Here is a 56,027-nt window from a genome sequence, read left to right as displayed (position 1 = left end):
GGAGCTGACCGCCCATTGCGCGGCGGAGGGGCTCTACACCAATCTCATCACCTCGGGCATCGGCCGTGCCTCGGCCATGATCGGCCCGCTCTCCGATGCCGGGCTCGACCATGTGCAGCTCTCGGTGCAGGGCGCCACGGCGGAGACCGCAGACCTGATCGGCGGCTACAAGGGCGGCCATGCGGCGAAGCTCGAATTCGCCCGCAAGGTCACCGACCTCGACCTGCCGCTGACGCTCAATGCGGTGATCCATCGCGGCAACATCCACGAGGTGGAGGCCATCATCGCCCTCGCCGTGGAGCTGAAGGCCCGCCGACTGGAAGTGGCCCACACCCAGTATTACGGCTGGGCCTACGCCAACCGCGCCGCCTTGATGCCCGCCCGTCCCGACGTGGACCGCTCCATCGCTCTGGTGGAGGAGGCCCGCCGGCGCCTGGAGGGCGTGCTGGTCATCGACATGGTGATTCCGGACTATTACGCCCGCTATCCCAAGCCCTGCTCGGGCGGCTGGGGGCGACGCACCCTCAATGTGACGCCCACCGGGCGGGTGCTGCCCTGCCACGCCGCGGAAAGCATCCCCGGACTGGAATTCTGGTCGGTGCGCGACCGGTCGTTGGGCGACATCTGGCGCGCCTCGCCGGCCTTCAACGCCTTTCGCGGCACGTCCTGGATGCGCGAGCCTTGCCTCAGCTGCGAGCGGCGCGAGATGGATTTCGGCGGCTGCCGCTGCCAGGCCATGGCGCTGCTGGGCGATGCCAGCGCCACCGATCCGGCCTGTTCCAAATCTCCCTTCCACGCCCGCGTGGAAGCCCTCGCCACCGCCGAGGCCGCGGCCGACGCGCCGTCCTACGCCTATCGCTCCATCGGCGGTGCGCCGTCCGAGCCAACCGAGGGAGTGAGGTCGTGAGCCGCTCCAGCCCCCTCCGGCGCCCGTCGCGCCGGCCCGTCCATGCGTCCTTCCATCAGGCTGCGGCACTGGCCTTGGCGCTCGCCGTGTCCGCCATGGCCGCCGCTCCGGTGCTCGCGGGGCCCGCCCTTGCGGCCACCAAGGCAGCGCCCCCCGACGCGGCGACCCTGCTGTTCGAGACGCCGCAGCTCGCCGCGACCAAGCCGGGCGAGACCCTCGCCTATGCCTATACACGCAAGGTGTCCGATCCCGAGCTCGGCGCCACCTTCGACGATCGCATCGTGCTCCATGTGGAGGCGAGCGCCGGCGGGGGTGATGCCCGCGACGTGAAGGTGGATTTCTTCTCCGCCGAGCGCCACCGCGCCGCCGGGCCGTTCGAGGACGTCACCACCAATCCGGTGCTCCTGCTGTTCCTGGAGAACCACCTTGCCGACCTCGCCGGACGGCTGAAGGGCAATCCGCGCTATTTCAAGAACGCCATCCGCAGCGCCCTGCGCGATGCCGCCACGGTGGAGCCGGCGGAGCTTTCGGTGGGCGGCAAGACCTTGAGCGGCTGGCGGGTGAGCGTCTCCCCCTTCAAGGGCGACACCAACGCCTCTCGCATGCGCGGGCTCGACAGCCTCGTCTACAGCTTCGACATCACCCCGGACCTGCCGGGCGAGATCGCGCGCATCGCCATATCCGCGGAGGCGCCGGGGGGCCGGCTGTGGGAGGAGAGCATCGCCTATGATCCGAAGGGCATTTGAGGCCGCAGCGCTGCTCCTCCTTCTCGGCGGGGCCGCGGTGGCGGAGGAGAACGACTATCCCACCAACGCGCGCGTGGACTATGTGATCGGGTGCATGGCGGCCAACGGCCAGTCGCGCGAAGCCATGAACCGGTGCGCCTGCTCGGTGGATACGCTGGCGTCCATCCTGCCCTACGAGCGCTACGTGGCGGCGGAGACCATTCTCTCCATGCGGCAGGGGGTGGGGCAGAGTGCCAGCCTGTTCCGCAACACGCCCCAGTACGACGACACCATCGCGGAGCTGCGCCGCGCCCAGGCGGAAGCTGAGGTGCGTTGCTTCAAGTAAAAGCACCGGCGGGGCAAGAAAATCCAGCATGCGGCGAGATTTGGCGCACGGACTTGCCGCGCTGCACAAATTGCCGCTCGCATTCGCCGCACAAGTCACGGGTTTTCTGCCCGGTTGGGCTGTGCTAGCTTCACCGTCAAGAACAGACGCATGGCGCACGGATTTTCCGAAGCGCACTGCAACGACAAGCGGGCAACCGCCGCGGCGTCTTGATCGGGCATATCAACCCCCAAGGCAAAGCCATGGCCAGTTACCGCCGCTGTGTATTCCTCATCCATTCCGTGCATTTGCGGGCCGCATCCGGCGCGTCGCGTGCGTCTGGCGCCGTGCCCGCGTCGATCGCGCGCGGTTGATCGCCATGGCATCGGGTGAACCGAACGCCGCCGATGCCCCGCGCATCGTGCGCGATGTGGTCTGCGGCTTCTGCGGCCTCGGCTGCGACGATCTGGAGGTCGCCGTCACCGGCCGCGCCATCGTCCCGCGCAAGGCCTGCGCCGAGGCGGCCCGGCTTCTGGCGCGCAGCGATGCGCCGCCGCCGTCGCCGCGGGTGAACGGGGCGCCGGCGAGCCTCGCCGAAGCAGCTGCCGCCGCCGCCGGCCATCTCGCCGCCGCGCGCGCCGCCGTCATCTCCGGCCTCGGCGCGGACCTCGACGGCCTCAGGCGCCTGTTCGACATCGCCATGGCAGCGGGCGCGAGCCTCGACCACGCCGCGTCCGCCGGCCTCTTCGCCAATCTGGAGCGCCTCGCCCGCCGCGGCTGGATCGCCGCCACCCTCGCCGAGGTGCGCAACCGCTGCGACCTGCTGGTGATCTTCGGCGAGGACCCCACCCGCTCCTACAGCCGCCTGTTCGAGCGCGCGCTGCCGGCGGCCCGCGCCGTGGACGGCCAGTCCGCGGATGGGATCGCCGCCCCGCTGTTCGCCCCCGACGGCCGGCGGGTTGTGATGATCGGCGAGACGTTCTCCGCCGCCGCGCGCAGCGCGCTTTCCGGTCACGCCCTCACCGAGATCGCGGTGCCCGCCGACCAGGTCGCCACCGCTGCCGCCCTGCTCTCCGCCGCTTTGGCGGATCGCGATGTGGGCGCCGTGTCCGGCCTTCCCGAGGATGCCGTCGCGGCCATCGTGACGCTGGCGGGCGAGATGAAGGCGGCCCGCTACGGGGTCCTGTGCTGGAACGCCGCAACCCTGCCGCCGGAGGATGCCGCGGCGGTGGCCGGCGCGGCGGCGGAGGCGGTGGACCGGCTGTCCGTGACCACCCGCGCCGCGGTGTTTCCCCTCGGCGGGCAGGACAATGTGACGGGCGCCCACCAGCTCGCCCTGTGGCGCTTCGGCTATCCCCTGCGCACCGTCGTGGGGGCGGGGATGGCGCGCCACGTGCCGGAGCTCTATGCCACGGCGGCGGCGCTGAAGGACGGCGACCTGCTGCTGCACGCCAGCGCCTTCCGCCCGACGCCGCCGCCGGACTTCGCCGGAGGGCCGGTGATCGCGCTCGCCCATCCCGACACGGTCTTCGCGCGCGAGCCGGACGTGTTCATTCCCGTGGGCACCCCCGGCGTCGACCATGCGGGGCATGTCTTCCGCATGGATTCCGTGGTCTGCCTGCCGCTCTCGGCCCTGCGCCCGGCGGAGCTGCCGGGCGTCGCCGAGGCCGCCTCCGCCATCCTCTCCCATCTGGGGAGGGCGGCATGAGGGTGCGCATCACCGGCGGTCGCGTGTTCGACCCGAAGAACGGCATCATCGACCAGGTGCGCGACGTGCTGCTGGAGGACGGCCGCATCATCGCCGACGCGCCCCCGGCGGCCGGCGAGGAGGTGGTGAGCGCGGCGGGCTGCATCGTGCTCGCCGGCGGCATCGATTTGCACAGCCACATCGCCGGCGGCAAGGTCAACCTCGGCCGCCTGCTGATGAACGAGGACCGCGCGCTCTTTCCCGAGCCGTTCGGCGATTTCTGCGGCTGCGGCGGCGGACGGGCGGCGCCCACCACCCACGCCACCGGCTGCCGCTATTCGCAGATGGGCTACACGGCGGTGTTCGAGCCGGCCGTTGTGGGGGCGAACGCGCGCCACGCCCATCTGGAGATGGCCGACATCCCCAATATCGACACCGGCGGCTTCCTGGTGCTGGGCAATGACGATTTCCTGCTGAACCTCATCGCCAAGGGCGAGGGCCAGCAGGCGATCAACGATTATGTCGCCTGGATGCTCAAGGCCAGCCAGTGCTGCGCCATCAAGATCGTCAATCCCGGCGGCATCAACGCCTTCAAGTTCAACGCCCGCGCCCTCGACCTCGACGAGGTCGGACCGTTCTACGGCCTCACTCCGCGGCGCATCCTCAACACGCTGCAGCGCGCGGTCTCCGAGCTGGGCGTGCCGCACCCCATCCACCTGCACGGCTGCAATCTCGGGGTGCCGGGAAACGTCAGGACGACGCTGGCCACCATCGGCGCGAGCGAGGGCTTCCCGCTCCATCTCACCCACATCCAGTTCCACTCCTACGGCACGGAGGGCGACCGCCACTTCTCCTCCGGCGCCGCCGAGATCGCCGAGGCGGTGAACGCCAATCCGCACATTTCGGTGGACGTGGGCCAGATCATGTTCGGCCAGACGGTGACGGCCTCCGCCGACCTCATGTCGCAATACCGCAACCACGGCATCGCCGACCCCAAGAAATGGATCGGCATGGACATCGAGATGGATGCGGCCTGCGGGGTGGTGCCGTTCAACTATCGCGACACCTCCTTCGTCAACGCGCTGCAATGGGCCATCGGGCTGGAGCTGTTCCTGCTCATCGAGGATCCCTGGCGGGTCTACCTCACCACCGACCATCCCAACGGCGGCCCCTTCACCTCCTATCCGCACCTCATCCGCCTGCTGATGGACAAGCCGTTCCGCGACGACCATCTGGGCCGCATCCACAAGGCGGCGCGCGCCCACACGCGGCTCGCCGGCATCGCCCGCGAATACACGCTGGAGGAGATCGCCGTCGTCACCCGCGCCGCCCCCGCCCGCACGCTGGGGCTGAAGGACCGCGGCCACCTCGGGCCGGGCGCCCGGGCCGACGTGGTGCTCTACGAGGAGCAGGCCGACCGCGAGGCCATGTTCGCCGCCCCCCGCATGGTGCTGAAGGACGGCAAGGTGGTGGTGGTCAACGGCGAGGTGGTGGCGCTGACGGAGGGTCGCACCTATGCGGTCCATCCTCCCTCCGACCCGCTCATGGACAAGAGGCTGCAACGCTGGTTCGACGAGGCGGTGGGGATGAAGTCCAGCCACTACCAGATCGCCGACGGCGAGATCCGCGGCGGCCAGGGCCCCGAGATCGTGGAGCTGGACCCATGAATGCGGGAACCGGCAGCGCGGCGGCACCGGCCGCCGAACCGATGATCCTCAACGGCGTCGAGATCCGCGACAGCTTCGCCGAGGCCTTCCCCATGGCGGGCACGCGGCTCGTCATCACCGCCGATACGGCGCGCTGGGCGCACACCGCCGCCGCCAGCCTGACCGGGTTCGCCACCTCGGTCATCGGCTGCGGCTGCGAGGCCGCCATCGAGCGCGAGCTGCCCGCCGCCGAGACTCCGGACGGGCGCCCCGGCTATGCCGTGCTCATCTTCGCCATGTCCCTCAAGGATCTGAAGAAGGTGGTGCCGCTCCGGGCCGGCCAGTGCGTGCTCACCTCACCCACCTCGGCCTGCTATTCCGGACTGGACGGGGGCGCCGCCATCCCGCTGGGGCGGGCCCTGCGCTATTTCGGCGACGGCCACCAGATCTCGAAAAACCTGGGCGGCCGGCGCATTTGGCGCGTGCCGGTGATGGAAGGCGAGTTCGTCTGCGACGAGATCGTCGGCTCCACCACGCAGGCGGTGGGCGGCGGCAATTTCCTCATCCTCGCGCGCTCGCGCCCGGCGGCGCTGGCGGCGGCCGAGGCGGCGGTGGAGGCGATGGCCAAGGTGCCCGGCGCCATCATGCCGTTTCCCGGCGGGGTGGTGCGATCGGGCTCCAAGGTGGGCTCGAAATATGCCGGCCTGATCGCCTCCTCCAACGATGCCTATTGCCCGACCCTGCGCGGCGTCGCGGCGAGCGCCCTGCCGCCGGAGGTGGAAAGCGTGCTGGAAATCGTCATCGACGGCCTGACCGAGGCGGATGTGGCCGCCAGCATGCGGGCGGGCATCACCGCCGTGTGCGGCCTCGGCGCCGCCACGGGCGTGGTTGCGGTGGATGCCGGCAATTACGGCGGCAATCTCGGCCCGTTCCATTTCAAGCTGCGCGCGCTCATGGCGCCGCAGGCGGACGGGGGGGCGCGGTGATGAGCGCTCCACCCGACAGCGCGATGGGGGCGACGGGAGTGCGCCTGACGCTCCGCGCGCCGCTCGACGCCCGCGTCGACGCCTCGTCGCTCTCGCCGGCGGCGCTGGCCGGCCTGCGCCCGGCGGCGGTGGCGGCCCTCACCCTGCCCTGGGGCGCCGGCATCGCGCCGGTGGGCGAGCTGTTCGATGTGTCTGCTTCCGACGGGCCCGGTCTTGTCCTCTCCGGCGACCCGCGCCTCGATTTCGTCGGCGCGGGGCTCGCCGAGGGTGAGATCATCGTTGAGGGGCCGGCGGGGGTTTGCGCCGGTGCCGGCATGAGCGGGGGACGCCTCGTCATCGCCGGCGACGCAGGCGACAGCCTCGCCGCCGGCATGAGCGGCGGCCGCATCGAGGTGGCGGGCAGGGCCGGCGACGGGGTGGGCGGCGCCCGGCCCGGCGAGCGGCAGGGCATGAGCGGCGGCACGGTTGCCATCGCCGGGTCGGCGGGAGCGGGCCTCGGCGCGCGGCTGCGCGGCGGACTGATCCTCGTGGGGGGCGATGTCGGACCGCGGGCGGCGGACGGTCTCGTCGCCGGGACCCTTGCGGTGGCCGGGCGCCTCGGCCCCGGTGCCGGGCGGGGCATGAAGCGTGGCACCCTCATTCTGGCTGCCGCGGCCGACTCCCTCGCGCCCGGCTTCGTCGATGCGGGACCGCAGGATTTCATCATGCTCCAGCTCCTCGGCCGCCGGGTGCCCGAGCTCGGAGCGCTGTTCGGTAGCCGGCTCACCGGGCGCGCCCTGCGCCTTGTCGGCAACCGGCTGGCCGGCGGCGAGGGGGAAATCCTCGTCCTTCAATAGCTCCTTTGCAATCCAAGGCACTGAAAAGAAAGAGGAACGCTCGATGCGCGTGATGTTTGCTTCCGCTGTCCTGCTCGCTGCCATGACGGGCGCCGCCTTTGCCGAGCCCGATGTGGCCAAGGGCGAGATCGCCTTCAAGAAGTGCATGGCCTGCCACGCCGTCGGCCCCGATGCCAAGGTGAAGGTCGGACCGCCGCTCAACGGCATCGTCGGCGCCAAGTGGGCGCATTTCGACGGCTATGCCTATTCCGCCGACATCAAGGACGGCGGCGCCGCCGGCAAGATGTGGGATGCGGCGACCCTCGACGCTTACATCGCCAACCCCAAGGCGCTGGCGCCCAAGGGCAAGATGGCCTTCGCCGGCATCAAGAGCGACGACGAGCGCAAGGACCTCATCGCCTTCCTCGCCCAGTTCAAGGCCGACGGAAGCAAGTGATTATTGCCGGCTAACCAATGCCAGGCGCGCCACCGCCACGGCGGGGGCGCAGTCGGCGGCGGCGGTGGCCAGCTCCGCCGTGCCAGCCAGCACGAGGCCGGCATCCCGGTAGGGCCGACCGACCCGTTCAGCAAGTCGCGCTACGAGGAAGCGCCCGACGCCGGCGCCCAGCAGAGGCGCGTCTAGCGGCAGGGCGTTGGCCGACAGCACCTGGGCTAACGCCAGATGAAGCCGGTGGAGCTGCACCTCCGCCGCGATCGCGGCAAGGGCTTGTGCCGCCCCCAGTGTCGCCGGCCTGAGATCCGCCGCAACCATGCGCAACAACCTGCGAGCGCTGGATTCCATGGTTTTTGGCCCGCCGTCTGCGGTGGGATGGAGATCGGCGCCATCGGGCAGCTGGCCGGTGAGGCGATAGACGTCGGCGGTGGTGGCGAAATGCTCCGCCATCAGCGGCACCATCCGCCCGCCGAACGGCAGGTGCGAGGCCAAGGCCATCACCGGCGTTCGCACCGCGCCGCTATAGACCAGCTCCCCGCTTTCCAACCGCTCGGCATCTGAATAGCCGCGACATCTTATTTGTGCGCCGGCAAAACAAATGATGTCAGTTGTCGTCGAGCCGATGTCGACCAGTGCGCCGCTCCCGCATTCCGCCGCAAGCGCCGCGGCTGTGGCGTGCCAGTTGGCCGACGCGATCCCGGATGCATTTCCGGCCGCATCGGCCGCCGTCACGAATCCATCTGGGCCGGCATATAGCGCGAGGCAGGCGCCGAGCCGCTCGGCCAGGGCCGCCGCCAGCCCGGCGACGCCGGTGGCGCGGTCCGGCCACAAATCGGTGAGTTCGCCGGTCATGGTGGCGACGTGCCGGCCTTCGGCCGCGGGCATCTGCGCCATGGCCTCGTCCAGCCGGTCGAGCCCCTGCCACAAAGGGCAGGCGGCCATATGGACGCTCAGCAGGCGCCCATCGGCCGACAGCACGGCGCGCTTGAGATGGGCGCCGCCCACGTCCCAGCCGATGATCGTCCCGTCCATCACGCCACCGCCGCCGCGGCGACGGCCCCGCCGGCGAAGTCCGGCAGCAAGGTCGCCGCATTGAAGCCCAGCACGCTGCTGAGCTGGGCGTAAGCCGTGGTGAGGCGCGGGTTGACCTCCACCACCACCGGCCCCTCCGTGGTGAGGATGATATCGATGCCGAACAGGCCCTCGAGGCCGGGAAAGACGGCCGCCACCTGCCGCGCCAAGGCGGCGAGGCTGCCGTCCGGGTCGGATCGCGCGCCCACCGTGAGCCCGTCGAGGTGGAAGGTGCCGTCGCGCACGGCCATGTGCTGGCGGTTGACGGCGAGCAGCCGCGTGCCGTCCGCCGTGGCGATCGCGGTGAGGCTCGCCGCCTCCCCTGCCACATAGGGCTGGATCACCAGGCCCACCACCGGCTCCGGCGTCGCCGGGGCGCCGGCCGGCCACAGGCGGGTGTCGGTGCAGCCGGCGCCATCGTCCGGCTTGGTCACGCACGCGCCTTCCATCGGCGGCGCGTCGGCGAGGGGGAAGGTCGGGATGTGCGGCAGGCCGGCGACGGCGAGGCGGCGGGCGGTCTCGCGCTTGGACGTGGCGGCGAGGATTGCGGCGGGGCTGGAGGCGAGCACGCGCGCACCGCTCTCTCCCAGCATGCGCACCAGATCCGCGAGCACGCCGCCGGTCTCCGGCGCCACCGGCCAGACCAGGTCGCACCCGGTCGCCAGCGCGCGCCACAGGGCCAGGGCGTCCGTCGCGGGGCCGACGGGAAGGGCGCCGGCGAGGGGTAGGCGGTCGTCGCAGGTGGTGACGATCTCGGGCGGGGTCGGCAGGGCCGCCAGATCGCGCAGCATGGCGTCGCGGATGAGGACGGCTTCGGCCGCTAGGCTCGGCGGCAGCGCCTCGCCGCGCATGCCGCCGCCGGTGACATATTCCAGCACCAAGACGCGCATGGGCCCTTCCCGCTCTTCCGCCGCGCCGCCCGGCCTCAGGCCGCCACCGGATGGGCGACGAGGTGGTCGGCGAGCGGCTCGGCCATGTTGCGGCCGGTGGCGTCGAACAGGCCGCGCCACGCCGGCATGGAATTCACCTCTAGCACCTTAAGGGCGCCTTCGGCGTCGCAGATGAGATCGACGCCGGCATAGGCTGCGCCCACCGCCGCGGCGGCCCGCACCGCCAGATCGGCGAGTGGGCCCTCGGCGGCCACGGCGACGCCGGTGGCGCCCTGATGGATGTTGGTGATCCAGCTCGTGCCCCGGCGCACCATGGCGGCCTCCGCCCGGCCGCCAACCACGAACACGCGGTAATCCTCATGGGTGCCTGCGGGCGCGGCCCGCGGCGGGGCGGCGACGAAATCCTGCAGATAATAGACCCCGCCCACCGCTTCCGGCGCGGGCACCTCGCCCCGGGGCGGAATGCGTTGCAGCCCGCGCCCCTGGGCGCCGAACAGCGGTTTGAGAACGCTGTCGCCGGGCGCCTGCGAAACCAATAGGCGGGCGGTGGCGGCATCTTCCAGAACCAGGGTGCGCGGCGTCGGCAGGCCGGCGCGGGCGAGCAGGAAGGTGGTGGCGCTCTTGTCCACGCAGCGCTCGATGGCGCGGGCGTCGTTCATCACGCCGACGCCCAGCTCGCGCAGCGCATGCAGCACGCCGAGACGGTGCGTCACCTGCTCCAGCGTCCCCGCCGGCAGCGAGCGCACGAAGCAGGCGTCCGGCAGATCGTCGGCGAAGCCGGGCAGCAGCAGGCCGTGCGCGGTCTCTCCCACGGCGAAGCCGCAGGCCTTGAGCGACACCACCTTCGGCTTGCAGCCGCGCGCCTTGAGGGCGGCGAGGAGCGAGCGGGTGTGCCAGTCCACCCGCTCGGCAAACAGGACGACGCCGGCCACCTCAGCCGCCGAACGAACGGGAGATGAGATTGGCGTCAAAGCCGCCGGCGGTGAAGCTGCGGCCATGGTCCAGGGCGGTCACGGTCACCCGCGCCGGCGAGAACAGCAGCGGGTCCACCTTGTAGAAGTCGCAGTCGTAGCCCGCGAAGATCTCGGCGAAGGGCCGCCCATAGTCGCGCGAGGCGAGGGAAGGCAGGCGCTTCGCCAGATCCTCCGCCGCATCGGCCGACCCGCGCACGAAGAGGTGCACGTCGCCGCCGTAGAGCACCGCATCGTTGGTGCGGCCCATGGCGGTGAGGAAATCCGGCGAGGGCGGTGCCACCGGGGCGGAACCGATGGCGTCCACGATGTCCGCCAGCGGGAAATGGATGGCGTGGGCCTTGTGCAGCGCCACTTCCACCACCCGCGCCACGATCTGCACCGAACCGGCGAGGGAGGAGGTGGGCGTGAGGATGAGGATGATGGCGGAAGCATCGACGCCGCAGCGCAGGGCGATCTCGTCCACCACCGCATCGGGCGGCGCCACGCCGGTCTCCAGCACCAGCACAACCTGCTCGCCGGCGTCGCGCACGCCGAGCTCGGCGAACAGCGGCTCCACCGCCGCCATGGCCCGGCCGGGGCCGGAGCCGAGGGCGAAGAAGTCGCCGGAGGACAGGCTCCACCCCGCATACTGGCTGGCGAGGCATGCCGTGACCGGATCGGTGGTGGACACGCTCACCAGCGTCTCCCACGGGGTGAAGCGCCCACCCGGTACCAGGCCGACATGGCCGAGGCCGCCAAGGCAGATCTCGGCGATGCGGCGGCCCGCCTCCAGCCCGCCCGGCATGGCGATGCCGGCATCCACGATGCGCGCGCCGCGCGCGCCGCGGCTGACCGCGAGGCGGAGCATGGCGGCGTCGGCGACGAGCGCCTCCACCAGCGGCGCGACGGTGCGGGAGAGACTGAGGGGGCCGGCTTCAGGATCGGAGCGGACGGCAACGGGCTGGGGCTGGGTCATGGCCGCACCTCGCAGGGCAGGCAGGGGCCGACGGTCCCCGCGCGGCGGGCGCGGGGCCGGGCGGGGAGGAGGTCTCTCGGTGTCATCACGGCGCCTATGCGTCCAGTGTGCGGGCGAGCTCGAAGACCACGGGAAGGTCGATGAACAGCGGCGTGGTGGTCTCGCACATGCGCTTCAGCAAGGTGTGCTGCACCGCATATTTCAGATTGCCGATGGCGAGGGCGCCGATGCCCGTGCCATGGGGCAGCACCGCCGCCGCGTCATGGGCGCCGATGCCGGCGATGCCGGCGGGCGGCACGGCATTGACGTCGGCGGCCACGATGAGCTGGGTCGCGGCCTCGAGATGGGCCTGCGAGAGGATCTGCACCCCGGCCTTGCCGGCGGCGAGGATCACCTCGGCCTGCGGCACCAGCGCGGCCTTTTCCGCGTCCGACGCGGCGGCCGCGCAGGCCACCTCCTGGCCGAAGCGGCTCTTGATGTCGCGCGCCTTCTCCTCCACCGCGGCGATGTCGCGATGGCTGACCAGGGTCACCTGCGCCCCCGCGCCGGCGGCGATGGCCGCGGCCACCGAGCCCACCACGCCGGTGGCGCCGTAGATCTGCACCCTGGCGCCCTTGAGGCCCTCGGGCCGCACCTTCACCAGCGCCTGCTCCACCTTGGCGATCATGGCCGCCGCCGTGGTGAAGGAGCCGGCGGGATCGGGAAAGATGGAGATCTCGAACGGCGGGAAGATGGAGGACTTCGCCTCGGCTGCCATGTCGAAGGCGAGGGCGGCATCCTTGCCGCCGATGAACAGGCCGGTGCGCGGCGCCGCCTGGGGCGCGCGGGAGAACATCATGTCCTGCGTCAGGTCGCGCACCTCTTCGAGCTTCACCCGCGAATACTGGGCGATGCTGCCATAGCCGGCGTCGACGGCCATGTTCACGTCGAAGGGGCTCACATGCGCGAGCGGCGTGATGATGTGGAGAATTGGGGCGGATTCCGCCATGGGTCAGCTCCGTGCCAAGGGAAACATTAGCGGGTGGCTTCGCCCGGATCCCTCCGAACGCCGCGGTTGTTTCCCCGCACGCAGTCAAGTGGCGGGATTCTTTAATCAACTGACATGAGCGCGCAAGCCCCGCCGAGGTCGCGGCGGGAGAAAACGTTGCTGCAGCGCGGTATATCGGGCGATCGCATCTTCGCAAGCCTTGCCGGCGAGGCGCCAAAGCCTGAGCGTATCAGGATTGATGCGACGCATCTCAAAGCCCACCGCACCGCGGCGAGCCGCGTGAAAAAAGGCCGTGCCTCGTCGTATCGGGGCCCCCAGAGGCGGCCTGAACTCCAAGCTCCCGACGGTCTGCGACGAGAAGAGCTGGCCGGTCGCCATGGAACTCAGCTCCGGGCTCAGTCAAGCAATGATCCGATGCAACGCCTCAAGGAGCGCCGAGAAGATATAGGCTAATCGCGCTTCGCTCGCACTCGCCAGCGCGCGCTCATTTGCCAGATCGCCGGGATTGTCGGCGCAGGTGATGACGAACGGGTGGTTCTGCCTGCCAGAGCAACGGCAAGTCGGGTCACGGGGCTTCCATCGCAGGTCCATGTCCAGCGCAGCCGCATCCGACGTCTGAGACGGAACGGCGCCAGACAGGTCGTCGCAGTATTCATCTTGCTCGAATCCATCTGCACGACCTAAAATGCTCGTCAGTTCATCTCACCGAATCAGCTGCGGAAACACGCCCAAAAAGCGAGGTTCCAAGATGTTCATGGGTTTTATCCCTTTCCTTGCAGCTTTATTCGGGGCAGCATTGTCTCTGCGCAATCAATACTACGCCCGCATAGCTTGGTATTTTACAATATTGCTAATGATAATCTGGGGATTTTTTCACGGCTCATTCCATCTGGAGTTGCTCTCAACCTTCGGAGCATGGTGATGCGGCTCTCTAGGACATTCGATGTGGTTGCGCTTGCGGGAGTTTGCGGAACTCTCGTGTTGGCGTTTTACTATCAACTGGTTCTGGGAGAGCTCCCCTGCGCGTTGTGCAATCTTCAACGTTTGGCTTTCATCATTTTCGGGGGAGGTTTACTCCTCAACATCCGCTATGGGAGCAACCCTTGGAACTATGTGATGAGCGCCGTTGCGGCGCTGGTCGGTAGCCTGATCTCGCTGCTTCAGATGTTCGTCCACGCCCCACCCGGCACCCCGCCGACCGGCGCAGCCTTTCTGTGGCTGCATATGTACGACTGGGGTTATATCGCGCTGACGGCCGCGGTATTTTATTCGCTCTTCAGCCTCGCCTATCTCGCAAACGCCTTTATGCACGGCAAAGGCGAGGAGGCCGCGGGGCCGCCGAAGGGTGCCGCGATGGTCACCATGCTCTTCGTCATCCTGATCAGTGCCGCATTGGTGTCGGCATTTCTGGAGAATGGATTCGAGCCGTTCAAAAGCGGCGGACAGATCCACTACAAGATGCTCTATGACGGCGATGTCATGAAGCCATGATCAAGCCGCCGTAAACAGCGCCCAATAGATCAGCATTGGAGCGGCGCGCCAGAACCGTCCAGGCTTGTCATGCCCGTGGCGGCGTACCGGCCCTGGGGCCTACGGTGTTGAAAGACTGGCGCCGCATCGCCACCCGCTGGGATCGAAGCACCCACACATTCGTCTCTGCCATCTGCATCTCAGCCGCCACATCGTCCGGCTCCGATCAATGGCCCTCAGCCTCGCGCGGAGGGGAATTTTCCCGTGCCGATTGCCGGATGTGGCAGTACAGCCACAGTCTTTGACGTTCGCCGCGAAAGCCCTGACTTTAAAGAATAATAAGAATTACCGCGATTGACCCCGGCGAGCTCTCGCCGGTACCAAATTAGAGGTACTGGCGGGGGTGGGAACGATGAATCGGAATTCGAGGGGTCACTGCGGCAGGCTCGCGCTCGCGGCACTGGTCGCCGCTCTGCCGCTGCTTTCGCCCGCGCTCGCCCGTGCCGACGATGACGACGACGCCCCCAAGGGCCCCGGCGCCGTGGCAGAGGAAGAGAGCATCGAAACCGAGAACATCTTCGGCTTCACCCTCGGCACCGACACCGGCGAGAAGGGCGAGAAGGAGGTTTCCTTCACCCTCGACGGCCGCTTCGGCCGGCTCGGCGGCTCCTATGCCGCCTACACTGGCGAGGCCGAGTTCGAATACGCCGTCACCGATGATTTCAAGGTGGCCGTCGGCGCCGCCCTCAACGCCTTCGACATCTCCCGCGTGCCCGGCTTCGACGACGTGAGCGGCGGCGGCTTCGGCGGCGCCTTCTTCGAGCTGAAGTACCGCTTTCTCGACCGCAAGACCTCGCCCTTCGGCCTGTCGCTCTCCGTCGAGCCGGAATGGGCGCGCTACGACGAGGCAAGCGGCGAGCGCGGCACCGCCTACGGCATCGAGTTCCGCCTCGCCGCCGACTGGGAATTGTCCAAGGACTTCCTCTTCGCCGCGGTCAATCTCGTCTATGCGCCGGAGTGGGAGCGCGAGACCGAGGACTTCATCACCTCCTGGTCGGCCGGCTCGGGACTTGAACTTTCGGGCGCAGTCACCGCGCAGGTGTTCAAGGACATCTTCATCGGCGGCGAGGTGCGCTATCTCGCAGCCTACGAGGGCGCGAGCTTCGGCGACCGGCAGGGCTGGGCGGTCTATCTCGGCCCGTCCATCTACGCCCAGGTGACCGAGAATTTCTTCGTCAAGGCAACGTGGTCGTTCCAGGTGGCGGGCCAGGCCGACCTGCCGTGGAACTCCAACCTCGACCTCGTGAACTTCGACCGCAACCAGGGCCGCCTCCAGGTGGGCTTCAGCTTCTGAGGCTGGGGCCGGGAGGGCTGCGGCCCGGCCCGCTTACCTGCGCGCGTCCTTTGCCCTCACAATCGTCGCCCTCCGGCTTGACCGGAGGGCCCATGCCTCGACCGGGCACTGCGAAAAACGGAGAGATGGGTGCTCCGGTCAAGCCGGAGCACGACGGCGCGGATGGGGGGAACGCGGACTTGCTCCTCCCACCGCCGCCCTCCGGCTTGACCGGAGGGCCCGTGCCTCGAACCGGGAGCTGCGCACAACGGGGAGATGGGTGCTCCGGTCAAGCCGGCGCACGACGGCAATGGGGGCCGCGCGCGTCCTTTGATACCCACAATCGTCGCCCTCCGGCTTGACCGGAGGGCCCATGCCTCGACCGGGAGCTGCCGTGGAAGACCCGGAGCGGTACGGCTCCCTCTCCCCGCGGGGAGAGGGCCGGGGTGAGGGGCGCCGCCGCCGTTTTCTCGAGCGGGCTTTCGGCCCCCGAGATCCCTTCCCCCTCACCCTGACCCTCTCCCCGCCGGGGAGAGGGGAGCGACGGCTTGCCCATACCTGCACACACCGCGCGGCCCGTGCCTTGGCCGAGCGGTGTGTGCAAAGGAGAGATGGGTGCTCCGGTCAAGCCGGAGCACAACGGCTCAGGGGCGGCGGCGGGCAAGAGCCTGCACCGCCCCACGGTCCCGCAGCAGCACGGCTGCCCCCACGCCAACCCTCTCCCGCAGAGGAGGGGGCGGCGCGGCGGGAGGCGCCTCAGGCGATGAGGCGGTAGGCCGGCAGGGTCAGGAACTCCTCGAAGCTGTCGGCCAGCGACATGTCCGAGAACAGCTTGATGGCCTCCGGGAAGCGACCGGCATCATAGAGTTCCGGCCCCAGCACCGAGCGCAGATTGGCCATCTCGTCGTCCAGCAGCGTGCGGAACAGCTCGGCCGTCACCACCCGCCCGTCGTCCAGCGTCGCGCCGAGGTGGATCCACTGCCACACCTGGGCGCGGGAGATCTCGGCGGTGGCCGCATCCTCCATCAGGTTGTAGAGCGGCACCGCGCCACGGCCGCGCAGCCACGCCTCGATATATTGCACGCCGACGCGGATGTTCTCCCGAAGGCCCGCCTCGGTGCGCGCGCCCTGGTGCACCTCCAGGAGGTCGTCGCGGCTGACGGTGACGTCGGCGCGCGCCACGTCGCGCTGGTTGGCGGCGGGCATCAGGCGGTCGAACACCTCCTGCGCCACCGGCACGAGATCGGGATGGGCGACCCAGGTGCCGTCGCAACCGGAGGAGGCCTCGCGCTCCTTGTCGGCCTTCACCTTGGCGAACGCGGCGGCGTTGGCGGCCGGATCGCCCTTCACCGGGATCTGCGCCGCCATGCCGCCCATGGCGAAGGCGTTGCGGCGGTGGCAGGTCTTCACCAGCAGCGCGCCATAGGCCTTCAGGAAGGCCTCGCTCATCACCATGCGGGCGCGGTCTGGGGTAAGAAAGCGGTCGTTCTTCCCGAGCCGCTTGATGAAGGAGAAGATGTAGTCCCAGCGGCCGATGTTGAGCCCGGCCATGTGGTCCTTCAGCTCGTAGAGGATCTCGTCCATCTCGAACACGGCCGGGAGGGTCTCGATCAGCACCGTGGCCTTGATGGTGCCGTGGGCGAGGCCGAGTGCCTTCTCGGTGTAGCTGAACACGTCGTTCCACAGCCGCGCCTCGAGATGGCTCTCGGTCTTCGGCAGGTAGAAATAGGGGCCGGAGCCCTGGGCCAGCGCCGCCTTGGCGTTATGGAAGGCGTAGAGGCCGAAGTCGAACAGCGCGCCGGAGGCCTCCTCGCCGTCGATCAGCACATGGGCTTCCGGCAGGTGCCAGCCGCGCGGACGGATGATGAGCACTGCCGGATTGCGCCCGAGCTTGTAGGACTTGCCGTTGCCGGCATCGACGAAGTCGATGGCGCCGGCCCAGCGGTCCTTCAGGTTGATCTGGCCCTCGATCATGTTGGCCCACACCGGCGAGGACGCATCCTCGAAGTCCGCCATGAACACCTTCGCGCCGGAGTTCAGCGCGTTGACGATCATCTTGCGGTCCACCGGCCCGGTGATCTCGACGCGGCGGTCGAGGAGGTCAGCCGGCAGGTCGGCGATGGTCCAGTCGCCCGCGCGCACCGCTTGCGTCTCGGGCAGGAAGTCCGGCAGCGTGCCGGCGTCAAACGCCGCCTGGCGCTCGGTGCGGCGGTCCAGCAGGGCCTTGCGGGTGGGGTTGAAGGCGCGCTGCAGGTCGGCGACGAAGGCGAGCGCGTCGGGGGTGAGGATCTCGTCGAAGCGGGGGCCGAGGGCGCCGGTGACCTCGATGCCAGCCGCGGATGCGGTCTTCAAAGCGGGGGACGACATGATGTCGGTTCTCCTCTGGGCATGGACTGCAACGCGTGGCGTCGCTGCAGGTCGGAACCGTCCGCCGGCCGTGGCAGCCTGCGGACGGGATGGGGGCGTCAGCGCGCGGCCGTGACGGCAGCTTTCAGCGCGCGGGCGGCGTCTTCAGGGTCGGGGGCGGCGCAGATGGCGGACACCACCGCCACCCCGTCTGCCCCGGCGCGGATCACGTCGGCGGCGAGGGCGCGGTCGATGCCGCCGATGCCGACGATGGGAAGGCGGGTCAGCGCCCGCACGGCCGCGAGGCCGGCGGTGCCGATGGCGGCGCCGGCGTCGGCCTTGGTGCCGGTGGCCGTCACCGGCCCGACGCCGAGATAATCGACGCCGGCAAGGTCGGAGGCGGCGAACTCGGCGGGTGTGCCCACCGAGAGGCCGAGGATGCGGTCGGGGCCGAGCAGGGCGCGGGCATCGGCCGGCGCCATATCGTCCTGGCCGAGATGCACGCCGTCGGCATCCGCCGCCACCGCCACGTCCACCCGATCGTTGACGATGAGGGGGATGCCGAGGGGTTTGAGCAGCGCCTTGAGGGCGCGGGCCTGCTCCACCAGCGCGCGGCCGTGGGCCTCGGGATCGCGCAGCTGGACGAGGGTGGCGCCGCCCTTCACCGCCGCCGCGACGGTCGCCACCAGGCCCCGCGCCGCGACGAGGCGGGGGTCGGTGACGAGGTAGAGGGTCAGGTCGAAGGCGCGGGCCATGGTGCACTCGGATACGAGGACCGGCGCGCGGCGGCGCGGCCGGGAATGGCTGCTGCTCTATCGCAATGCGGCGCTGCGCGAAACGTCGCATCCGACGAAGGTCTATTGACCATCCCGCACATGGGTCTTTGCCCCCAGGGCAAGAATGGGCCGATGCGACGCCGTCCCCGGCTCAGGCCGCGCGGGCCGCACCGGCGAGCGCGGCCGGGGCGGGACCGCCGGTGGCCCAGTCCAGAAGCTCCACCGTATGGACCACGGGAATGCCGGTGCCCGAGCCGATCTGGGTCATGCAGCCGATATTGCCTGCGGCGATCACGTCGGGCCTGAGCGCCTCCAGAGTCGCCACCTTGCGGTCCCTGAGCTGGCCCGCCAGCTCGCTCTGCAGCATGTTGTAGGTGCCGGCCGAGCCGCAGCACAGATGCGGGTCGAACGGCTCCGTCACCTCGAAGCCGGCGCGGCGCAACAGCTCCACCGGCTGGGTCTTCACCTTCTGGCCGTGCTGGAGCGAGCAGGCGGAATGATAGGCGACGCGCCGGCCCATGGGCCGCTCCGCCTTCGGCAGCTCCAGCGTCATGGCGAACTCGCTGATGTCGCGGGCAATGGCCGAGACCCGCGCCGCCTTTTCGGCATAGGCCGGATCGAGGCGCAGCATGTGGCCATAATCCTTGATGGGCGTGCCGCAGCCCGAGGTGGTGACGAGGATGGCGTCGAGCCCCGGTCCGTCCATCTCGCGGATCCAGGCGTCCACATTGGTGCGGGCGAAGGTGAGCGCCTCCTCCTCGCGGCCCATGTGGTGCACCAGGGCGCCGCAGCAGCCCTCGCCTTCCACCCGCACCACCTCCACCCCCGAGCGGGTGAGGAGGCGCACCGCCGCCGCATCGATGCCGGGGTTCAGCACCGGCTGGGCGCAGCCCTTCAGCAGCGCCACGCGGGCGCGGCGCGGCCCCTGCGCGGGAAACACGCCGCGGTCATAGGCGTCGCGGCCATGGGGCAGGCCGCCGGATAGGCGCAGCATGGCGGCGAGCGGCTTCATCCCTGGCACCTTGGCGAAGAGCCCGGCGAACGGCTTGCCCGCCATCGCGCCCATAAGGGCGAGGCGGAAGCGGTCGGGATAGGGCAGCACCTTCGCCAGCAGGGCGCGGATGGCCCGGTCGGCGGGCGGGCGCGAATAGGTCTTCTCGATATGGACGCGGGCGGTGTCCACGAGGTGCATGTAGTTCACGCCCGAGGGGCAGGTGGACATGCAGGAGAGGCAGGAGAGGCAGCGGTCGATGTGCTTGACCTCCTCCTGCGTCGCCGGCCGGTCGTTCTCCAGCATGTCCTTGATGAGGTAGATGCGCCCGCGCGGCGAATCGAGCTCGTCGCCCAGCAGCACGTAGGTGGGACAGGTGGCGGTGCAGAATCCGCAATGCACGCACTTGCGCAGGATGGCGTTGGCATCCGCCACGTGCGGGTCGGCGAGCTGGGCGAGGGAGAAGGTGGTCTGCATGGTCGCTCAGCCCTGGCGGCGGATCGAAGGGGACAAAGGGGTCATCTCACATCCCCGCATGCATGCGGCCGGGATTGAGGACGAGGCCGGGATCGAAGCTCTCCTTCACCCGCTTCGTCAGCGCCGCCAGCGCCCCCTCCAGGGGCTGGAAGACAGCCGAGCGTGCCCGCTCGGCGGCGGTGGCGCGGATCAGGGTGGCGTGGCCGCCGTGGGGCGCGAGCGCCGTGCGCACGACCTCGGCATGGGCGGCCTCGCCGGGCAGGCACAGCCAGATCAGGCCGCCGGCCCAGTCGCAATAGGCCTCTCCGCCGAGATCGGCGGTGAGGCGGGCGGCGAGTTCCGGGCCGGCCTTGGGCGGGGTGGAGATGCGCCACACGGCGCGCGTGCCGAGACCACAGAAGGGCGCGACATCGCGCAGCGCCTGCCACAAGGCGCGGGACGGGTCGGTGGCCAGCACGTCGCCGGCAGGACCCAGAATGTCCAGCAGCATGGCGCGGCGGGCCGTCACCGAGGGCGCGACGCCCTCCATGCGCAGCGCCACCACGGCGCGGGCCCCAGCGAGGCCAGGCAGGCGCGCCGCCACGCCTTCCGGCAGGAAGGCGGCGCCGGACACTTCGCAGGACGAGCCCATGGCGGCAGACAGTGCGGCCGCCGCGGCGGCGGGCGAGGCCACGGGGGCCACCAGCGTCTCCTCCATGGGCGGGCGCGGCAGCACCTTCAGGGTGATCTCGGTGGCGATGCACAGCGTGCCGAAGGCGCCGGCCATCAGGCGGGGCAGGTCGTAGCCGGTAACGTTCTTCACCACCCTTCCGCCGGACTTGAACGGTTCGCCGCGCCCCGACACGCCCTTGAGGCCGAGGGCGTGGTCGCGCACCGCGCCGTGGCTGATGCGGCGCGGGCCGGAAATATTGACGGCGAACATGCCGCCCACCGTGCCGGCGGCGGCGGCCCCGCCCAGCAGGGGGCCGAGATCCACCGGCTCGAAGGCGAGCATCTGGCCGCTGGCCGCGAGCATCTCCTCCACGTCCGCGCGGGGCGTCGCGGCGCGCGCCGAGAGCACCAGCTCCTCCGGCTCGTAGAGGGTGACGCCGGAGAGGGCGGACAGGTCGAGGGTGAGGTCGGTCTGGCTCGGCCGGCCGAGGGCCTGCATGGTGCCGCGGCCGCGCACGTCCAGCGTCTTGCCGGCGGCGAGGGCGGCGCGGACGGCCTCGGCGACCTCCTGTTCGTCGCGCGCTGCGATGATGTCGCTCATCGGTGAAAGCCTCGGTGCGAGGAAGGGCGCGGCTTCTAGAAGCGCGGCAGGTCGGGGAAGGGCAGGGCGCCGCCCGACACGTGCATGCGGCCGAACTCGGCGCAGCGGTGGAGCGTCGGGAACACCTTGCCGGGATTGAGCAGGCTCTTGTCGTCGAAGGCGCATTTGAGGCGGAGCTGCTGGTCGAGGTCCACCTCGTTGAACATGGTGGGCATCAGGTCGCGCTTCTCCACGCCCACCCCGTGCTCGCCGGTGAGCACGCCGCCCACCTCCACGCACAGGCGCAGGATGTCGGCGCCGAACGATTCCGCCTTGTGCAGCTCGGCTGGGGCGTTGGCGTCATAAAGGATGAGCGGGTGCAGATTGCCGTCGCCGGCATGGAACACGTTGGCGACGCGCAGGCCATATTCGGCCGACAATTCCCGCATGCGGGCCAGCACGAAGGGCAGCTGGCGGCGCGGGATGGTGCCGTCCATGCACAGATAGTCCGGCGAGAGGCGCCCCACCGCCGGGAAAGCGGCCTTGCGCCCCGCCCAGAAGCCGAGCCGCTCCGCCTCGCTGGTGGAGACGCGCAGCGTTACCGAATTGCAGGCCTCGGCGATGCGCGTCACCTCCTCCAGCAGATGGGCGCATTCCGCCTCCGGCCCGTCCAGCTCGACGATGAGCAGCGCCTCCACGTCGAGCGGGTAGCCGACGTTCACGAAGGCCTCGGCGGCAGCGATGGCGTCGCGGTCCATCATCTCGATGGCGGCGGGGATGATCCCGGCGCCGATGATCCGCGCCACGCATTCCCCCGCATCCTCGGAGGTGGGGAAGCCCACCAGCAGCGCACGGGCGGTGTCCGGCTTCTTCAGGAGGCGCACGGTGACTTCCGTCACCACGCCCAGCAGCCCCTCCGAGCCGATGACCACCGACAGGAGGTCGAGTCCGCCGGCGTCGAGATGCTTGCCGCCCAGCCGCACCACCTCGCCGGTGATGAGCACCATCTCGACCCCCAGCACGTTGTTGGTGGTCAGCCCGTATTTGAGGCAGTGCACGCCGCCGGAATTCTCCCCCACGTTGCCGCCGATGGTGCAGGCGATCTGCGAGGAAGGGTCGGGCGCGTAATAGAAGCCGAGATGGTCCACCGCCTTGGAGATGCCGAGGTTGGTGACGCCCGGCTGCACCACGGCGGCCCGGTTGGCGGTGTCGATGTCGAGGATGCGGTTGAACTTGCCAAGGCCCAGCAGCACGCCATCCTCAAGCGGCAGCGCGCCGCCCGAGAGGGAGGTGCCGGCGCCGCGGGGCACCACGCGGATCTCGTTGTCGTAGCAATATTTCAGCACGGCGGAGACCTGCGCCGTGGTGCTCGGCAGCACCACCACCAGCGGCAGCTGGCGATAGGCGGTCACGCCATCGGATTCATAGGGGCGCATCTCCCGTTCGTGGGCGATGACGCCTTCGCCGGGCACGATGGCCCTGAGGGCGGCGATGATCTCGTCCCGGCGGGCGAGGACCCGCGCGTCCGCTTCCGGCAGCCTGAGGCCCGGAGCCGTTCCCGTCATGTCGGCGTCCCTTGAAGCACCTGTTCTTGTTGGAGCGACTATAATCGGTTCATCGGGAAAAAACGTCGCGGATTGTTTCCCTCGTGGATAAAGTCGCCTCCGCGATCCAAAACAATCCCGCCGGCAGGCCGGCGGTCACGGGAGACGGGCCGGCGGATGATCGGCAATCTGGGCGATCTGGAGATTTTCGCGCGCATCGTCACCGCCGGCAGCCTGTCCGCCGCCGGCCGGGAGATGGGGCTGTCGCCGCCGGTGGTGTCGAAGCGGGTGCAGCGGCTGGAGGAGCGCCTCGGGGCGCGGCTGTTCCAGCGCACCACGCGCAAGGTCACGCTCACCGAGGCGGGGCAGGGCTTCTACGAGCGGGTGGTGGCCATCCTCGCCTCCATCGAGGAGGCGGAGAGCCAGCTGGCGCGGAAGTCCTCCGAGGCGCGCGGCCTGCTTCGGGTCTCTGCCCCCACCTCCTTCGGCCGGCTCCACATCGCGCCCCACCTGCTGCCGCTGATGGCGGTCAATCCTGACCTCACCATCGACCTTGAGCTGTCCGATTCCTTCGTGGACATCGTGGGCGAGGGCTTCGACGTGGCCGTGCGCATCGCCGACCTCGACGATTCGAGCCTGGTGGCCCGGCGCCTCGCCCCGGTGCACCGGGTGCTGTGCGCCACCCCCGCCTATCTCGCCCGCGCCGGCGCGCCGGGGCACATCTCCGAACTCTCCTCCCATGTCCTGCTGGCCACCCACGGGCAGGACCCGTGGCGGCTGGAGGGGCCGGAGGGGCAGGTAACGCTGCGGGTGCATTCCCAGCTGCGGACCAATTCCAACGAGGTGGTGCGCGAAGCGGTGCTGGCCTCCGTCGGCATCGCGCTGCGCTCCACCTGGGACGTGGGGCCGGAACTGCGCTCGGGGGCGCTCACTGTGGTGCTGCCGCGCTGGCGCGCCTCGCACCGGGTCGGCCTGTTCGCGGTCTATCCGAGCCGGCGCTTCCTGCCGCAGAAGGTGCGGGTGTTCATCGACCACCTCGCGGCCCTCTATGGCCAGGGCCACGGCGGGGTGCCGCCCTGGGACGAGGGCCTCTCCCATCTGCTGGAGGCGGAGGCCGCGGCCTAAGGTATTCGGCCAGTGCAGCCTTGCCGCCAGCGCAAGCCTGGGCGGCGAGCTGTGTCCGAAAACGGGTTGGCCTTCGCCCCGGCCCCGTCCATAAGGTCGGCAATCGCGACCCTGTCCTGTTAATTCAATCCCTTCATGAGCAAGCCGCACCAAGCTCCCCTCACCGTCGCCGGCATGGTGGATGGCGCGCGCGCCATGCTGCCGCTCATGCCGGGCATCGCCGCCTTCGGCATGGCCTTCGGCGCGGCCTCCGTGCAGAAGGGCTTCTCGCTCGTGGAGGCGGGGCTTTCCAGCGCGCTGGTGTTCGCCGGCCTCGCCCAGATGGTGGCGCTGGAAGGCTGGACCCGGCACTGGAGCGCCGGCACCCTTCTGGCGCTCGGCTTCCTCACCATGACGGTGAACATGCGCCACGTGCTCATGGGCGCCTCGCTTCGGCCGTGGCTCGGCACCCTGCCGGCGTGGAAGGCCTATCCGGCGCTCCTGTTCATGGCCGACAACAACTGGGCCGCCGCGCTGCGCTACCACGGCGAGGGCGGCAACGACGTAGGCTATTTCGTCGGCTCCGGCCTCATCACCTGGATCTTCTGGGTGGCCGCGACGCTGGCGGGGCACCTCATCGGCGGCGGGATTCCCGATCCCAAGGCCCTCGGCATCGACCTCGTGGTGCCGGCCTTCTTCGTCGCCATGCTGCTGCCGAACTGGAAGGGCCGGCGCGAGGCGGTGGGCTGGGGCGTGGCGGCGGCGGTATCGGTGGCCGCCTCCTTCCTGCTGCCGGGCTGGTGGTTCATCGTCATCGGCGCTTTGGCCGGCGCGATCGCGGGCGGCTTCACCGATGATGGACGTTAATCCCGAAACCCTCGCCGCCATCCTGGTGATGGCCGGGGTCACCCTCATCAACCGCACCAGCGGCTTCCTGATGATGCGGCTCATCCCGGTGACGCCGCGGGTTCGGCGGGTGCTGGATTGCCTGCCGGGGGCGGTGCTGGTGGCCCTTTTGGCGCCCGGGGCGGTGCATGGCGACCTCGCCATGGCCGCGGGCCTCGCCGCCGCCCTCATCGCCGCGCGCCTCACCCGCAGCGACGTCGTCGCCGTGGTGGCCGCCATGGTGGTGGCGGCCGGGCTGCGGGCGTCCGGGCTCAGCTGACGCCGTCAGGTCTTTCGCCTCCGGTCGCAAACGAAAACGGCGGGCCTGAGCCCGCGGTTGTTATGGCTTTCTGAGACGTGATGCGGGCGGACGAGCCGCCGTCGCTCAGCCCGGCGCGCCGGGCTTGGCCGCCGCCTGGGTGCCGGGGGTGGTCGCCGTGGGCGCCGCGGTGGGCGCCGCCGGGTCAACCGGCTTCGGCCGGGGCTTGGGCTTCGGCGCGGTGATGGAGCGCACCTGGGTGATGACTTCCTCGTGCAGCCGCGGCGACTTCTCGATGTTGAAGTGGTCCACCCCGCCAAGCGCGTTGAGGTTGCGGTTGACGATGTTGCCGCGGAAGCCCGCGCCGGCCGTCAGCCGCTTCCCGTAGCCGTTGTTGGACTGGTAGTAGTTGACGAAATAGCCCGACGAGGGACCCACCTGGGTCACGCCCACCGGATCGAAGGTGACCACCAGCTTGGGCGGCGCGCCCAGCGCGGTGAGGCGCTCGGCCATCTCCACCGCCGCGTCGGCACCCAGCGAATGGCCGACGATGATGATGGGGGCGTTGCCGTTGGCCCGGCTCTCGGCTGCGGCGGCGTTGGCGAGGGACGCCCACTGGCCGTATTCATGCACCGTCGCGGGGATGCCGCGCGCATTCATCTTGGCGGCGAGGTCGTCCATGCCGAGGGAGAAGACGTTGGCAAGGCCGCGCAGCAGATAGACGTGCCCGCGATTTTGCTGGGCCGCCGCCGGCTGGACGAGGCAGAAGACGACGAACGCTGCGAGCAGCGCCTGGACGAAGCGCAATCCAGACTTCATGAGTCTCACCGTTCCTGATGGTGTCGGGCTTTCTGAAGGCAAAACGCCGGACGGGCAACCTTCGAATGGTTATCCGGCACAGCAGCAACGCCTTATCGGTCATTTTTCGCCGGCGCGTGGCCCCTGTGCATCACGGCGCGCCCGCCTGACGCCACGTCCGCCGGGTCGCGGCGCGGCCACGGCCGCTGCGTTGATTCGCACGCATGGGCTGTATTCCGCCACCATTAAACGCAGGCCTTGAATCCGGGCCGATCTTTGGCCGGTGGACTGGCTATGCGGTGGTCTGGCCCACCAGCAGCACATGCAGGCTTCGGGGCCCGTGGGCGCCGAGCAGGAGGGTCTGCTCGATATCGGCCGAACGCGAGGGACCGGTGATCCAGTTGACCGTGCGCGGCATGACGCCGGCGCCGTAGCGGTCACGGATGCGGGTCCAGACGCTCTCGTAGTCCGCCGCGACGTCATCCGCCTGCACCACCACCAGGTGATGGTCGGGCAAGAGGTTCAGGGTCGAGGGATTGTCCGGTCCGGACAGCATCACCAGCGTGCCCGATTCGGCCACGCCGGCGAAGGCATGGGACAGGCCGGCGAGCTGGCGCCCGTCCGAGGCGCCGATCCATACGTCGAGCGTGGGCTCGCGCTCCCACGGCAGCGCCCCGAGGCGCGGGTCGGCGCCGCGCAGGATGGTCATGGGCAGGTTGCGGGACCGCAAATAGGCGGCGACGGCCGCGGGCACGTCGTCGGTGGAGGGCAAATGGTCGATGCTCGCGGCGGCGGCGATCACCATGTCGCGGAACAGGGCGATGCGCTCCGCCTGCGGCAGCTGCGCGCGGGCGGGCACCAGGCCGCGGGGATGGCCGGCGATGCGGTCGGCCACCTCCTGGCGGCGCGGCGCCTCCTTCGAGTTCACCCCGAGGGCACGCCGCACCGAGGCGAATACGGTGTCGCGGGACGAGCTCATCGGGCGGCCTCCGGGGTCCTGGCGGCGCGCTTCTCGGCCTCGGCCGCCTTGCGGGCCCGCCACTGGGCCTGGAAGGTGCCGCCCTGCGGCGCCGGGAATTCGCGGTGGCTGGTCCACCCGCCGGCCAGTGGCAGGGACGAGAAACGCCCCTTGGAGCGCCCGGCCAGCGCCAGCGCCCCCATGGCGAGCCGGGTCGCCGGCCGGTAGAGCCAGCCGCGCTTGGCGAAGAAGGCCCATACGCCGAGGCCGAAGCGCTGCGGCGCCGGCGTGAGATGGCGCTCGAACTCCTTCTCCCGCCAGTGCCGCATCAGCTTGGGCAGGGGGATGCGCACCGGGCACACCTCCTCGCAGCGGCCGCAGAAGGTGGAGGCGTTGGGCAGGTTGGCGCCCTTCTCGATGCCGATGAGCGAGGGGGTGAGCACCGCGCCCATGGGGCCGGGATAGACCCAGCCATAGGCGTGCCCGCCCACCGCGTGATAGACCGGGCAATGGTTCATGCAGGCGCCGCAGCGAATGCAGCGGAGCATCTCGCGCAACTGGCCCGCCAGCATGGCGGAGCGGCCGTTGTCGAGGATCACCACATGGTAGGCGGCGGGGCCGTCCACGTCCTCGCTCCGGCGGGGGCCGGTGGAGAAGGTGGTGTAGACACTCATCTCCTGCCCGGTGGCCGATCGCGCGAGCACGCGCAGCAGCTGGCTCACGTCTTCCAGGGTCGGCACCAGCTTCTCCAGCGAGGCGAGCACGATGTGCGCCTGGGGCAGGGTCTGGGTGAGGTCGCCGTTGCCCTCGTTGGTGACGATGATGGAGGTGCCGGTCTCCGCCACCAGGAAATTGGCCCCGGTGATGCCCACGTCGGCCATCAGGAACTTCTGCCTCAGCTCGCCGCGGGCCTCGGCCAGCAGGGCGGTGGGCTCGGAGAGGTTGCGCTCGGGTGCGAGATGGTCGTGCACCCGGCGGAAGTCGGCTTCCACCTGCTCCTTGTTGAGGTGGATGGCCGGGGCAATGATGTGGGACGGCGCCTCGCCGCGGATCTGGATGAGATATTCGCCGAGGTCGGTCTCCACCGGCTCGATGCCGGCGGCGTCGAGATGGTCGTTGAGGCCGATCTCCTCGGAGATCATGCTCTTGCCCTTGGTCACGGTCCGCGCGCCGAGGTCCCGGCAGATGCGGGTGACGATGTCGCGCGCCTCGGCCGCGTCCACGGCGAAATGCACATGGCCGCCCGCCGCCGTCACCTTCTCCTCGAAGCGCTCGAGATAGAGGTCGAGGTGGGCCAGGGTGTGGTTCTTGATGTCGCGCGCGGAATCGCGCAAAGCCTCGAACTCCGGCAGCTTTTCCGCCGCCGCGGCGCGCCGGCCGATGAAGCCGGGGCCGACCTTGGAGAGGGCGGCCTGCAGCGGCGCGTCGGCCAGCGCCTTCTTGGCGTTGTCCTTGAAGCGGGGCGAGGTGATCTGGACGCTCATCGCTTGGCCTCCGCAGCGGCAGGCATGCCGAGGGCCGGGTCCTCGCCCATGCCGGCGAGCACCTCCGCCACGTGGCGCACCTTGATGGCGTGCCCCTCGCGCTGGAGCTTGCCCGCCATGTTCATCAGGCAGCCGAGGTCGCCGGCGAGCAGGGTGTCGGCGCCGGTGGCAGCGATGTTGGCGGCCTTCTTCTCCACGATGGCGTTGGAGACGTCGGGATATTTCACGCAGAAGGTGCCGCCGAAGCCGCAGCAGGTGTCGGCATCGTTCATCTCGGCGACGCTCAGCCCGGCCACGGAGGCGAGCAGCCGGCGCGGCTGGCCCTTCACGCCCAACTCGCGCAGGCCCGAGCAGCTGTCGTGATAGGTGACGGTGCCGGCATAGGCGGCGTCCACATGGGTCACGCCGCGCACGTCCACCAGGAAGGAGACGAGCTCGAACACCTTGGCGCAGAAGCGGTCCACCCGCGCCGACCAGTCCGGCTCGCCGGTGAAGAGCTCGGGATAATGGGTCTTGATCATGCCGGCGCAGGAGCCGGAGGGCGCGACCACATAGTCGAAATTCTCGAACGCCGCGATCACCTGCTCGGCCAGCGCGCGGGAGGTGGCGCGGTCGCCGGAATTGAACGCCGGCTGGCCGCAGCACGTCTGTGCCGGAACGTCCACCTCGCAGCCGGCCTCCTCCAGGAGCTTCGCCGCCGCAAAGCCAACCGAGGGCCGGATGGTGTCCACGAGACAGGTGCAGAACAGGCCCACCCGCGGGGGATGGAGCGCCGCATCGAACGAGGGTTGCGCGGTCATGGATGCACCGTCATGGCGGCCCGGACGTTGGTGGGCGGGGAATGCGCCGGGGGCGGAGGGCGGCGCATCAGATTTAAAACGTTCTATAGCACCCTCCCCTCCGGCGCGAAACGGCGGGCCCTATCCCGGCGCGATGCAGAGCATGGCACCGGGGCGCAGGCCGGCGAGGAGGCGGATGAGGTCGCCGCGCCGCAGCGCGACGCAGCCCTCGGTGGGGGAGAAGCCCGGCCGCGCCAGATGCACGAACACCGCCGAGCCGCGCTGCGCCACCCGCGGGCGCTGGTTGTGGTCGAGCACCAGCACGAGGTCGTACAGGTGGTCCGCGCGCCACATCCGCTCGTGCGACACCTCTTGCGCTCCGCTCATGGGCAGGGTGACGGGCCGGTTGTAGCGCCGGTCCGACGGCGCGTCGCACCAGCCGTCGGCGGGCCTGAGGGGGCGGGCCGGGAGGCGCGTCTTTGGCCGGGGACCGTGGTCTCCCCGGTAGAGAAGACGCTCGATGCGCCAGCATCCCGCCGGGGTGCGCCCGTCGCCTTCGCGCTTGTCCGCCGCGATGCCGGAGCGCCCGAGCGCGACCGGGATCGTCCGCCCGCCGAGGTCGAGAAGGCCGAGATGGCGGCTCCCCGGCCGGCGGCGGACGGTGATGCGCGAGATGCCCACAGGATTACGCTGCCTCATGACTTAACCTGATACCTCTTCGGCCTTACCCTCGGATGGAAATTTGCGCAAACCCATGTGCATGCTCTACTTGCGCGATTCGCTCGCCCGCAAGGGCGCAGGAGGAATTGATGGCCAATGCGTGGAAAATCCTGGTGGTCGAAGACGACCCGGAACTGCGCGACGCGTTGATGGAGCAGCTCCAGCTCCAGGACGAGTTCGAGCCGGTGGGGGCCGACACCGCCGGCGGCGCCATCGAGCAGGCGAAGAACGGTGCGGTGGATCTCGTCATCATGGACGTGGGCCTGCCCGACATGGACGGGCGCGACGCGGTGCGCCAGATGCGGCGCAACGGCTTCAAGGCGCCCATCCTGATGCTCACCGGCCACGACACCGACAGCGACACCATCATGGGGCTGGAGGCCGGAGCCAACGATTATATTGTGAAGCCGTTCCGCTTCGCCGTGCTGCTCGCCCGCCTGCGCGCCCAGATGCGATCGCACGAGGCGAGCGAGGACGCAGTCTTCGCCATCGGGCCCTATTCCTTCCGGCCGGGCGCCAAGCTGCTTCTCACCGACCGCGGCTCGAAGATCCGCCTCACCGAGAAGGAGACGGCCATCCTGCGCTATCTCTACCGCGCCGGGAAAACACCGGTGCCGCGCGAGACGCTGCTGCAGGAAGTGTGGGGTTACAATTCCGGCGTCACCACGCATACTCTCGAAACCCACATCTACCGCCTTCGCCAGAAGATCGAGCCCGATCCCTCCAATCCCACTTTGCTCGCGACCCAGGCCGGGGGCTACAAGCTCGTGCCCTGACGGGCCGTCTTGGTCCGCGTGCATCCGTCGCCACTTGAGGAACCGTCGTCCGTGAGCATCGACAGGCACATTGCGCTGCTCCGGGGCGTCGCGACCTTCGACATGCTCAGCGAACCGGCGCTGGAGCTCGTCGCCGAAAGCGCGCAGGAGATGCGGCTCGCCGCCGGCGAGGTGCTGTTCCGCACCAACGACATCGCCGACTGCGCCTATGTGGTGGTCTCCGGCCGCATCCGCCTCCTCGACGAGCGCAAGCCCGACGCGCCGCGGCTGGTCAAGGAGGTGCGCGCCGGCGCGCTCATCGGCGAGACCGCCCTCATCATCCCGACGCCCCGCCCCGCGGGCGCAGTGGCGGGGGAGACCACGGTGCTGCTGCGCCTGCCCCGCGCCGCCTTCGTCACAGTGCTGGAGCGCCATCCCGAGGTGACGGCCAAGTTCCGCCGCGCCATCGCCCGGCGGCTCGAAGGCACGCTGCGCGCCCTCGACACGGTGCGCGTGAAGCTTGAGGACCAGCGCGCCCGTCGCCGCCGCTGAAGCGCGCCGCCGTCCGCGTTCATTCGTGAGGCCGCCATGCGCCTGTTGCGCGCCCTTCTCGTCATAGCGGTGTTCGCCATCATCGGGCCGCTGGTCGGCGCGGCGCAGACGATGACGCTGGTGGTGCTGCTCTGGGGCCCCAATTTCGCGCGGGTGGGGAGCGGGCTGTGGTGGGAGATCCTGATGGTCGCCCTTGCCGCCAGCCTCGTGCCCGCGCTGCTTGCCGGTGTCGCGGCGGCGTCACTGGCGGATGCCGGTCAGCCGCGCGGGCGCGCCGCCGCGCTGGTGCTTCTGGTGGCGACGCTGGCAAGCGCGATGCTGGGCTTCGGCATTTCGGGCTCGTCGACCCTTCCGCTCGTCACCGGTGCCGTCGGCTTCATCGGCGGGGCGGCGTGCCTGGGCGTGCTCGAACTTGTCCGCCGCGTGGTCTTCCGCTCACCGGGCAAGCAGCGGCACCTGCCAGACGGTGAGCCAAAGGAAGCCGGCGAGGAATCCGCCCCTGAGCGACGGCGCCCGTGACCACCGGGCAGTAAAAGGGCTCCGCCGCGTGACGGCGGCGGAGCAGGGGGAGGAAGGGCCTTCGGCTCATTCGGCCGCGACGGCGGTGGCCGGGGCGGTGGAGATGATGCCGTCGTCGAACTCGTCTTCCAGCGAGATCGGCTCGCCGTCGAGGACTCGGGTGAGCTGGGCCTGGTCGAGCTCGCCCTCCCAGCGGGCCACCACGATGGTGGCGACGGCATTGCCGATGAAGTTGGTGATGGCCCGGCACTCCGACATGAAGCGGTCGATGCCGAGGATCAGCGCGAGGCCCGCCACCGGCACCGAGGGCACCACCGAGAGCGTCGCCGCGAGGGTGATGAAGCCGGCGCCCGTGATGCCCGCCGCGCCCTTGGACGACAGCATGGCGACCAGCAGCAGCAGCACCTGCTCTTCCAGCGACAGATGGATGCCGGTGGCCTGGGCGATGAACAGGGCCGCCAGCGTCATGTAGATGTTGGTGCCGTCGAGGTTGAAGGAATAGCCCGTGGGGATCACGAGGCCCACCACCGACTTGGCGCAGCCGGCCCGCTCCATCTTCAGCATCAGGCCCGGCAGCGCGGCTTCCGAGGAGGACGTGCCGAGCACGAGCAGCAGCTCCTCGCGGATGTAGCGCAGCAGCTTCCACAAGGAGAAGCCGTTGTAGCGCGCCACAAGCCCCAGCACGACGAAGATGAACAGGGCCGCCGTGATGTAGAAGGTGGCGATCAGCATGGCGAGGTTCGCCACCGAGCTGATGCCATACTTGCCGATGGTGAAGGCCATGGCGCCGAACGCGCCGATGGGCGCCGCCTTCATCACGATGGCCACAAGGCGGAACATGGCGTGGGACGCCGAGGTGAACACCTTCATCACCGGCGCGCCGAGATCGCCGATGCCGCCGAGGGCGATGCCGAACAGCACCGCGAAGAACAGCACCTGGAGGATGTCGCCGTTGGCCTGCGCGGAGACCGGCGTCGCCGGGATGATGTTCATCAGGAAGTCGATGATGGAGGATTCATGCGCCTTGGCGGCATAGCCGGCCACCGCCTTGGGATCGAGGCTGGCGGGGTTGATGTTGAGCCCGGCGCCGGGCTGCACAACGTTCGCCACCACGAGGCCGATGACCAAGGCGAGGGTGGAGAAGGTGAGGAAATAGATCATGGCCTTGCCGGCCACGCGCCCGACCTTGCCGAGGTCGCGCATGCCGGCGATGCCGGTGACTACGGTGAGGAAGATGACCGGGGCGATCACCATCTTCACCAGCTTGATGAACGCATCGCCCAGCGGCTTCAGGCTGGCGCCGAGGTCGGGATAGAAATGCCCCAGCAGGCTGCCGGCGACGATGGCGACGATCACCTGGAAATAGAGGTGATGATAGAACTTGCGCGGGGCATGCGGCAGCGTCGCCGCGGGAAGGGCGTGGGCCATGAGGGTCTTCCTCCGCCGGGGCCGTGGTGCCTCTTGGGATGGGCAATGCGGGCGCCGGATGCTTCGTTGAGACCGGCGCGGAATGCCGGGTTGCGCCTCCCCTTTGCGCAAGCCGCATGCCAGTCCCGCGTGGAAGGTGGGACTGAGATAAGACTTTGAGTCTGCTGGCACTTTTGGGCGTCGATTCTGTCGGCTCTCGACATCGTGTGTGGCCGGGCGCACATTGCCGCCGCAATCTGTGCGGAAATCCGCACTTTCTGGGCATCCAGTGAACGAGAGCGTGGCCAAGAGTGCATGGTCCCCCGCCCGGCGGCGACTGGCTGCCGGGGCGTTGGCGGCGCTCGCGCTGGTGGCGCTACTGGTCGGCCTCGATCGCGCGGCCGATTACGGCGCGCGCCGCTGGGCGGTGGCGCAGGTCGCGGCGGGCGCGCAGACGGCCGCCGCTTTGCGCGTCGCGGTGCTGCGCAGCGAGATCGAGAAGCAGCGCTCGCTGCCCGTGGTGCTGGCGCAGGATCCCGACGTGCGCCATGCCTTGGCCTCGCCCACGCCCGAGCGCCTCGACGACCTCAACCGCCGCTTCGCCGCCCTCGCCGCGGGCGCGCGCACCGGCATCATCTATCTCATCGATGCCAGCGGCCACACGCTGGCCGCCAGCAACTACCAGACGCCGGAGAGCTTCACCGGCTCGGACTACGGCTTCCGGCCCTATTTCCGCAACGCCCTCGCCAACGGGCGGGCTGAGCATTTCGCGTTCGGCACGGTCAGCCACCGCCCCGGCCTCTACCTCGCCCAGCGGGTGGAGACCGAGGATGGCCCGGCCGGCGTCCTGGTGCTCAAGGCGGAGTTCGACGCCCTGGAGGCCGAGTGGCGGCGCTTCGCCGAGCCCACCTTCGTCACCGACGAGCGCCATATCGTCCTCATCGCCTCGGAGCCCGGCTTCCGCTTCCGTACCACGGCGCCCATCGGGCGCGTGGAGCGCGATGCCATCCGCGAGAGCCTCCAGTTCGGCGACGCTCCCCTCGACCTCATTGACCTCGGCACCTCGCCCGAGGCCGGCGGGGTGATGCGCGTGCGCCTGCCGGGAAGCGCCGCGCCGCAGGATTTCGTCGCGGCGCAGATGGCGGTGCCCACCACCGCCTGGGCGCTGACGGTTCTGGCGCCCACCCTCGCCACCACCCGCCTCGCCACAACGGCCGCCCGTGCCTCCGCGGCGCTGGTGGGGGTGCTCGGCCTCGGCGCCGCCGGCTTCGGCTGGACCCGCCGTCGCCGCCGGGTGCGCGCCGCCGCGCGGGAGGCGCAGGCCCGCCGCGCGCTGGAGGAGCGGGTGGCGGAGCGCACCGCCGAGCTGTCCACCGCCAACGCCCTGCTGGTGACGGAGATGGAGGCGCGCCGCAGCGCCCGCCTCGCCTTCGACGCGCTCCAGGACGAATTGGTACAGGCCTCCCGCCTCGCCGTGCTCGGCCAGATCGCTGCCGGCGTCGCCCATGAGGTGAACCAGCCGGTGGCGGCGATCCGCACCTTCGCGGAGAATTCCCGCGCCTTCCTCGCCCGCGGCGAGCCTAAAGCGGCGGCCGACAATCTCGCCATCATCGAGGGCCTGACGGAGCGCATCGGCGCCATCACCGGCGAACTGCGCGCCTTCGCCCGCAAGTCCGCCGCCCGCATCGAGCCGGTGGCCCTCGCCCCGGTCATCGACGGCGCCCTCCTGCTGATGCGCTACCGCCTCCAGCAGGCGGACATCGCGCTGACCCTTGAGCTCGACGTGCCGGGCGTGGCGGTGACGGGCGACCGCATGCGGCTGGAGCAGGTGTTCGTGAACCTCATCCAGAACGCTGCCGAGGCACTCGGTCCGCGGCGCGACGGGGCGATCCGCATCGTCGCGAAGACCGGGCCGGACACGGTGGTGGTGACGCTGGCGGACAACGGCCCCGGCCTGCCGCCGCAGGTGCTGGGGGCGCTGTTCCAGCCTTTCACCACCACCAAGCCGCAGGGGCTGGGCCTCGGCCTCGTCATCTCCAAGGACATCATCGGCGAGTGCGGCGGCGCGCTGGCGGTGGAGAATTCCGGCGGCGCCGTCTTCACCATCACCTTGCCGCGCGCCAGGGACGCCGGCGAGGAGGAGAGCATCCCATGACCGATGTGGCCTTCGTCGACGACGATCCGGCGCTAAGGGCCGCCAACGTGCAGGCGCTGATGCTGGCCGGCCTCGCGGCCGAGGGCCATGCCTCGGCAGCGGAGGCGCTGGAGGCCATCGATGCCGACTTTGCCGGCGTGGTCGTCACCGACGTGCGCATGCCGCGCATCGACGGGCTGGAGCTGTTCCGCCGGCTCAAGGCGCGCGACCCGGACCTGCCGGTCATCCTCGTCACCGGTCACGGCGACATCGCCATGGCGGTGGATGCCATGCGCGAGGGCGCCTACGATTTCCTCGCCAAGCCCTATGCCTCCGAGCGCCTCATCGCCAGCGTCCGCCACGCCCTCGACCGGCGCCGGCTGGTGCTGGAGAATCGCGAGCTGAAGCGCGCCGTGGCGGCGACGCGGGATGACCTGCCCTTGCTCGGCTCCACCGCGGTGATGGAGCGCCTGCGCCAGACCCTGCGCCAGATCGCCGATGCCGACGTGGACGTGCTGGTGGAGGGCGAGACCGGCTCGGGCAAGGAGGTGGTTGCCACTGCTTTGCACCGCTGGAGCCGCCGCGCCGCTCGCCCGCTGGTGGCGGTGAATTGCGGCGCGCTGCCGGAGACGGTGATCGAGAGCGAACTGTTCGGCTACGAGGCCGGAGCCTTCACCGGGGCGGTGAAGAAAAGGGTGGGACGCATCGAGCACGCCCATGGCGGCACCCTCTTCCTCGACGAGATCGAGGCCATGCCGCCGGCGCTCCAGGTGAAGCTGCTGCGGGTGCTGGAGGCGCGGGAGGTGCAGCCCCTCGGCACCAACGAGACGCGGCGGGTCGACATCCGCGTGGTCGCCGCCTCCAAGGTGGACCTGCCGGCGCTGGTCAGGCAGGGGAGCTTCCGCGAGGACCTCTATTACCGCCTGCACGTGGCGGCGGTGCGCATCCCTGCGCTGCGCGAGCGGCGGGGCGACGTGCCCTTGCTGTTCGGCCACTTCCTCGCCCGCGCCGCCGAGCGCTTCAACCGCCCGCCGCCGGAGCTCGATGCCGGCGTGCTGCGCCATCTGGCCGAGCATGACTGGCCGGGCAATGTGCGCGAGCTGGTGCATTATGCCGAGCGCGTCGCCCTCGGCCTGGCCGAGGCGGCGCCCCCCGTGCCGGCGGACGGAGCGGGGGCGGCGGGCGGCACGCTGCCGGAGCGGGTGGACGCCTTCGAGGCGGGCGAGATCCGCGCTGCGCTGGAGGCTCACAAGGGCGACGTGCAGGCCACCGTCGCGGCCCTCGGCATCCCGCGCAAGACCTTCTACGACAAGCTGCGCCGCCACAACATCGACCAGTCCGCCTACCGCGCCGGCCGCTCGCCGGGGCGATAAGGGGGGCGGCCGCGGATACTCCGCACACGGCGGGCGGAGATGATCGCGCCTGTGGCGGCGTTCAGCTGCCGTTGCCGGGGAAGGTGTGGGTGAAGGTCTTGCCCTCGGTGTCCTCGGCGCGGACCGTCACCGGCTCGGCGGAGGGGGTGTAGCTGAAGCGGAAGGTGGGATCCTCGCTGATGGAGATGCCGCCCTCCATGGCGAACACCAGCTTCCGGCCCTGACGCACCTCCACCTCGCGGACGAACCAGGCCGGGGTGTAGCCGCGCGTCGCCTCGTCCATCTGCAGGCCGGAGAAGTTCGGATGGCGGATCTGCACCTGCGCCTCCGGCCGGCCGGACTGGGCGAAGGAGCGGAAGCGCATCTCGCCGAGCTTGGCGATGCTCTCCGCCGTGTCCTTGGTGGCCGGGGCGGAGCAGCCGCCGGCGGCCTTCACGAAGGCCTTGGTCATATGCAGGGCGCCGTCGCTCGTCTCGGCCACGGCGCGCACGTAGCTGTAGGAATTCACCCGCACCCGCACGGTGAGGGTGAAGGCGGTGGTGCCCTCGCCGAAACCGAAGCGGCCGGCCATGGGGGCGGGGTTCTCGTCCACCACCAGCGTCACCGCCTTGAGCGTGCGCGGATCGCCCTTCGGCAGCGCGATAGCGATGGTGATGGGCACGAGAGCAGCGTCCTCCGCCCGGGTCGGGGCCTCGATGCGCAGGATGCCGTCGGCCTCGCCGATGGGTGCCGAGGGGAAGAGATCGGGGCGGATGGCAGCCCAGGTGGCCTCGCGCGTCGCATCCTGGCCGAAGTCCGGCGCGGCGGCGGGGGCGCTCTGCGCCGGCGGAAGCGTTTGAGCCGGCGCGGCGAGGCTCGTCGCGGCGAGCAGCAGGGCGGCGAGAACACCGGCGCGGGCGGCAGGGCGCGCCCGTTCCCGGATCCGGCGCTGCGGATCGCTTGAGTTCGGCGTCATGGCGTTGCCTCCGCTTTCCCCGTGGATCATGGATGCGGCTCCACCGGTTCGAGGGGCAGGCCGGCGGCAGCCCAGCCCTCGGTGCCCTCGGGGAACCAGGACACGTCGCGATAGCCATAGGCGATGGCGCGCTTGGCCGCGTTCCACGACATCCAGCACTCACGCTGGCAGAAAATCACCAGCGGCGCATTCACATCGCCGCGCGTGGCGGCGCCGAGGCCGGCGCGCAGATAGGCTTCCGTCTCCTCGCTGAGGGCGCCGAAGCCGGTGTTGGGCAGCCACATGGCGCCGGGAATGCTGGGGCGCGGCTGGTCGCGCCACACCGTGCCGGCCGGCAGATTGGCCGGCCGCGGTGGCCGCGGCAGCACGTCGACGAAGGCGGCCTTCTGCGCGCGCCACAGGGCGGCGGCCTGCTCGGTGTCCAGCACACGGGCACCGGCGAGGGTCGCGGGCACCGGCGCACGATAGGCGTCCATGCGGTAGCCGTCCGGTTCGGGCGGCGGCTCGGCGTGGGCGGGGGAGGGCGTCAGGAAGGCGAAGGTGAGCGCCACCGTGAGGGCGAAGGTGAGGAGCGCGAGCACCGCCGCCTTGCCCACGCGGCCCGAGCGGGACGCGGCCGCGCAGCTCGGCAGGCCGCCGGGTCCCGCCGCGCGCCGCTGGCGGCTCATCGCCCGGCGCTCCCGCCTTGGGGTTTCGATTCAACCGGTTTCGCCTCAGCAGGCTTGGAAGCGGCCGGCGGGGGAATGACTTTGTCGTCGTCGTCGAGCAGTGGCACGTGGGCCGCCAGCAGCACCCGCTGGATGTCGTCGGCCCGCTTGACGAGGATGGTGTTCAGGGTCTGCTTCCAGGCATGGTCCGCCTGGCGCACGCCCATGGTGATGCGATAGGCCATGGCCGGCCGATCGGCCTCCTGCACCAGCGGCACCACCTTGAGCGGGGTCGCCGTGCGGGCGGCGAAGGGCCCGGCGGTGGGGCCCCAGAGCAGGGCGCCGTCCAGCCGGCCCTCGGCGAGGTTGGCCAGCATCTCCTCGGCGGGTGATTCGAAGCGCCGGTCCACCAGCAGCGAGTAGGTGCGGGCGTTGGGCAACAGCCCGAGCTCCAGCAGATGGTCGGCCGGCGGGGTGCCGGCGACGATGCCGAGGCGGGCGTCGCGCAGCTTCGGGTCGGACAGCTGGGTGACGCCGTCGAGCGGGCCGCCGGCCTTCACCACCAGCACATAGACCGACTGGTAGTAGGGATTGGTGTGCAGCACGGGATCGGCGCCCGCGGCATAGCCGATGACCACGTCGCACAGCCGGCGCCCCAGCGTGTTGCGCACGAAGCCCGGGCCGGCGGGCATGAAATAATAGCGTACCGGCACCTTCAGCTCGTCGGCGATGATGCCGGCGATGGCGTTCTCGAAGCCCTCTCCCGCCGTGTTGGAATACGGCATGTTGGCGGGCTCGGCGCACACCCTGAGCGCGTCCGCCGAGACCTGGTCCGGGATCTGCTGCCCGCCCGCTCCGGTGGGGCTGAACAGCAGGATGGCGGCGAGCGCTCCCGTGGCGAGGGAGGCGAGGAGGGGCGCGAACCGCTCCTTATTCTCCGAGGCAGGCCTTTTCAGCATTGTTGGTCCCCTGCGATTTGTCCTCGCGTTTGGCGGGACGCACGCGGCCGAGGGCGTCGTCGGACCGGGCGCGCAGATAGACGTAGATGTCGTCGAGGTAGCACATCACGTTCTTGTTCAGGCCGAAGGAGGGCATGACCTTGTCGTTGCCGCCGCCCACATTCTGCCGGCCGCCCACCACCACCTCACTGAACTGGTCGTAATTCATCGTCTTGAGCGAATCGACCAGAGCGGGCGCGTAGGTGGAGCCCATGCCGTCGGGCCCGTGGCACACGTGGCATTCGGCGTGGTAGCGGCGGTAGCCGGAATAGGTGAACCAATCCACCGTGCCGTCGGGCTTGATGTTGTAGGTGGGCGCGCCGGCGGCGTCGAAATATTTGCCGTCCTCGTCCTTTACCGCTTTGGGATCGGCTGGCTTGGCGGGGTCTTCCGCAGCCGCGGGAACCGCGCCGGCCAGGGTGAGCGAGAGCGCGGCGAAGAGGAAAGCGCCCGCGCGCGTCAGTTGGACTGATGAAACCACACGATCTCTCCAAAACGGCAGACGAAGGGCAAGACGGGCAGGGCACAGGCGCCGGCGACGACCGTCTCTCGATAGCGCCGGCGGCCGAAGGGCCGTTCAGCGTGGTCGAACCTTCAGGCTCGAGGGCGCACAGGTCCGTTCCGTGCGATGACGGCGAGGAGCCTGTGCTGGAAAAGAACCGGGCCGGCGGGGCACGCCCCGTGCCGGCCCGGAATGCGCATGGGTGATGCGCCGGTCTCAGCCCCGCATCACTGCGGGAGGGTGAAGACCGTCAGCTGGCCGCCGAGGGCGGTGTAGCTGCTGAGGGCTGCGTAGCCGCCCACCGCGCCGAGGCCGGCGTTGGGGTCGGTCAGACCGGCCGCGAGGCCGATGCCGGCCCAGCCGCCGACGCCCGACAGGACGGCGACGTACTGCTTGCCCTGGTGGGTGTAGGTCATCACGTTGCCGATGATGCCGGACGGGGTCTTGAACTTGTAGAGTTCCTTGCCCGTCTTGGCGTCAACCGCCTTCAGATAGCCTTCGAGCGTGCCGTAGAAGACCACGCCGCCGGCCGTGGCGAGCGCGCCGGACCACACGGAGAACTGCTCCTTGTTGGACCAGACGATCTTGCCCTGGCGGGCATCCCACGCGATGAAGTTGCCCATGCCGCCGTGGCTGCCCGGCGCCGGGAACATGGAGAGGGTCGCGCCCACATAGGGCTGGCCCGGGGTGTAGCTCACGCGGAACGGCTCGTAGTCCATGCACACGTGGTTGGTGGGCACGTAGAACAGGCCGGTATCCGGCGAGAAGGACGCAGGCTGCTGGTCCTTGGTGCCGAGCGCCGCCGGGCAGACGCCGGTGGTGTTGACATCCTCACCCTGCTTCTCGGTCGAATACTTGGCAACCACCAGCGGACGGCCGTAGGTGGGGCTGTTCTTGTCCATGTCGACCTTGGTGGCCCAGTTCACCGCGGGGTCGTACTTCTCGGCCACCAGCAGCTCGCCGGTCTTGCGGTCGAGGGTGTAGCCGAAGCCGTTGCGGTCGAAATGGACCAGGAGCGGACGGTTCTGGCCGCCGATCTGCTGGTCGACGAGGATCATCTCGTTGACGCCGTCATAGTCCCACTCGTCGTGGGGGGTCATCTGGTAGACCCACTTGGCCATGCCGGTGTCGGCGTCACGGGCGAAGATGGTCATGGACCACTTGTTGTCGCCGGGGCGCTGCTTCGGGTTCCAGGTGGAGGGGTTGCCCGAGCCGTAGTAGATCAGGTTGGTCTGGGGGTCGTAGGAATACCAGCCCCAGGTGCAGCCGCCGCCGATCTTCCACTGGTCGCCCTGCCAGGTCTTCAGGGACGAATCCTTGCCGACCGGCTTGCCGAGATCCATGGTCTTTTCCGGATCCATCAGGATGTCGGAATCCGGACCGATGGAATAGGCGCGCCACACCTGCTTGCCCGAGGCGAGATCATAGGCGGTGACGTGGCAGCGCACGCCGAACTCGCCGCCGGAGATGCCGACGATGAGCTTGTCCTTCACCGGCATCACGGTCGCGGTGTTGGTCTCGCCCTTCTTCGGATCGCCGTTGACCTGCGACCACAGAACTTTGCCGTTCTGGGCGTCGAGGGCCACGACCTTGGTGTCGGCCTGATGCAGGAAGACCTTGCCGTCGGCATAGGCGAGACCGCGATTGACCGTATCGCAGCACATCACCGGGATCACGTTGGGATCCTGCTTCGGCTCGTACTTCCAGATGATCTTGCCTTCGTTCTTCAGGTCGAGGGCGTAGACGATGTTGGGGAACGGCGTGTGCACATACATCACGTCGCCCACCACCAGCGGCGAGCCTTCATGGCCGCGCAGCACGCCGGTGGAGAAAGTCCAGGCGACCTGGAGCTTGCCCACATTGTCAGTCGTGATCTGCTTGAGCTTGGAATAGCGCGTGTTGGCGTAGTCGCCGGTCTGCAGCACCCACTGGTTCGGGTCCTGCGTGAGCTTCATTACACTGTCGTTCGCGCTGGCGGGCGCGCCGGCAAAAGCGGTCGCCGCCGCCACCGCGGTCATAACCAAAAGACGTCTCATCCGGGCTTCCTCCGATGGATGCGCGCCCGCCGCCACGCATATGGCTCGGGTAACGCACTGAGCGTTGTTGTCGCCTTGGGGGACTCCATCTACTTCGGCAGCGTGTCACGACCGGCGTGATGCCCTGAAGCCTTGCGGTGACAAAGGGTCCCGCAGGCCTGCGAACCAACCCCGCGTTCCCCGCACGGAGTTGTTGAAGCCGAAGCTGTGGGGAACGTAAGCAATGTTTTGATCGGAAGCAATACGCCATTCGTCCGGAGGGGACGAAGACTTGTGATGCAGCTGCGAAGACCGTGCCTCGACAATATTGCGCTGCAACAGCCGTGTCGCGCTTACGGCCGCGCTCACTCCCACTCAAGCTCGTGATAGGCGGCGGTGGCGTTGCGCGCATTGAAATCGTCGAAAAGGGCCCAGTCGCCGGCCTCGGCGCGGCCTGCAGTGCGGGCCGCGTCGGCCATGCCCTCGCCGGCCTGCACCATGTTGCGGACGTCGGAAACGAGGCGGTTCAGATAGCGCTCGGTGGGGGCTGCCGCCTCGGGCCACGGGGCGGACGCCGGGCCATGTCCGGGCACCACCCGCGCCGCCGGACGGCGCTTGAGTTCGTCGAGAAGCGCGATCCATCCCAGCGCCTTGCCGTCGAGGGCGGGCACATGGCCGAGGAACAGGAGGTCGCCCAGGAACCAGGTGCCGGTCATCTCGTCCAGCACGGTCAGGTCGGTGGCGGTGTGGGCGGTAGGCCAGGCTTCCAGCTTCAGGCGGCGCTCGCCGAGGTCGATCTCGCGCACGCCGTCGACGGTCTCGCTGGGCAGAATCACCCGCGTGCCGGCCGCCGCCGGCCCAACCAGCCGCTCGGTCGCCGAAGCATAGGCCTCGGCCCGCGCGGCGAGGGCTTCGGGCAAGTTGCGATGGCCGATGAAGACCACGCCTGCATCGGCGAAGGCGGCGTTGCCGAGCACGTGGTCGGGATGCATGTGGGTGTTGATGACGTAGCGGATGGGCAGGGCGGTGCGGGCGCGGATCGCCGCCTTCAGCTGCGCCCCTGCGGCGAAGCTGCCCCCGGTGTCCACCACCGCCACCGCATCTTTGCCGATGATGAAGCCCGCGTTGCCGACGAAACCGAGATTGCGCGGCAGGGCAAGGGCATAGGGGGCCTGATGCACGAACACCCCGGGCGCGACCTCTCGCACGGGAAGGACTTCGGCGTGTGTTTGCGCCGCAGCATAGGACAGGCTGCCGGTCAGCAGTACCGCCATCACTCGTGCGGCGAGGCGCCGCAACCAAGCAAGGCCCATGCCCTTTTCTCCTTCTCAGGCTTCGCGCAGCCCCTCGAAACGCGCCGCTAGGTCCGCCCGCCGGGTCTCGATCCAGGCGCCATCGCGCAGGCCTCGCGGTGCCTCCAGCCGGACCTCGTCCAGGATGAAGGTCGGGCGCGGCGCGAGCAGCACGAGCCGGTCGGCGAGCTCCAGCGCCTCGCGCACATTGTGGGTCACCATCAGCACGCTCATGCCGCCGTCGGCGGCGGCGAGGGCCACGTAGCGGCGCAGCTCCGCCGCGGCCTGATTGTCGAGGGAGACGAAGGGCTCGTCCAGCACCAGCAGATCCGGCTTCACCGCCAGCGCCCGGGCCAGCGACACCCGCCGCGCCAGGCCGAGCGACAGTTCGGAGGGGTAGCGCGCGCGGTGGTCGGCAAGGCCGAACCGCGCCAGCAGGGGCGCGAGGTCCTCGCCCCGCCGCGACCGCGGCAGCACCAGGCGGATGTTTTCCTCCACCGTGCGCCACGGCAGCAGCCGCGGCTCCTGGAAGGCGACGCCGATGGCGAGGCGGGCGGGGTCCGGCGTCACGCTGCCCTCGAAGGCGCGGTCGAGCCGGCGAGGATGCGCAGCGTCGTCGTCTTGCCGCAGCCCGACGGGCCGATGAGGCAGACGAACTCGCCCCGCCGGAGCGCGAGGGTCAGGCCCGCCACCGCCGGCATGGCGGTGCCGTCGGGGCGCACATAGGTCTTGGCGCGGATCACCGCCTCAAGAAGCGGCGAGGCGCCAGTGGCGGACATGGGCTTCATAGGGTTGGATGACGCCATATTCGATGGCCAGCATGACCGCCATGAAGGCCAGCGAATAGCCGAGCACGGCGGTCACGTCGAACAGCTGGAAATAGACCGAGATGGCGTAGCCCACCCCGTCGGGGCGGCCCAGCAGCTCCACCACCAGCACGATCTTCCACACCAGAGCGAGACCGGAGCGGGCGGCGCCGGCGATGTGCGGCTGGAGCTGCGGCAACACCACGTGGCGCATCCGGTCGAGGGCGGAGAGGCGGAAGGCGCCGGCCATCTCGTCCAGCTCCGGGGAGAGCGCCCGCGCGCCTTCGCGCATGAGCACGGCGACGGTGGGAATCTTGTTCAGCGCCACCGCCAGCACCGCCGCCGCCTCGGTCAGGCCGAGCCAGATGTAGCAGAGCACGGTCAGGACGAGGGCTGGCGTGTTGAGCAGCACCACCAGCCAGGTGTCGAACGCCGCATCGAGCCGCCGCAGCCGCCCGAAGGCGACGCCGATGGCGCAGCCGATGGCCATGGCGACGCAGAAGGAGACGACGACGCGCACCAGCGTGATGCCGAGGTTGGAGAGCAGGTCCCCCGTGGTCGCCTCGCGGGCGATGAAGGCGAAGACCGCATGGGGGGCCGGCAGGGACCGGCTATGGACGAGGCTGGCGACGGCCTCCCACAGGACGAGCAGCAGGACGAGGGATCCGACCCGGGCCGCGGCGCCGGACGTGAGCAGCCTCATCGCGCCACCGGCTCCCCCGCGAAATAGAGGTCCGGCGGCAAAGTGAGAGCGGGGCCCACGAGGCGCGGCCCGCCGAGGCGGGCCAGCACCGCGTAGAGCTGCGCCGCCAGCGCGCGCTCCTCGGCGAGCGGAAGGCGCGGGATGCCGGCGATGAAGCCGCGGCGCAGGGCCTCGAAGGTGGCGTCGTCGCCGGCCTGCATCTCCGGCCGCGCCGCGGCCCAGGCGGGGCCGGAGCGGGCGGGGTTCGCATCCCCCAGCGCCGCCTTGGTGGCGCGGGAGGCGGCGGCGAAGGCCGAGACCACCGCGGGATAGGCGCGGGCGAAGCCGCCGTCGAACACGTAGCCCACCAGGGTCGGCTCATGGGGCAGGCCGAAGCCCTTCACCAGTTCCTCGACGCTCACCAGCCGGCGGAAGCCCTTGGGCTCCAGCCGGGCGGCGAAGGTCCAGTAGAGCAGAGCGGCGTCGAGCCGCCCCTGCTCCAGCTCGGCGGCGAGCAGAGGCGGCGCGGCGAAGACCGGCTGGGCGGCGGATTGCAGGTCGAGACCGGCCTTTTCCTGCGCCGCCGCCTTCAGCATCAGCCAGCTCTTGTCGAGGGCGCCGCCCGCCACGCCCAGCCGTTTGCCGGCGAGGTCGGAAAGGGAGCGTATGGGCGAGGCCTGCGGCACCATCACCGCGCCTTCGGACGAGGAGAAGGGCAGATAGACGAGGTCGCGGCCTTCCGCCTTCACCCGCGCGGCCCAGAGCAAATCGGTGACGATGGCGTCCGCCGCGCCGGCCTGGAAGGCGATGCGGCCGGCGTCGTTGTTGGCGTAGCGGGTGGTGGCGAGGCTCAAATTGTGGGCGGCGTCCAGCCCCAGCGCCGTCATGGCGGCGATTTCCCAAGCCGCGGTGCCGAACTGGAGGATGCCGAGGCGGAGCGGCGGTGCGGCGCGCGCAGCGCCGGGTGCCGTGCCCGCGGCGGCGAGCGCCGTTGCCGTCAGCGCCAGCATGCGGCGGCGGGTGAGCATGGCCGTCCTCCCGGTCTGCGGGCGGGCGCGGTTTCACCCCCGCCTCGCCGGATGCGCGCCACTGTGGCGTCCGGCGCGGGGGCTGTCCATAACGATCTGATATAAAAGGATTTTGTGAGAGGAATTTAAGAAGCCGTTCGGGCAAAAGTTCCCGGCTGCCCATTGGGCGACGGTCCCTGGCCGCCGCCGGCTTACACCGGCCGGCGGTCCTCGATGGTCTTGGCGTCCGCGGGGAGGGACCCCGGCGTGAGCATCACCAGCCGTCCGCGCAGCTTGGTGGTGGCGCGCAGATCGTCCAGCAGGGCCTCCTGGGCGAGCGCGCCCGGCTCGGCGGCCTCGACTTCCAGGATCATGTCGTCCTGGCCGCCGGCGCGCTCCACCACGAGGCGGGCCTTGGCCACGGCCGGATGCTTCTTCACCGCCGCCTGCACCTGCACGGGATGCACGAACATGCCGCGGATCTTGGTGGTCTGGTCGGCGCGGCCCATCCAGCCCCTGAGGCGGATGTTGGTGCGCCCGCACGGGCTCATGCCCGGCATGATGGCCGAGAGGTCGCCCGTGGCGAAGCGCACCAGGGGATAGTCCGGCTCGAACAGGGTGACGACCACCTCGCCCACCTCGCCCTCGGTCTCCACCGGATCGCCGGTGCCGGGACGCAGGATTTCGACGAGGCAGCCCTCGTCCACGATCATCCCTTCCTCGGCCTCGCTCTCATAGGCGATGAGGCCGAGGTCGGCCGTGCCGTAGCACTGGCGGGCCGTGATCCCGGCGGCCTTCAGCTCGGCCCGCTGGGCGGGGAGGAACGCCTCGCCCGACACCAATGCCTTGGTGAGGGAGGAGATGTCGGTGCCACTCTCGCGCGCCTTGTCCACCAGGATCTTCAGGAAGGAGGGCGTGCCGCCGTAGCCCTGCGGGCGGATGTCGGCGATGGCGCGCAATTGCAGGTCGGTCTGCCCGACGCCGGCGGGGACAACGGCGCAGCCCAGCGCATGGGCGCCGCTCTCGACCATCGAGCCGGCAGGGGTGAGGTGGTAGGAAAAGGAATTGTGCACGATGTCGCCGGCGCGAAAGCCGGCGGCGAACAGGCCGCGGGCGAAGCGCCAGAAGTCCGGCCCATGGCCCTCCACGTCGTAGATGGGGCCGGGCGACATGAAGATGCGCGCGAGGCGGCCCGGCGGCGTTGCGTTGAGCCCGCCGAAGGGATAGCTGCGCGGCTGGATCTCGAGGAGGTCGGACTTGCGCGTCACGGGCAGTTGCGCCAGCGCGGCCCGGGTGGTGATGGCAGCCGGGTCGACGTCCCTGAACAGCGCGGCGAAATAGGGCGCCTTCGCCTTGGCGTGGGCGACCTGCGCGGCGAGCGCCTGCAGCAGCGCGGCCTCGCGCGCCTGAGGGTCGCGGATCTCGCTGGAATCGTAATGGCGGTTCGGATCGGTCATGGTCGGGCTCTTGCGGAAACTGGCCGGGTAACATGCTCTGCTCCCCGGCCGACTGGAGCGCGAGCGGAAGGAGAGCCGGGGTCCAGCGCTCACGTTCGCCGAAGGCGGCCTGCCTGGAACCGCAAGCGGGAGCGGGCCGGCTTCGCGGGAGTGTCCCCTGGACGGCGGATCGGCGCTCCGGCGGCGCCGTCGCGTGTCCAGGGCACGGCTAGAGCCACCTTTTGCGGCGCTTGAAGCTCTTGAGATTCTTGAAGCTCCTGCGCTCCTCGCCGCCACCTTGGCCCAGGTAGAATTCCTTCACGTCCTCGTTGGACTGGAGCTGGTCGGCGGTGCCGTCGAGCACGATCTTGCCCTGCTCCATGATGTAGCCGTAGTCCGCCACCGAGAGCGCCACGCGCGCGTTCTGCTCCACCAGGAGGATGGTGACGCCGAGGTCCTGGTTGAGCTTCTTGATGATGGCGAAGACCTCCTTCACCAGCAGCGGCGAGAGGCCCATGGAGGGCTCGTCCATGAGGATGAGCTTGGGGCGGGACATGATGGCCCGGCCGATGGCGAGCATCTGCTGCTCGCCGCCGGAGAGATAGCCGGCAAGGCCGGTGCGCTCCTTGAGGCGCGGGAAATATTCGTAGACGCGCTCGATGTCGCTCTTCACCTCGTTGTCGCGCCGTGTGAAGGCGCCGAGGCGGAGGTTTTCGAGGCAGGTCATGTCGGCGATGATGCGGCGGCCCTCCATCACCTGGAAGATGCCGCGGCGGACGATCTTGTCCGGCTCGATGCCGTTGATCTTCTCGCCCATGAAGGTCACGTCGCCGCGGGTGATCTCGCCGTCCTCGGTCTTGAGCAGCCCGGAGATCGCCTTGAGCGTCGTGGACTTGCCGGCCCCGTTGGAGCCGAGCAAAGCGACGATCTGGCCCTGCGGCACCTTCAGGGAGAGGCCGCGGAGCACGAGGATGACGTCGTTGTAGACCACCTCGATGTTGTCCACCGACAGCAGCGGGGGCGCGGTCTCGGCAACGGGTTCGATCTTCAGTGCGGCCTCGGCCATGGCTTTTGCCCCTATGTCTTGCCCGCATGCGGCGATGCGAGCCCGATCCGGTTTGCCCCTCCGACAGCATCCCCCGGACTGGCCGGGGGATCCTTGGCGGGCCGGGCCGCTGCCCGGATGTTCGGCACCGACCGAACGGATGGGTGGATCCCCCGGCCACGCCGGGGGATGATGCGTGTGGCGCGGCGCGCGTCGGGTCCGCGCGCCCCGGGGCTCACCAGCCCTGCAGCTCGGTCTTGCGCGGCAGGTCGATGGTGGCGACCTTCTCCAGCTTGATGACGCCGGACTTCACGAGGTCGGTCACGGAGGCGTCGGTCGGGCCGGACACCACCGAGCGGTAGAGGTCCACGCTGGTGGTGGGACGGTGGTCGGTGGCGGTCCAGGTGGAGGGCTTGCAGACGCCTTCCATGCCCTTCGGCACCCAGTCCTTCTTCTGGTACATGCCGTCACGGATCTTCACGCCGGTGACGCCGCCGTTCTTGTCCGCCCACTCCATGGCTTCCTTCATGTAGAGGGCGGTGCAGATGGCGGCGAGATAGTGCACCGGGCGATAGGTGGTGCCCGAGGGATCGGAGATCTTGGAGATCTCCTTGGCGGTGGCGAGGCCCGGCGCGTCGCCCGACCAGGTCACGGCGGTGCGCACCGGGAAGACGACGCCATTGGCCGCATCGCCCGCCGCCTTGGCGGCGTTCTCATCCATGCCCCAGACGTTGCCGAAGAACTGCACGTCCACGCCCGCGGTCTTGCAGGCCTTCAGCACCGAAATGTTGGAGCCGGCGGTGTTGCCGAGATAGGCGTAGTTGGCGCCCGCCTGCTTCAGCGTCAGGCACTGGGGGGTATAGTCGCCGGGGGTGAGGGCGAAGGTGATGGGGTCCAGCACCTCGAAGCCCAGTTCCTTGGCATAGGCTTCCGCCGCCGCCTTGGGCGAGTTGGGGAAGGGATGGTTGGCGCCCATGTGCACCCACTTGGGCTTGCCGGGCTTGCCCTTCTTCTTCCAGTCGTCGGCGGCCCACTGCACCATGGCGCGGGCGGCGTCGGAATAGGACGGGCCGTAGAAGAAGTTGAACGGCGCGGCGCGCTCGCTCTTCTCGTTCACCTTGCCCTTGGGGTCGGTGAGGGAGGCGGAGTAGGAGCCCGAGTAATAGGGGATCTCCTCCTTCGTCACCATGCCGACCAGGGCCTCGGTGTCGGCCGTGCCCCAGCCCTGGATGGCGACCACCTTGTCGGTGCCCACCCACTTCTTGAAGGCGGCCAGCGCGCGGGGGACCTGGTAGCCGTATTCGTTGAAGTCGGAATTGATCTGCTTGCCGTTGACGCCGCCGTTCTTGTTCACCCAGGCGATGGTGTCCTGCACCGCCTGCCCGTAGGGCTGGCCCACGTCCGAGGTGCCGCCGGAATAGTCGGCGAGGTGGCCGATGTTGATGGACTGGGCGAGGGCGGGGGCGGCGGCGGTGAGCGCCAGCGCCGAGACGAGGGAGAGGGTCAGTCGCTTCATCTTTTGCTCCTTGGGTTTCCTCGTTCGGGGTCGGCGGTTCTGTGCCGCCGTTCCCGGGTTTCGTCAGTAGGAGAAGGGGTAGAGCTTCCAGTAGGCCTTGATGAGGCGCCAGCGGTGGGCGAGGCCGTCCGGCTCGAAGATCAGGAACAGGATGATGGTGGCACCGATCAGCATCTCGCGCATGTAGGTGATGCCGTCCTTCAGGTGCAGCACCTGGTCGATCACGCTGCCCGACAGGGCCGAGGCGAGCCAGCCGGTGGCCTCCGGCAGCAGCACCATGAAGATCGTCCCCATGAGCGAGCCCATGATGGAGCCGAGGCCGCCGATGATGATCATGCCGAGGAACTGGATGGAGAACAGGATGTCCAGCCCCTCCACCGACATGAAGCCCACATAGTGCGCATAGAGCGCGCCGCCGATACCGGCGTAGAAGGACGAGATGCCGAACGCCATGGTGCGGTACTTGGTGAGGTTCACGCCCATCATCTCGGCGGACAGATAATGGTCGCGCACGGCGATCAGCGCCCGCCCGTCGCGCGAGCGCATCAGGTTGGTCGCGCCGAGATACATGACCACCACGAAGAACAGCACGACGTAGAAATACTTGTCGTCGCCGGACAGATCATAGCCGAACAGGGTGAAGGGCGCGGCTATGGCGCCGTGGGTGCCGCCGGTGAACCACTCGGCGCGGACGAAGAAGTCCTGCAGGATGAACTGCGCGGCGAGCGTCGCGATGGCGAGGTAGAGCCCCTTCACCCGCGCCGCTGGCAGGCCGAAGATGAGGCCAACCACCGTGGTCCACAGCCCCGCCAGCACGATGGCGAGCGGCACCGGCACGCCCTTGTCGGCGAGGAAGGCGGAGGCGAAGCCGCCGAAGCCGAAGAACACGGCATGGCCGATGGAGATCTGGCCGGAGAAGCCAACCAGGATGTTGAGCCCCAGCGCGGCGATGCCGAGATATCCGATCTGGATCATCAGGCTCAGCACGTAGCGCGAGAAGAAGAAGGGCGCAAAGCACAGCAGCACCACGGCCGCGACGCAGAACAGCATGGTCAGCCGCGTCGTGAAGATGGTCTGGTCGGCCCGGTAGCTGGCGCGGTAGTCGCCGCAGGGGCGGAGCGAGGTGATGGCCATTTTCCTCAGACCCTCTCGATGTCGCGGGTGCCGAACAGGCCGTAGGGCTTGATCATCAGGATGATGATGAGGGCGTAGAAGGGAATGATCTCATAGAGGTTGCCCCACTTGAGATACTGGCTGTCGACGAACTGCCCGAGGTTCTCCAGCAGGCCGACGATGAGGCCGCCCACCACCGCGCCGAACACGCTGTCGAGGCCGCCGAGGATCACCGCGGGGAACACCTTGATGCCGAAGAAGGAGAGGGCCGAGGACACGCCGTTGACGATGCCCACCACCACGCCGGCGACCGCCGAGACCGCCGCCGAGATGCCCCAGGACAAGGCGAACACCTGGCGCACCGAGATGCCGAGCGACTGCGCCACCTGCTGGGAGAAGGCGGTGGCCCGCATGGCGAGGCCGAGGCGCGAATATTTGAAGAACCAGGCGAAGCCCGCCATGATCGCGAGACTGACGCCGGTGGACATGAGATAGGCCGTCTGCACCTGCAGCCCGAGGATGTTCACTTTGTCCACCGGGAAGATGGGCGGGAACGGTTGGGCGAAGGTGCCGAACATCCACTTCATCAGCGCCTGGAAGAAGATGGACATGCCGATCGTCACCATGATGACGGAGATGATCGGCTCGCCGATGAGCGGGCGCAGGATCACCATCTGCACGCAGATGCCGAACACCATCATGAAGCAGATGGCGATGAGGAAGCCCCAGAAGAAGGGGATGTTCCACGCCGTGAGCAGCCACCAGCAGGTCCAGGCGCCGATGAGCAGGAACTCGCCCTGGGCGAAGTTCACCACCTGCGAGGCCTTGTAGATGAGCACGAAGCACATGCCGACCACGCCGTAGAGCGTGCCGATGATGAGCCCGTTGATGATGAGCTGGAGCAGAAGCTGGGATTGCATCAGACGGGCTCCGTCGCGATGACATTTGAGGGCCGGATTCGCGCCCCGGACCCAGTGAGCGACAGCGGACGGCGAGCCGGGGCCCAGCGCAAGGGTGCGCCGAAGGCGGCTTCAGCTGAGGTGGTTGGCGATATTGCCGGCTGCGCCGTATTTTCCCCTGGACCCCGGCTCGGCGCTCCGGCTGCGCGGTCGCTGGTCCGGGGTGCGGGCAGCATCGAGTTCCGCATCACGCGGCCCTCCGCTTGGTATCGTCGTTCACCGGCCGCGGGGCGCCGAGGTCGATGACGTCGAGCTTGGTCTTGATGCGCTGGCGGGTGCCGTCCTGGAAAGTGATGGTGGTGTCCACGTCGATCACCTTCTGGCCGGCATACATGGCATCGATGATGGTGCCGTAGCGCTCGTTGATGACGCCGCGGCGCACTTTGCGGGTGCGGGTCAGTTCGCCGTCGTCGGCATCCAGCTCCTTGTAGAGCAGGAGGAAGCGGCCGATGCGCTGCTTCTCGGGCAGGGTGCGGTTCACCGCCTCCACTTCCTTGCGCAGAAGCTCGATCACTTCCGGGCGGGCAGAGAGGTCGGTGTAGGTGGTAAACGAGATGCGGTTCTTCTCCGCCCATTTGGAGACGATGGAGAAGCGGATGCAGATGAGCGCGGCGAGGCTGTCGCGCCCGTCACCCAGCACCACGGCCTCGGCCACGTAGGGCGAGAACTTCAGCTTGTTTTCGATGTATTGCGGCGAGAAACGGTCGCCGTGGGAAGTCTTGGCCATGTCGCGGATGCGGTCGATGACCACGAGATGGCCCTTGGTGTTGAAGAAGCCGGCGTCGCCCGTGCGCATCCAGCCCTCTTCGGCGAAGGACTTGGCGGTCTCCTCGGCGTTACGGAAGTAGCCGGTGAACATGTTGGCGTGACGCGTCACCACCTCGCCGAGGCCGTTGGGATCGGGATCGTCGATGCGGATCTCCACCCCGTCGAAGGGCACGCCCACGGTGTCGAAATCCACGTCCTCCGCCTTGTGCAGCGTGTAGGCGCCGAGCAGCTCGGTCTGGCCGTAGAGCTGGCGCATGGGCACGCCGAGGGCGAGGAAGAAGCGGAAGGTATCGGGCCCCAGCGCCGCGCCGCCGGTGGCGGCGGATTTCAGGTGCGAGAAGCCGAGCCGGTCGCGCAGGGCGCGGAACAGGATGAAGTCGGCAAGCGGCGAGCGCCGCCCCTGGTCCAGCGCCTTGAGGCCGAGCTTCATGCCGATGTCGAACATGGCCCGCTTGAAGGCGGAGGAATCCATCATGCGCGAGCGCACGTCGGCGGCGATCTGCTCCCACACCCGCGGGGCGAACAGCACGAAGGAGGGGCCGATCTCGCGCATGTCGGCCATGAGCGTCTCTTGCTCCTCCACGAAGTTCACCTTCATGCGGGAGATGAGCGCCTGACCAAAGGCGTAGATCTGCTCCATGATCCACGGCATCTGCAGCACGCTGACGTATTCGTCGGCGGCGGTGCGCGGGTCCATGTCGAGATAGGCGCGGCAGTGCTTCAGCACCGCGCCGCCGGTGAGCATGGCGAGCTTGGGATGGGACGTGGTGCCCGAGGTGGTGCACAGGATGGCGACGTCGTCGCCCTTGCCGGCGCTCACCAGCCGGTCGTAGGCCGAAGCATCGCGGGCGGCCACCTCGGCGCCGCGCTTCTCCAGCTCCTTCAGGGAGATGAGACGCGGGTCGTCGTATTTGCGGATGCCGCGCGGGTCGGAATAGACGATGTGGCGGACAGTGGGGATCTTCTCGTCGAGGGAGAGCAGCTTGTCCACCTGCTCCTCGTCCTCGGCGAACACCACGGCCACGTCGGCGTAGGTGACGAGATAAGCCACCTCGTCGCCCAGCGCGTCGCGATAGATGCCAAGGCTCATGCCGCCGAGCGCATGGGCGGCGATCTCCCCCATCAGCCATTCAGGGCGGTTGTCGCCGAGCAGGCCGATGACGTCGCCGCGGGCGACGCCGAGGGTGGTGAGGCCGAGGGTGATGTCGCGCACCCGCTGCTGCACGTCCGCGAAGGTGTAGGAAATCCAGATGCCGAGGTCCTTCTCGCGCAGCCACACGTCGCCGGGATGGGCCTTGGCGTGCTGCGCGAGCAGTTTCGGCATGGTGTCGTGGACGGTGACGTCCGGATAGGTCTCGTTGGCAATGGCCATGGGGCGGCTCACGCGGAACGCATTTCGGGGAGAGGGGCGGCGGCCGTCTCGTCTTCGAGCAGGGGATCCTCCTCGCCGAGATAGGCCTTTCGCACGTGCTCGTTGGCGAGCACCTCGGCCGGCAGGCCGTCGGCGATCTTGCGGCCGAAGTCGAGCACCATGACCCGGTGGGAAATGTCCATCACCACGCCCATGTCGTGCTCGATCATCACGATGGTCATGCCCCACTCCTCGTTGAGATCGACGATGTAGCGGGCCATGTCCTCCTTCTCTTCCAGGTTCATGCCCGCCATGGGCTCGTCGAGAAGGATCAGCTTGGGCTCCAGCGCCACGGCGCGCGCCAGCTCGACCCGCTTGCGGAGCCCGTAGGACAGGGTGCCGGCGGTCGCCTTGCGCACATGCTGGATGTCGAGGAAGTCGATGACTTCCTCCACCTTGCGGCGATGCTCCAGCTCTTCCTTCTGGGCGCCGCCGATCCAGTAGAGCGCGCCGGTGAGAAAGTTGTTCTTCAGCAGGTGATGGCGGCCGACCATGATGTTGTCGAGAACGCTCATGTGGCTGAACAAGGCGAGGTTCTGGAAGGTGCGGCCGATGCCGATCTCCGCGCGCCGGTTGGGCTTCAGCCTGGTCACGTCGGCGCCGTCGAATACCACGCGCCCTTCGCTCGGCGTATAGCGCCCGGAGATGCAGTTGAGCATCGAGGTCTTGCCGGCGCCGTTGGGGCCGATGATGGAGAAGAGCTCGCTGGGACGCACGTGGAAGCTCACGTCGGACAGCGCCTTGAGGCCGCCGAACCGCAGCGAGATGTTCTGCACGTCAAGCAGGGCAGACACGCCCTTGGCAGCCTCGGCCGAGGCGGCAGGTAGCGACATGGTCCCCTCCCTAACCCGCTTGCGCGGGGTGGCTTCTGTGAGCCACAATCTCATATTGTGAGACGTTGATTGCCTACATTATCAAGCGGTCGTTCGAATCTTTCAAGCGCGACTTTGACTATTGAGAAAATTATTGCCGTCCGCCGGATTTCGTCTCACATAATAAGACATGCCAGTGCCGTCTGATCCGGATACGGGCCCAAAGGGGGCCCAAAGCCTGTCCCGCGCCATTTCCGTCCTGCGGGCGGTTGCGGGTGCGCCGCCCCATGGCGCGCGTCTGGCCGATCTCATGGCAGGCACCGGCCTTTCCAAGCCCACGGCCCATCGGCTCGCGGCGGCACTCGTTCGCGAGGGCTTGCTGGCGTACGATGCGGCGACGCGCTTCTACACCTTCGGCGCATTCCTGCAGGAGATCGGGCATCGGGCCGGTCCGCCGCAGGGTCCCGGCGCGCCGCCGGCCGAGGCCATGCCCAATCCGAGCCAGTACCAGCGGCCGGAATATCGCGGAAACGCCATATCCTTCGCGCATCTGCTGTGCGACCGTCACTTGCCAGGCAAGCGTGCGCATCCGGCCATGATCCATGAGTCGGTGTCGGGCCAGACCTCGGAACTGAGTTTCGGCAGGCTCTCGGACTATTCATCGCGCTTTGCCCGTGTCCTCGCATCCGTCGGCATAAGGAAGGGCGACCGCGTCGCCGTCATGCTCCCCAAGGGCGTCGAGCTGATCATTGCGGCCCTCGCAATCTGGCGGGTCGGCGCGGTGTACATGCCGCTCTTCTCCACCTATTCCGCATCGGCGGTGAATGCCCGCCTGGAGGCGGGCGGCGTGAAGGCGATCGTCGCCGATCGCGTGCTGGTCGAGCGCGCGAGAAAGTACATCAAGCCATCGACTCCCGTCTTTCTCGTCGAGGGAGACCACATTAACCGCATAGAAGGTCGCGTGACCCAGTTCTGGTCATCGATCTACGAGGCCGAACCTCTGGCCGAGGCTGCGACCTATGGCGAAAACGACCCCTTCATCATGACCTATTCGGCCAAGGCGGTGGAGCCGACATACGGCCTGCTCACCCCCGTTCGCGCGCTGGCCGAGATCGAGCAGTACATGCGCCACGGGCTCGACGTCCGCGACGAGGACGTGTTCTGGAACATGACCGACCAGGGCTGGGAATACGGCGTTTTCTACGGCCTCGTCGGCCCCCTCCTGATCGGCAAGTCCATCATCTTCTGCGATGGGCCCTACGACGTCTCGCAAGGCTATCGCGTCCTGTCGAAATTCCGCGTCACCAACCTCACGGCCGCGCCGTCACAGATCAAGGCGTGGCGGCGCGGCGATCCCACCGCGCTCTCGCACCGCCTCGCACTGCGCATCGTCACCGTCGGCGGCGAGCCCCTGCCTCAGGACATCATTTCCTGGGTCACGCAGAAGCTCGGCGTGCCGCTCGTGAACCAGTATGGTCACCGCGAAGCGGGCATGATCGTCGGCATGAAGCATGACCCCAATGATCCCGGCTCCCTCAATCGTGTTTCCGTCGGCCGCGTCGCGCCCGGATTTTCCCTCGTCGTCCTCGACGAGGAGGGAAACGAGCTGGGCGTCGGCGCGACGGGAATACTGGCGATACACGTGCCGCGTTCGCCGCTCTTCTGGTTTCGCGCCTACAGCCAGGACGAAGCGGCGACGAAGGCCAGATTTCGGTTCGGCAGCGACTATTACATCACCGGAGACA

Annotated in this window: 50 protein-coding genes and 1 pseudogene (2 of these 51 running past the window's edge); 19 read left to right on the top strand and 32 right to left on the bottom strand. The window is 69.3% G+C overall.

The window, feature by feature from the left end:
• From pqqE to ABLE93_RS13035, 8 genes are all read left to right on the top strand, one after another.
• A protein-coding gene (gene pqqE / locus ABLE93_RS13070; RefSeq protein WP_348840252.1) for a pyrroloquinoline quinone biosynthesis protein PqqE crosses the window boundary here: on the top strand, window positions 1–907 show its 3' portion. The gene continues 269 nt to the left of window position 1, outside the view; 907 of the gene's 1,176 nt are visible here — the last part of the coding sequence; the start codon falls outside the window, past its left edge; it ends in the stop codon at window positions 905–907.
• Window positions 904–1,653: a hypothetical protein gene (locus tag ABLE93_RS13065; protein WP_348840250.1), complete on the top strand. Its 750-nt coding sequence runs from the start codon at window positions 904–906 to the stop codon at window positions 1,651–1,653. Before pqqE ends, ABLE93_RS13065 begins: the two co-directional genes overlap by 4 nt.
• Window positions 1,634–1,978 (top strand): hypothetical protein, encoded by a 345-nt coding sequence (locus ABLE93_RS13060; protein ID WP_348840249.1) that lies wholly within the window; start codon window positions 1,634–1,636, stop codon window positions 1,976–1,978. The genes ABLE93_RS13065 and ABLE93_RS13060 overlap by 20 nt, the downstream gene beginning before the upstream one ends.
• Before the next feature lie 358 nt (window positions 1,979–2,336).
• Complete coding sequence (locus tag ABLE93_RS13055) at window positions 2,337–3,665, top strand: formylmethanofuran dehydrogenase (RefSeq protein WP_348840248.1); 1,329 nt, start codon at window positions 2,337–2,339, stop codon at window positions 3,663–3,665.
• Complete coding sequence (locus tag ABLE93_RS13050) at window positions 3,662–5,311, top strand: formylmethanofuran dehydrogenase subunit A (protein ID WP_348840247.1); 1,650 nt, start codon at window positions 3,662–3,664, stop codon at window positions 5,309–5,311. The genes ABLE93_RS13055 and ABLE93_RS13050 overlap by 4 nt, the downstream gene beginning before the upstream one ends.
• 41 nt (window positions 5,312–5,352) lie before the next feature.
• Window positions 5,353–6,276 (top strand): formylmethanofuran--tetrahydromethanopterin N-formyltransferase, encoded by a 924-nt coding sequence (gene fhcD / locus ABLE93_RS13045; protein WP_348840365.1) that lies wholly within the window; start codon window positions 5,353–5,355, stop codon window positions 6,274–6,276.
• A complete protein-coding gene (locus tag ABLE93_RS13040) occupies window positions 6,276–7,112 on the top strand; it encodes a formylmethanofuran dehydrogenase subunit C (protein WP_348840246.1) in 837 nt (278 codons plus the stop codon). Before fhcD ends, ABLE93_RS13040 begins: the two co-directional genes overlap by 1 nt.
• Window positions 7,113–7,155: 43 nt before the next feature.
• Window positions 7,156–7,548 carry a c-type cytochrome gene (locus ABLE93_RS13035; protein ID WP_348840245.1) on the top strand — a complete coding sequence of 131 codons (393 nt, stop codon included), beginning with the start codon at window positions 7,156–7,158 and terminating at the stop codon, window positions 7,546–7,548.
• Here the strand turns inward: ABLE93_RS13035 and ABLE93_RS13030 are convergent, their stop codons facing one another.
• The 5 genes from ABLE93_RS13030 to ABLE93_RS13010 form a co-directional block, all read right to left on the bottom strand.
• Window positions 7,549–8,577, bottom strand: coding sequence for a hydantoinase/oxoprolinase family protein (locus ABLE93_RS13030; RefSeq protein WP_348840243.1), 1,029 nt, complete (start codon window positions 8,575–8,577; stop codon window positions 7,549–7,551).
• Window positions 8,577–9,506 (bottom strand): ATP-grasp domain-containing protein, encoded by a 930-nt coding sequence (locus tag ABLE93_RS13025; protein WP_348840242.1) that lies wholly within the window; start codon window positions 9,504–9,506, stop codon window positions 8,577–8,579. Before ABLE93_RS13025 ends, ABLE93_RS13030 begins: the two co-directional genes overlap by 1 nt.
• A 35-nt stretch (window positions 9,507–9,541) precedes the next feature.
• On the bottom strand, window positions 9,542–10,438 hold the full coding sequence (locus ABLE93_RS13020) for a RimK family alpha-L-glutamate ligase (RefSeq protein WP_348840241.1): 897 nt from the start codon (window positions 10,436–10,438) through the stop codon (window positions 9,542–9,544).
• A 1-nt stretch (window position 10,439) separates the two neighbouring features.
• Window positions 10,440–11,435 carry a methenyltetrahydromethanopterin cyclohydrolase gene (mch, locus tag ABLE93_RS13015; protein WP_348840240.1) on the bottom strand — a complete coding sequence of 332 codons (996 nt, stop codon included), beginning with the start codon at window positions 11,433–11,435 and terminating at the stop codon, window positions 10,440–10,442.
• Between the two features lie 94 nt (window positions 11,436–11,529).
• The gene (locus ABLE93_RS13010) at window positions 11,530–12,423 is read right to left on the bottom strand and encodes an NAD(P)-dependent methylenetetrahydromethanopterin dehydrogenase (protein WP_348840239.1); all 894 of its coding nucleotides are present in this window, start codon (window positions 12,421–12,423) and stop codon (window positions 11,530–11,532) included.
• Between the two features lie 915 nt (window positions 12,424–13,338).
• On the opposite strand from ABLE93_RS13010, the gene ABLE93_RS13000 reads away from it, so the two are divergent.
• Together ABLE93_RS13000 and ABLE93_RS12995 are read left to right on the top strand one after the other, a co-directional pair.
• A complete protein-coding gene (locus ABLE93_RS13000) occupies window positions 13,339–13,914 on the top strand; it encodes a disulfide bond formation protein B (RefSeq protein ID WP_348840238.1) in 576 nt (191 codons plus the stop codon).
• 391 nt (window positions 13,915–14,305) lie between these two features.
• Complete coding sequence (locus ABLE93_RS12995; RefSeq protein ID WP_348840236.1) at window positions 14,306–15,247, top strand: DUF6662 family protein; 942 nt, start codon at window positions 14,306–14,308, stop codon at window positions 15,245–15,247.
• A 735-nt stretch (window positions 15,248–15,982) separates the two neighbouring features.
• Here ABLE93_RS12995 and aceB read toward each other — a convergent pair.
• From aceB to ABLE93_RS12970, 5 genes are all read right to left on the bottom strand, one after another.
• Entirely contained in the window at window positions 15,983–17,593 is a 1,611-nt protein-coding gene (aceB, locus tag ABLE93_RS12990; protein ID WP_348840234.1) for a malate synthase A, read from the bottom strand.
• A gap of 98 nt (window positions 17,594–17,691) precedes the next feature.
• Window positions 17,692–18,327: a thiamine phosphate synthase gene (gene thiE / locus ABLE93_RS12985; RefSeq protein ID WP_348840233.1), complete on the bottom strand. Its 636-nt coding sequence runs from the start codon at window positions 18,325–18,327 to the stop codon at window positions 17,692–17,694.
• Window positions 18,328–18,499: 172 nt separating this feature from the next.
• Window positions 18,500–19,816 carry a glycolate oxidase subunit GlcF gene (gene glcF / locus ABLE93_RS12980; protein WP_348840232.1) on the bottom strand — a complete coding sequence of 439 codons (1,317 nt, stop codon included), beginning with the start codon at window positions 19,814–19,816 and terminating at the stop codon, window positions 18,500–18,502.
• 46 nt (window positions 19,817–19,862) lie between these two features.
• A complete protein-coding gene (glcE, locus tag ABLE93_RS12975) occupies window positions 19,863–21,068 on the bottom strand; it encodes a glycolate oxidase subunit GlcE (RefSeq protein ID WP_348840231.1) in 1,206 nt (401 codons plus the stop codon).
• A 35-nt stretch (window positions 21,069–21,103) separates the two neighbouring features.
• Window positions 21,104–22,612 (bottom strand): FAD-linked oxidase C-terminal domain-containing protein, encoded by a 1,509-nt coding sequence (locus tag ABLE93_RS12970; protein ID WP_348840230.1) that lies wholly within the window; start codon window positions 22,610–22,612, stop codon window positions 21,104–21,106.
• 156 nt (window positions 22,613–22,768) lie between these two features.
• Between ABLE93_RS12970 and ABLE93_RS12965 the strand changes: the two genes are divergently transcribed.
• From ABLE93_RS12965 to ABLE93_RS12955, 3 genes are all read left to right on the top strand, one after another.
• Complete coding sequence (locus ABLE93_RS12965; RefSeq protein ID WP_510183018.1) at window positions 22,769–23,716, top strand: LysR family transcriptional regulator; 948 nt, start codon at window positions 22,769–22,771, stop codon at window positions 23,714–23,716.
• 135 nt (window positions 23,717–23,851) lie between these two features.
• Window positions 23,852–24,562 (top strand): AzlC family ABC transporter permease, encoded by a 711-nt coding sequence (locus tag ABLE93_RS12960; protein WP_348840228.1) that lies wholly within the window; start codon window positions 23,852–23,854, stop codon window positions 24,560–24,562.
• Window positions 24,549–24,860: a branched-chain amino acid transport AzlD family protein gene (locus tag ABLE93_RS12955; RefSeq protein ID WP_348840227.1), complete on the top strand. Its 312-nt coding sequence runs from the start codon at window positions 24,549–24,551 to the stop codon at window positions 24,858–24,860. Before ABLE93_RS12960 ends, ABLE93_RS12955 begins: the two co-directional genes overlap by 14 nt.
• A gap of 105 nt (window positions 24,861–24,965) precedes the next feature.
• On the opposite strand, the gene ABLE93_RS12950 is transcribed toward ABLE93_RS12955, so the two are convergent.
• The 5 genes from ABLE93_RS12950 to ABLE93_RS12930 all read right to left on the bottom strand — a co-directional run bounded on the left by ABLE93_RS12950 (window position 24,966) and on the right by ABLE93_RS12930 (window position 29,557).
• A complete protein-coding gene (locus tag ABLE93_RS12950; RefSeq protein ID WP_348840226.1) occupies window positions 24,966–25,658 on the bottom strand; it encodes a thioesterase domain-containing protein in 693 nt (230 codons plus the stop codon).
• A gap of 271 nt (window positions 25,659–25,929) precedes the next feature.
• The gene (locus ABLE93_RS12945; protein ID WP_348840225.1) at window positions 25,930–26,616 is read right to left on the bottom strand and encodes a LutC/YkgG family protein; all 687 of its coding nucleotides are present in this window, start codon (window positions 26,614–26,616) and stop codon (window positions 25,930–25,932) included.
• Window positions 26,613–28,079, bottom strand: coding sequence for a LutB/LldF family L-lactate oxidation iron-sulfur protein (locus ABLE93_RS12940; RefSeq protein WP_348840224.1), 1,467 nt, complete (start codon window positions 28,077–28,079; stop codon window positions 26,613–26,615). Before ABLE93_RS12940 ends, ABLE93_RS12945 begins: the two co-directional genes overlap by 4 nt.
• Window positions 28,076–28,879, bottom strand: coding sequence for a (Fe-S)-binding protein (locus ABLE93_RS12935; protein WP_348840222.1), 804 nt, complete (start codon window positions 28,877–28,879; stop codon window positions 28,076–28,078). Before ABLE93_RS12935 ends, ABLE93_RS12940 begins: the two co-directional genes overlap by 4 nt.
• Window positions 28,880–28,999: 120 nt before the next feature.
• The gene (locus tag ABLE93_RS12930; protein ID WP_348840221.1) at window positions 29,000–29,557 is read right to left on the bottom strand and encodes a L,D-transpeptidase family protein; all 558 of its coding nucleotides are present in this window, start codon (window positions 29,555–29,557) and stop codon (window positions 29,000–29,002) included.
• Window positions 29,558–29,667: 110 nt separating this feature from the next.
• On the opposite strand from ABLE93_RS12930, the gene ABLE93_RS12925 reads away from it, so the two are divergent.
• Genes ABLE93_RS12925 through ABLE93_RS12915 form a run of 3 tightly spaced genes read left to right on the top strand, consistent with a single transcriptional unit; the run spans window position 29,668 to window position 31,404 of the window.
• Window positions 29,668–30,354, top strand: coding sequence for a response regulator transcription factor (locus ABLE93_RS12925; protein ID WP_348840220.1), 687 nt, complete (start codon window positions 29,668–29,670; stop codon window positions 30,352–30,354).
• A 51-nt stretch (window positions 30,355–30,405) separates the two neighbouring features.
• Window positions 30,406–30,885, top strand: coding sequence for a cyclic nucleotide-binding domain-containing protein (locus ABLE93_RS12920; RefSeq protein ID WP_348840219.1), 480 nt, complete (start codon window positions 30,406–30,408; stop codon window positions 30,883–30,885).
• Window positions 30,886–30,921: 36 nt separating this feature from the next.
• A complete protein-coding gene (locus ABLE93_RS12915) occupies window positions 30,922–31,404 on the top strand; it encodes a hypothetical protein (protein WP_348840218.1) in 483 nt (160 codons plus the stop codon).
• Window positions 31,405–31,470: 66 nt separating this feature from the next.
• Here ABLE93_RS12915 and ABLE93_RS12910 read toward each other — a convergent pair whose 3' ends face one another.
• A complete protein-coding gene (locus ABLE93_RS12910) occupies window positions 31,471–32,832 on the bottom strand; it encodes a dicarboxylate/amino acid:cation symporter (protein ID WP_510183017.1) in 1,362 nt (453 codons plus the stop codon).
• 280 nt (window positions 32,833–33,112) lie between these two features.
• Here ABLE93_RS12910 and ABLE93_RS12905 point away from each other — a divergent pair, with 280 nt between their 5' ends.
• Window positions 33,113–34,966, top strand: a complete 1,854-nt coding sequence (locus ABLE93_RS12905; protein WP_348840216.1) for a sensor histidine kinase — start codon at window positions 33,113–33,115, stop codon at window positions 34,964–34,966.
• Window positions 34,963–36,318, top strand: coding sequence for a sigma-54-dependent transcriptional regulator (locus ABLE93_RS12900; RefSeq protein WP_348840215.1), 1,356 nt, complete (start codon window positions 34,963–34,965; stop codon window positions 36,316–36,318). The genes ABLE93_RS12905 and ABLE93_RS12900 overlap by 4 nt, the downstream gene beginning before the upstream one ends.
• A gap of 61 nt (window positions 36,319–36,379) precedes the next feature.
• Here ABLE93_RS12900 and ABLE93_RS12895 read toward each other — a convergent pair whose 3' ends face one another.
• From ABLE93_RS12895 to ABLE93_RS12815, 16 genes and pseudogenes are all read right to left on the bottom strand, one after another.
• The gene (locus tag ABLE93_RS12895) at window positions 36,380–37,273 is read right to left on the bottom strand and encodes a quinoprotein dehydrogenase-associated SoxYZ-like carrier (protein WP_348840214.1); all 894 of its coding nucleotides are present in this window, start codon (window positions 37,271–37,273) and stop codon (window positions 36,380–36,382) included.
• Window positions 37,274–37,299: 26 nt separating this feature from the next.
• Complete coding sequence (locus ABLE93_RS12890) at window positions 37,300–37,941, bottom strand: PQQ-dependent catabolism-associated CXXCW motif protein (RefSeq protein ID WP_348840212.1); 642 nt, start codon at window positions 37,939–37,941, stop codon at window positions 37,300–37,302.
• Entirely contained in the window at window positions 37,938–38,879 is a 942-nt protein-coding gene (locus ABLE93_RS12885) for a substrate-binding domain-containing protein (protein WP_348840211.1), read from the bottom strand. The genes ABLE93_RS12890 and ABLE93_RS12885 overlap by 4 nt, the downstream gene beginning before the upstream one ends.
• Window positions 38,851–39,336 (bottom strand): c-type cytochrome, methanol metabolism-related, encoded by a 486-nt coding sequence (locus tag ABLE93_RS12880; RefSeq protein ID WP_348840363.1) that lies wholly within the window; start codon window positions 39,334–39,336, stop codon window positions 38,851–38,853. Before ABLE93_RS12880 ends, ABLE93_RS12885 begins: the two co-directional genes overlap by 29 nt.
• 311 nt (window positions 39,337–39,647) lie before the next feature.
• Window positions 39,648–41,456: a lanthanide-dependent methanol dehydrogenase XoxF5 gene (gene xoxF5 / locus ABLE93_RS12875; RefSeq protein ID WP_348840210.1), complete on the bottom strand. Its 1,809-nt coding sequence runs from the start codon at window positions 41,454–41,456 to the stop codon at window positions 39,648–39,650.
• Between the two features lie 344 nt (window positions 41,457–41,800).
• Window positions 41,801–42,748: a quinoprotein relay system zinc metallohydrolase 2 gene (locus tag ABLE93_RS12870; RefSeq protein WP_348840209.1), complete on the bottom strand. Its 948-nt coding sequence runs from the start codon at window positions 42,746–42,748 to the stop codon at window positions 41,801–41,803.
• A gap of 15 nt (window positions 42,749–42,763) precedes the next feature.
• Window positions 42,764–43,506: pseudogene (locus tag ABLE93_RS12865) on the bottom strand (ABC transporter ATP-binding protein).
• Window positions 43,475–44,236: an ABC transporter permease gene (locus ABLE93_RS12855; protein WP_348840206.1), complete on the bottom strand. Its 762-nt coding sequence runs from the start codon at window positions 44,234–44,236 to the stop codon at window positions 43,475–43,477. The pseudogene ABLE93_RS12865 and the gene ABLE93_RS12855 overlap by 32 nt, the downstream one beginning before the upstream one ends.
• Entirely contained in the window at window positions 44,233–45,243 is a 1,011-nt protein-coding gene (locus ABLE93_RS12850) for an ABC transporter substrate-binding protein (RefSeq protein WP_348840205.1), read from the bottom strand. Before ABLE93_RS12850 ends, ABLE93_RS12855 begins: the two co-directional genes overlap by 4 nt.
• Window positions 45,244–45,434: 191 nt before the next feature.
• The gene (locus tag ABLE93_RS12845) at window positions 45,435–46,679 is read right to left on the bottom strand and encodes a phenylacetate--CoA ligase family protein (RefSeq protein ID WP_348840204.1); all 1,245 of its coding nucleotides are present in this window, start codon (window positions 46,677–46,679) and stop codon (window positions 45,435–45,437) included.
• Between the two features lie 208 nt (window positions 46,680–46,887).
• Window positions 46,888–47,724 carry an ABC transporter ATP-binding protein gene (locus ABLE93_RS12840; protein ID WP_348840203.1) on the bottom strand — a complete coding sequence of 279 codons (837 nt, stop codon included), beginning with the start codon at window positions 47,722–47,724 and terminating at the stop codon, window positions 46,888–46,890.
• 214 nt (window positions 47,725–47,938) lie between these two features.
• Complete coding sequence (locus ABLE93_RS12835; RefSeq protein WP_348840202.1) at window positions 47,939–49,219, bottom strand: ABC transporter substrate-binding protein; 1,281 nt, start codon at window positions 49,217–49,219, stop codon at window positions 47,939–47,941.
• A gap of 63 nt (window positions 49,220–49,282) precedes the next feature.
• Window positions 49,283–50,353 (bottom strand): branched-chain amino acid ABC transporter permease, encoded by a 1,071-nt coding sequence (locus tag ABLE93_RS12830; RefSeq protein ID WP_348840201.1) that lies wholly within the window; start codon window positions 50,351–50,353, stop codon window positions 49,283–49,285.
• Window positions 50,354–50,358: 5 nt separating this feature from the next.
• Window positions 50,359–51,252, bottom strand: coding sequence for a branched-chain amino acid ABC transporter permease (locus ABLE93_RS12825; RefSeq protein WP_348840200.1), 894 nt, complete (start codon window positions 51,250–51,252; stop codon window positions 50,359–50,361).
• Window positions 51,253–51,478: 226 nt separating this feature from the next.
• The gene (locus tag ABLE93_RS12820; RefSeq protein ID WP_348840199.1) at window positions 51,479–53,431 is read right to left on the bottom strand and encodes a long-chain fatty acid--CoA ligase; all 1,953 of its coding nucleotides are present in this window, start codon (window positions 53,429–53,431) and stop codon (window positions 51,479–51,481) included.
• Between the two features lie 8 nt (window positions 53,432–53,439).
• The gene (locus ABLE93_RS12815) at window positions 53,440–54,303 is read right to left on the bottom strand and encodes an ABC transporter ATP-binding protein (protein ID WP_510183016.1); all 864 of its coding nucleotides are present in this window, start codon (window positions 54,301–54,303) and stop codon (window positions 53,440–53,442) included.
• A 169-nt stretch (window positions 54,304–54,472) separates the two neighbouring features.
• Here ABLE93_RS12815 and ABLE93_RS12810 point away from each other — a divergent pair, with 169 nt between their 5' ends.
• On the top strand, window positions 54,473–56,027 hold the 5' portion of the coding sequence (locus tag ABLE93_RS12810; RefSeq protein WP_348840198.1) for an AMP-binding protein. Its footprint extends 77 nt past the window's final position; only the first 1,555 of its 1,632 coding nucleotides appear in the window; the start codon lies at window positions 54,473–54,475; its stop codon lies beyond the right edge, outside the window.

It is taken from the genome of Xanthobacter pollutisoli (assembly GCF_040044995.1).
GTDB lineage: Bacteria > Pseudomonadota > Alphaproteobacteria > Rhizobiales > Xanthobacteraceae > Xanthobacter.
The sequence above is the reverse complement of the archived record's forward strand: the minus strand, read 5'-3'. Positions and strand labels throughout refer to the sequence as shown.

Bases quoted from the DNA above. Each gene is read 5' to 3' on its own strand.
- ABLE93_RS12890 (WP_348840212.1), bottom strand. From the start codon at position 37,941: ATGAGCCGCCAGCGGCGCGCGGCGGGACCCGGCGGCCTGCCGAGCTGC.
- ABLE93_RS13040 (WP_348840246.1), top strand. From the start codon at position 6,276: ATGAGCGCTCCACCCGACAGCGCGATGGGGGCGACGGGAGTGCGCCTG.
- ABLE93_RS13055 (WP_348840248.1), top strand. From the start codon at position 2,337: ATGGCATCGGGTGAACCGAACGCCGCCGATGCCCCGCGCATCGTGCGC.
- glcF (WP_348840232.1), bottom strand. From the start codon at position 19,816: ATGCAGACCACCTTCTCCCTCGCCCAGCTCGCCGACCCGCACGTGGCG.
- aceB (WP_348840234.1), bottom strand. From the start codon at position 17,593: ATGTCGTCCCCCGCTTTGAAGACCGCATCCGCGGCTGGCATCGAGGTC.
- ABLE93_RS12845 (WP_348840204.1), bottom strand. From the start codon at position 46,679: ATGACCGATCCGAACCGCCATTACGATTCCAGCGAGATCCGCGACCCT.
- ABLE93_RS12840 (WP_348840203.1), bottom strand. From the start codon at position 47,724: ATGGCCGAGGCCGCACTGAAGATCGAACCCGTTGCCGAGACCGCGCCC.
- ABLE93_RS13050 (WP_348840247.1), top strand. From the start codon at position 3,662: ATGAGGGTGCGCATCACCGGCGGTCGCGTGTTCGACCCGAAGAACGGC.
- ABLE93_RS12940 (WP_348840224.1), bottom strand. From the start codon at position 28,079: ATGAGCGTCCAGATCACCTCGCCCCGCTTCAAGGACAACGCCAAGAAG.
- ABLE93_RS12885 (WP_348840211.1), bottom strand. From the start codon at position 38,879: ATGCTGAAAAGGCCTGCCTCGGAGAATAAGGAGCGGTTCGCGCCCCTC.
- ABLE93_RS12855 (WP_348840206.1), bottom strand. From the start codon at position 44,236: ATGAGGCTGCTCACGTCCGGCGCCGCGGCCCGGGTCGGATCCCTCGTC.
- ABLE93_RS12925 (WP_348840220.1), top strand. From the start codon at position 29,668: ATGGCCAATGCGTGGAAAATCCTGGTGGTCGAAGACGACCCGGAACTG.
- ABLE93_RS13030 (WP_348840243.1), bottom strand. From the start codon at position 8,577: ATGGACGGGACGATCATCGGCTGGGACGTGGGCGGCGCCCATCTCAAG.
- fhcD (WP_348840365.1), top strand. From the start codon at position 5,353: ATGATCCTCAACGGCGTCGAGATCCGCGACAGCTTCGCCGAGGCCTTC.
- ABLE93_RS12930 (WP_348840221.1), bottom strand. From the start codon at position 29,557: ATGAGGCAGCGTAATCCTGTGGGCATCTCGCGCATCACCGTCCGCCGC.
- ABLE93_RS12830 (WP_348840201.1), bottom strand. From the start codon at position 50,353: ATGGCCATCACCTCGCTCCGCCCCTGCGGCGACTACCGCGCCAGCTAC.
- ABLE93_RS13025 (WP_348840242.1), bottom strand. From the start codon at position 9,506: ATGCGCGTCTTGGTGCTGGAATATGTCACCGGCGGCGGCATGCGCGGC.
- ABLE93_RS12910 (WP_510183017.1), bottom strand. From the start codon at position 32,832: ATGGCCCACGCCCTTCCCGCGGCGACGCTGCCGCATGCCCCGCGCAAG.
- ABLE93_RS12835 (WP_348840202.1), bottom strand. From the start codon at position 49,219: ATGAAGCGACTGACCCTCTCCCTCGTCTCGGCGCTGGCGCTCACCGCC.
- ABLE93_RS12965 (WP_510183018.1), top strand. From the start codon at position 22,769: ATGATCGGCAATCTGGGCGATCTGGAGATTTTCGCGCGCATCGTCACC.
- xoxF5 (WP_348840210.1), bottom strand. From the start codon at position 41,456: ATGAGACGTCTTTTGGTTATGACCGCGGTGGCGGCGGCGACCGCTTTT.
- mch (WP_348840240.1), bottom strand. From the start codon at position 11,435: ATGACCCAGCCCCAGCCCGTTGCCGTCCGCTCCGATCCTGAAGCCGGC.
- ABLE93_RS12820 (WP_348840199.1), bottom strand. From the start codon at position 53,431: ATGGCCATTGCCAACGAGACCTATCCGGACGTCACCGTCCACGACACC.
- thiE (WP_348840233.1), bottom strand. From the start codon at position 18,327: ATGGCCCGCGCCTTCGACCTGACCCTCTACCTCGTCACCGACCCCCGC.
- ABLE93_RS12915 (WP_348840218.1), top strand. From the start codon at position 30,922: ATGCGCCTGTTGCGCGCCCTTCTCGTCATAGCGGTGTTCGCCATCATC.
- ABLE93_RS12850 (WP_348840205.1), bottom strand. From the start codon at position 45,243: ATGCTCACCCGCCGCCGCATGCTGGCGCTGACGGCAACGGCGCTCGCC.
- ABLE93_RS12995 (WP_348840236.1), top strand. From the start codon at position 14,306: ATGAATCGGAATTCGAGGGGTCACTGCGGCAGGCTCGCGCTCGCGGCA.
- ABLE93_RS13035 (WP_348840245.1), top strand. From the start codon at position 7,156: ATGCGCGTGATGTTTGCTTCCGCTGTCCTGCTCGCTGCCATGACGGGC.
- glcE (WP_348840231.1), bottom strand. From the start codon at position 21,068: ATGAGCGACATCATCGCAGCGCGCGACGAACAGGAGGTCGCCGAGGCC.
- ABLE93_RS12945 (WP_348840225.1), bottom strand. From the start codon at position 26,616: ATGAGCTCGTCCCGCGACACCGTATTCGCCTCGGTGCGGCGTGCCCTC.
- ABLE93_RS12825 (WP_348840200.1), bottom strand. From the start codon at position 51,252: ATGCAATCCCAGCTTCTGCTCCAGCTCATCATCAACGGGCTCATCATC.
- ABLE93_RS13000 (WP_348840238.1), top strand. From the start codon at position 13,339: ATGGTGATGCGGCTCTCTAGGACATTCGATGTGGTTGCGCTTGCGGGA.
- ABLE93_RS13010 (WP_348840239.1), bottom strand. From the start codon at position 12,423: ATGGCGGAATCCGCCCCAATTCTCCACATCATCACGCCGCTCGCGCAT.
- ABLE93_RS12935 (WP_348840222.1), bottom strand. From the start codon at position 28,879: ATGACCGCGCAACCCTCGTTCGATGCGGCGCTCCATCCCCCGCGGGTG.
- ABLE93_RS12815 (WP_510183016.1), bottom strand. From the start codon at position 54,303: ATGTCGCTACCTGCCGCCTCGGCCGAGGCTGCCAAGGGCGTGTCTGCC.
- ABLE93_RS13060 (WP_348840249.1), top strand. From the start codon at position 1,634: ATGATCCGAAGGGCATTTGAGGCCGCAGCGCTGCTCCTCCTTCTCGGC.
- ABLE93_RS12960 (WP_348840228.1), top strand. From the start codon at position 23,852: ATGAGCAAGCCGCACCAAGCTCCCCTCACCGTCGCCGGCATGGTGGAT.
- ABLE93_RS12950 (WP_348840226.1), bottom strand. From the start codon at position 25,658: ATGAAGTCTGGATTGCGCTTCGTCCAGGCGCTGCTCGCAGCGTTCGTC.
- ABLE93_RS12870 (WP_348840209.1), bottom strand. From the start codon at position 42,748: ATGGGCCTTGCTTGGTTGCGGCGCCTCGCCGCACGAGTGATGGCGGTA.
- ABLE93_RS12900 (WP_348840215.1), top strand. From the start codon at position 34,963: ATGACCGATGTGGCCTTCGTCGACGACGATCCGGCGCTAAGGGCCGCC.
- ABLE93_RS12895 (WP_348840214.1), bottom strand. From the start codon at position 37,273: ATGACGCCGAACTCAAGCGATCCGCAGCGCCGGATCCGGGAACGGGCG.
- ABLE93_RS12955 (WP_348840227.1), top strand. From the start codon at position 24,549: ATGATGGACGTTAATCCCGAAACCCTCGCCGCCATCCTGGTGATGGCC.
- ABLE93_RS12970 (WP_348840230.1), bottom strand. From the start codon at position 22,612: ATGACGGGAACGGCTCCGGGCCTCAGGCTGCCGGAAGCGGACGCGCGG.